Here is a 54,250-nt window from a genome sequence, read left to right on the forward strand (position 1 = left end):
AAGCTGACGGGCGCGGGCGCGATCGTCGGTCGCGTCCAACGCCAGAAGCTCACCGATCTGCTCGAGCGTGAAACCGGCCGCCTGGGCCGAGCGGATGAAACGAAGGCGGCGGGCGTCATCGCTGCCGTAGCGCCGGATGCCGCCTCCGGTGCCAGCCCCGGTCGGGCGGTCGGGCTCGTCCAGCAAACCGCGACGCTGATAGTAGCGCACCGTTTCGACGCCGACGCCGCCCTCGCGCGCGAGCGCCGCGATCGTCATGCCGGTCATGCCTTGACTCCGTACTATGGTACGGACCCTATATAGGCGGGGCGAGGATATTGGAGAAGCGGCATGGCGAGCGCCCCCGCCAAACAGGCGACGATCTACCGGATGGTGATGCCGGAACATACCTGCCCTTACGGGCTGAAGGCGAAGGATCTGCTGCGTCGGGAAGGCTATGCGGTCGATGACCATTGGTTGACGACGCGGGAAGAAACCGACGCTTTCAAGGCAAAGCACGGAGTAAAGACGACCCCGCAGACGTTCATCGCGGGGGAGCGGGTCGGCGGCTATGACGATCTACGCCGCTTTTTCGGCAAGACGGTCCGCGACCCCAAGGCCGTCACATATCGCCCGGTGATCGCCGTGTTCGCGATGACGGCGCTGATGGCGCTCGCCGTCAGCTATGCGGTATTCGGCACGCCCTTCACGGTGCGCGCGGGTGAATGGTTCATCGCGTTCTCGATGTGCGTTCTGGCGATGCTCAAGCTCCAGAACGTCGAGAGCTTCTCGAGCATGTTCCTCAACTACGATCTGCTCGCGAAGCGCTGGGTGCCCTATTCCTATGTCTATCCCTACGCGGAGGGAGCGGCGGGCGTCCTGATGGCAGCGGGTGCGCTGACCTGGCTGTCGGTGCCGGTCGCCCTCGTCATCGGGACGATCGGCGCGGTGTCGGTCATCAAGGCGGTTTATATCGACAAGCGCGAATTAAAATGCGCGTGCGTCGGCGGGGACAGCAACGTGCCGCTCGGCTTCCTTTCGCTTACCGAGAACGTGATGATGGTCGCGATGGCGCTTTGGATGGTCGCGGCGCCGGCAGTCCTCTCGATCACGCATTGACATCGATCTTCGGTCGGGGCGGATAGCGACCATGGAACGCCGACTGCCCCGTCTTGCCGGCACGCTCCGCCTCGTGGCTCTGGCCATGCTGGCGATGATGCTGGTCATGCGCCTGGGGCCGATCTGCGAGGCGATCGCGAACGCCGCGCCGGTCGCGTCCGAGATGGCCGGCTGTGAGGGCACGCAGAAGCCTGCGAAGGCGCCGCAGCAAGCAGCCTGCTCGACCCCGTGCACGGCAGTTCAGCCCACTGTGTTGGCGCCGGTCGACGCTGCTCCTTCCGTTCGCATGGCTCTCCGCCCTCGGCATGTTGAAGGACTCATCGGCATGCCCGTTCCTCCAGCCACGCCGCCTCCGCGAACCGTGTGATCTTCCCGACCACACACATTCAATCGACGGAGTTACCGATGACCAAGATCAAGCTGATCGGCGCCGCTCTGGCGCTGGCGATCCCCGGTGTCGCATTCGCGGCCGGCTCTTGCTGCGCCGACATGGCGTGCTGCAAGGACGGCGCAGATTGCTGCAAGGAAAAGGACGGCAAGAAGGCCGACTGCTGCGCCGGCATGAAGGACAGCAAGCAAGGCGATCATCCCGGCCACGACATGTCGGGCATGAAGCACTGATCCAGAGGCGGCGGGGGCGGCTATCCGCCCCCGCCGCTTCCTAGCCATGATGGGCGTAGACGCGACGTCCACCCGGTCCGAACGCAATCACGTCGTAGGCCTGAGCCTTCATGCCGGGCATCTCCATACCCAGCGATCCCATCGGCATGCCCGCTACCGCGAGCCCGGTCACACCCTTTGGCTTGGTCGCCAACGCGCGCTTCATGTCGGCGATCGGTACATGGCCCTCGAAGGTCATGCCGTCGATGATCGCAGTGTGACATGATGCAAGGTCACCGGGCACGCCGCGAGCCTTCATTAGCGCCGGGCGGTTCGCGTCGTCGACGACGCGCACGGCGCGGCCGAACTGAGCCTTCACCTGCTTCGCCCATTTTTCACAGCACGGGCATCCCGGATCGCGGTGCATGGTGATGTCGGCCGCAGCCATCGCAGTCGCCGGGACACCGAGCAACAGAGCGGCCATCGCTGTGCGGAAAGATCGGCTCATCCCCAACTCCTCGAAAGCCTGCCCCCCTCACGGAGAGAGGGGCTAGGCTTGCATCCGTTACTGGGCGCGCTTGCCCATTTTGCGAAGCATCGCATTCAGCGTCGCGATCTCGCGGTTCTGGCTGTCGATGGTCTTCTGCGCCTCACGTCGGATTTCAGCGTTCTGGGTGCTCCGGAGTGCCGTCTGCGACATCGCGATCGCGCCGCGGTGGTGCTCGATCATCTGACGAATCCACGTCTCGCCGGCATCGGCGCCCTTCGCCGCCATCATGCGCTCGTGCATCTTCATCATGTCCGGGCCATAGGGATCAGCCGCCGTCGGCGGCATCATGCCGGAATGATTCATGCCCTGATGGTTCATACCCTGGTGCCCGGCTTGCTGGGCGAGCGCCGGTGAGGCGGCAAGCAGGGCGGCGGTCATGGTCGCGATCATCTTCATCTGGTTTCTCCACGTGGCCCCCGCCCGTGAAGATGATACGCGTCCCGACGCGCCATCCCTCAAGGCGGCGGGAATTACCGGATCGGCTGGAGCGTATTCACGCCAACGCTTTCATCCGTCTCCGGCGGGGGAGGAGCGACCTGCTTGTCCCGATTGGAAGGAAGGTCGGGCGCATCGTCGGCGGTTGGGTGAGCCTCGAGCCGAGCGATAGCCCGCTTCATTTGCGCGATCTCACGCACCTGGGCGTCGATGATCCCATCCGCCAGCTTCCGTACCTCAGGGTCTTTGATATGCGCGCGCTCGCTCGTCATGATCGCTATCGAGTGGTGCGGGATCATCGCTTTCATATAGGCGACGTCGCCCACGGTTTCCTGACTGCGAACAAGCCATAGAGCGCCCGCAAAGACGACGATCGCACCGGCGACGATGCCGAGGTTGGCGCGCCGGTCGGGGTACATACCCCACATGAAGCCGATCATGATGAGCGCCATCACCGCTCCCATGACGATCGCCATCCATGTCCTGGTCTGGCTGTATTCGACATGGCTCAACGCATAGGTGTTGAGGTACATGAGCCCGAACATGACGATCGTGGAGGTCGCGATCATCGCCGCGAACCGTCCATAGCTCATTCCCATCCCGCCACTCTGGCCAGACTGATGATCCTGGGGGTCCATCGCACATTCTCCTCTGGCACGCCGCCTGAAGAGTATTACGCGGCGCCCTGACGCATCCCTCGGGATTTACGCCGTCGACGCGGCCAGCGCATGAACAGAAGGATCGCGCCCGCCACGCCGAAGACGAGACCGCCGGCAGCGAACGCCTTCAGCCAAGGCGTGTTGAAACGCTCGTGCTGGGTCCAGTCCATGATGTGGAGCCCCCAGAAGAAATCGTAGAGCCGCCACGTGCCGGTGCGCACCGACGTCAGCCGTCCTGTCTCGGCCGACACGTAGATGCGGGTGGCATCGTCATCGGCGAACGAGGTGCGCCATGCTGGCAGTGCGCCACGATATTCGGGGCTCGCCCGCTCGACACGCTCCACGGTCGAGGTGGCGGACTTACCGCGATATGCCTTCCTGGCGATGGCGCCAGCGGTCGATGCATCAATCGGCGGGAGCACGGTCGCGGTGCGGGCGTCCAGCAACCGGACACCGCCCGACGCAAGTTGCGCTTCGACCACAGGCCGACCGAGCAGCACGCGATGCTGAAGCTGACGGACGGGCGAGCCAGCAGCCGTTAACAGCGTCGGAACGGGTGCGAATGCCTGGGCGCTCGAAAGCGCCGGCTCGGCATCACGATCTATCCGGTGATCTCCGTGCACCGTATCGATCGGCAGCAGGGCCATGACGAGCCCGCTGGTGAACCACACGATCACCTGCGCCCCGATCAGGAGGGCGAGCCAGCGGTGGACCTTGCTCGCCCCGATGTGGAGGCGCAGCCGCGGGCTCAGAACCAGGTCCTCACACCCGCCACGAAACTGAAGCCGCCGGTGTTGTCACCGCGTGCGCGGGTAAAGCGCGCCGTGTCGCCGAACTGCCGTTCCCAGGACACGCCGATGTAAGGGGCGAACTCGCGACGCCCCTCGTAGCGAAGACGAAACCCCGCCTCGAGGTCGGTGAGCCCCGAGCCGGTGCCGGTTTCGGGCACATCCTGGGCCGAGAAGTTGGCCTCTACCCGGGGCTGGAGCACGAACCAGTTGGTGATGCGCTGATCGTAATAGCCTTCGGCACGGCCAAGCACGTCGCCCTTGTCGGAGAGGAACAGCGCGCCCTCCACTTCGAACCAACCGGGGGCCAATCCCTCGATCCCTACCGTCGCATAGGTGCGCGAAGGGTTGGGCTTGAAGTCGTAGCGAACGCCTGCCTGGAGGTTCCAGTAAGGATCGAGCGCCCGACTGTAGAGCGCTTGCACCTCGGCCTGTTCGAGCGGCTTGCCGAACGTACCTTCTCCCTCGGTCTTGAGCGTGAAGCGATTGATGTCGCCTCCGATCCAAGCCTCGCCATCCCAGCGATAGCCGTCACCGCCCTTGCCCGCCTGATATTCGGCGAGGTTGAAGAGGATTTGATAGACGGTCATCCCGCCGTGCTCGCGGCGCAGATCGTTTTCGCGCGAGCTGGCCATGACGTCCGCTCCCCAGAAACGGTCCGCGAGGTGGTCGCCGGCAGGGGCGGGAGCGGGCTTGTTGCCGGGGGAAAGGTCGGTTCCGACCTTCGCGGCCGACTGATTACCGGACATCGCCATGCCCGGCATCGCGCTCATGTCATGGCCCGCATGTGGGTCCTGATGAGCGCCGGTCGATGCTCCCATGCCGGGCATGGCCGACATATCGTGCCCGGCGTGCGGGTCCTTGGCGGGCGCGGCCTGCTGACCGCCCATATCCATCCCCTGCATCCCGCTCATGTCGTGGCCGACGTGGGGATCGGGAGCCGGGGTCCGGCCCATGCTCATCCCGGGCATCTTCATGCCTGTCATGTCGTGCCCGGCGTGAGGGTCGGCCGCGGGCCGAGCGGCGCGCCTGACCGGTGCCTTCCGAGCCGGTGCCTTCCTGACCGCCGGCTTCTTCGTGGCCGGCTTCGCGCGCGCGGCCGGTTTTTTGGCGGGCATCTTCATCCCGGGCATGGACATGCCCGGCATCATGGAGTGGTCCATGCTTTGCCCGATCGCGGGGGCGGCGAGGCCGAACGACGCCAGGCCGGCAAGAAGAAGCGCGCGCGTCATGCTGCCGCTCCTGCCTTGCGGACCTGGACGACCCGCATCATGCCGGCATGCATGTGGTAGAGCATATGGCAGTGGAAGGCCCAGTCGCCTTCCTCCCCGGTCACGTCCCAGCTCACAGTGCCGCCCGGTTGGACCAGCACGGTATGCTTCCGAGGCGCATAAGCGCCCTTACCCGTCACCAAGTCGAAAAAGTGGCCGTGAATGTGGATGGGATGACCCATCATCGTGTCGTTGATGAGCGTCACCCGCACTCGCTCGCCATGGAGGATGGTAATCGGATCGGGGTTCTCCGACAGCTTTTCGCCGTCGAAGCCCCACATGTAGCGCTCCATGTTACCGGTCAGATGCAGTTTGATCTCGCGTTCCGGCGCACGCGTGTCCGGATTGCGATCGAGCGCCATCAGATCTCGATACGTCAGCACACGGTGCCCGACGTTCTCGAGCCCCTGTCCGGGATCGCCGGTGCGATCGACCGGCATCGGCGAGATGGTCTGCACGCCCGGTCCCTTCGTCACCTCTGGCGCTTTGGAGAAGTCGCGCATGTTCATCGCGCCCATGTCCATGCCCGACATGTCCATGCCGCCCATCTGATCGCCGCTCATGCCGGGCATTGCCCCGCCTGCCTGGCCCATCCCGGGCATGGCGGAGCCTTGGGCCTGCCCGTGGTCCATGCCCGCCATGCTGCCCGCTGCGGCGCCGGCCGCCCCATGGTTCATTTGCGAATGATCCATGCCCGGCATCGTGCCGGTGCCGTGACCCATCGCGGCATGGTCCATGCCCGACATCGATCCCGCCGCGGCGCCCTTAGCACCATGGTCCATCGTGCCATGATCCATGCCGCCCATGCCCATGTCCTTCATGGTCGCGAGCGGGCGCTTGCGGAGCGGAGGCACCTCGGCAGCCATGCCTTCGCGCGGCGCGAGCGTCGCGCGCGCCATGCCGGAGCGGTCGATGCTCTCGCCGACCAGCGTATAGGCGCGCAGGTCGGGCGGCGTGACGATCGCGTCATAGGTTTCCGCCGGGCCGAACTGGAACTCGTCGATCTCGATCGGACGGACGTTCAAGCCATCGGCCGCGACGATCGTCATCGGCAGGCCCGGGATGCGGACGTTAAAGGTGGTCATCGACGATGCGTTGATGAAGCGCAGCCGCACTCGCTCGCTGGGTCGGAACAGCGCCGTCCAGTTGTCCTTGGGTCCGTAACCGTTGACCAGGTAGGTGTAGACCGAACCCGTGACGTCGGCGACGTCGGCGGGGTCCATCCGCATCTTGCCCCACTCGAGCCGCTCTTTCAGCGACTGATCCTTGCCGGCGAGGAGCCCGGATAGGGTTTGGCGCTGGCGGTTGAAGTAGCCCGATTCCTTCTTCAGCCGGTCGAACAGGTAATGCGGGTGACGGAAGCTGTGATCGGACAGCACGATGACGTGCTCCCGATCGAACTGCACCGGGTCGGGGTTCTTGGGATCGATCAGGATTGGACCATAATGCCCTTCCTGCTCCTGCAGCCCGGAATGGCTATGATACCAGTACGTCCCGCTCTGGATGATCGGGAACTCATAGGTGAAGGTCGAGCGGGCCGGGATGCCCGGGAACGCGATGCCGGGCACGCCGTCCATCTGGAAGGGCAGCAACAGCCCATGCCAATGGATCGAGGTTTCCTCGTCCAGCTCGTTGACGACGTGGAGGCGGACGTTCTGGCCTTCACGCAGGCGGATGAGCGGGGCCGGCACGGTGCCGTTGATGCCGATCGCGTGGCTCTGCCGCCCGTCGATCATCATCATCTGGTGGGCGACCTTCAGCGTGATGTCTTCGCCCGAAACGGTCGGCAACGGCTTGGCGATGCCCGCGGACACCGGCTGCGCCCACGCCGGCATATAGGCCGACAGCGCAAGGCCGCCTCCGGCTAGGCTGGCACCGCGCAGCACCTGGCGGCGGTCGAGAACGCGGGACATGAAAGCTCCTCGAAGGGTGGGGCCGCTACCGGCCCCGTTTCACCCCTTCTACGCGTCCCGGTCGCGTATCCCTTAGCTCGCGTTCAACTTTTCCATGAGGCGCGCCCGCGCCCGATAGAGGCGGGTTTCGACGGCCTTTTGGCTGATACCCAGCACCTCGGCCGTCTCGGCCTGGCTCAGGCCCTCGATCGTCCGGAGCACCAGCGGCTCCTTCAGGTTCGCCGGCAAGGTCGAGATGGCGCGTGTCACGCGGTCCAACTCCTGTCGGTCGGCCGCGCTGTCATCGATCGGCACCTGATCGTCCACGATCGTCTCGGCCTGCCCGTCGATCGGAAGGGCGAAGGAGACGAAGCGGCGCACAGTGCGCTTCCTCGCCCAATCACGACATTTGTTGATCGCGATCGTCGACAGCCACGCCTTCATGGCGCGCTGGGCGTCGTAACGGGAAAGGGCTTGGTGCGCAGCGACGAAGGTCTCTTGAACGAGGTCGAGCGCTTCGTCGGGCTCCCCGACGCACGCCCGGACAAGCCGGAACACCGGCTGACGATAGCGGCGCACGATTTCGGCAAAGGCGGCCTGTCGACCGGCGATGCTGAGCGCCGCCAGCTCGCCGTCGGACAGCGCGGTCCAGTCGAGGCTCACCCCTGGCCGTCGGTGAGCGCCTTCACCACCGCGTCGTCGAATTGGGATGTCTGATTGGGCCGCAGGAGCTGCCGCATGGCGAAGATGTGCGCGAGCGTCGCCTTCTGCAGCTCGCCCATTGCGGCATGGCTCTGATCGACCGCAGCCGTGACCCGCGGGCCATTGCCGTGTTCGGCTTCGATCGCCTCGGCGAGGTGGGCATTGGCGGCGCGCAGCTCGAGTTCGAGCGCACGCCGCTGCACCGCGAAACGGTCTTCCAGAATTTTCAACCGGGCCTGCTGGTCGGCATCGAGCGCGAGCTTGTGGTGCAGCACCTCGTGGAGCGCCGCGCCGGGCTGCTTGGGCTGGGGCAACAGCGCTCGTCCGACGAACACGCCTCCGATCGCCGCCAGGAAGGCTAAGAGGACGCAGAAAAGGAGGCGCCTGGTCGAGGTCATGGTTCGCCGATCAGCAAGCTCGACGGCGCGAGAGGCGATGCGCCCCCTAACGGAGCGAGCGATACCGCCGGGCTGGCGGTCGCCGGCAGCTCCGCGCCGATCACGCCCATCGCGAGCGCCGCGATCGTCACCGCGCCGAGGCCGAGCCCGGCTTGGCGCACGACAGGGCGCGTGCCGATGCGGGCGAGGACCTGATCCTCGATCCCCTCCAGCGCGGCAGGGACAGGTGCGCCTGCCAGCCTCGCCAATGCTCTGTCCAGATCTTCCATGCTTTCCACTCCACCCCTCTAGCATTCGATACGCGAGGCTGCCCATCATCCCTCATGCGGCGGTGAGGGGTGGGCGATCGGGCCGCGTAAATAGAGCACGAACCTCACGGAGTAGCCCCATGCGTCGCATCTTCCTGCCTGCCACCTTGGCCCTTCTCGGCATCGCCGGCGCCGCCCAGGCTCATCCCAAGCTCCTGTCGGCCTCGCCGGCAGCGAACGCGACCGTCGCCAAGCCTGCGCGCATCACGCTTCGTTTCAGCGAGAAGCTGATGCCGAAGTTTTCGGGCGCGGACCTCGTGATGACCGGTCATGGCGGCACCGAGCATGCACCGATGAAGGTCACCGCCGCGGCCGCGGTCGGCGGAGATGGCCGCACCCTCGTCGTCACGCCGAAGGCGCCGCTCGCCGCAGGACGCTATAGCGTCGCATGGCATGTCGTCTCGGCCGACACGCACCGCGTCACCGGCAATATCGCCTTCGCAGTGAAGTAAGGTGGACGCCGACTGGCCGCTGATCGCGGTTCGCTTTGCGCTCTACATGACGCTGAGTGGCCTGTTCGGCTTATCGACCTTCGGCCTCTACGGCCTCAAGGGCGGCGAACGCGCGGACGCCATCGCCTTACGCCCGTGGCTCGTCGGATGCGGCCTGCTGGGGCTCCTGTTCTCCTGCATCGCTCTCGCGCTCCTCGCTGCGGCGATGGCAGGGGCGCCGCCCTGGCCGGTCGTCCGCGAGGCGATCGGAATGCTGCTTACCAGATCTGCGACGGGCACGGCGTGGGAAACTCGCATGATCGCGCTGGTGGTCGGGACCATTTTCGCGCTGATCGCGCGAGGACGGACCGCTCCGCTCGGCCTGGTTGCGGTCGCGGCGGGGATCGCGCTCGCAACGCTCGCCTGGACGGGTCACGGCGCAATGGACGAGGGTGCGACCGGCTGGGTTCATCTACTGGCGGATATTCTGCACCTATGGGCAGCCGGCGCCTGGGTCGGCGCCCTGCTCGGTCTGACGCTGCTCGTCACGCGTGCGCCTAGTCGCGTCGACGTCGCCCATCTCCGACTGAGCCATCGCGCACTGCACGGCTTCGGTCTCGCGGGTACGATTCTGGTCGGCACGATCGTGGTAACGGGTCTGGTGAATGGCTGGCTGCTGGTTGGCGTCGGCAATCTGCAGCGCCTTCCCGACACCCTCTACGGCCAGCTTCTTCTCGCCAAACTCGCGCTGTTGGGCGCGATGCTGGGGCTCGCGTCGCTTAATCGCTTCCGGCTGACACCGGCTCTCGAGCGCTCGATCGCCGCGGCCGATCTTCGCGGCGCACTCGGCACTCTGCTGCGCAGTCTCGCGATCGAGGGTGGCTGCGCCATCACGATCCTGGCGCTCGTTGCCTGGCTGGGCACGTTGGAACCACCCGTATCGGCGATGTGAGAGGCCGGCGCCGGATCGACGACTGGCGCGATCAATCCCGCATGGCCGTTATTGCCATTCCGGCAAGTGCTGACGGCGAGACAGCGTGCGCAAAACTGGACAAGCCCAATATATCGTCTATTCTGGATATATGGAAAACGATTCGGCTATCGCTGCGCTAGGCGCGCTTGCGCAAGGGACACGGCTCGACGTGTTCCGCCTGTTGGTGCGGCACGAGCCGGACGGCATGGCTGCGGGTGATATCGCCCGCCAGCTCGACGTGCCGCAAAATACCATGTCGGCGCACCTCGGCATTCTTGCTCGCGCGGGACTGGTCCAATCGGAACGCCATAGCCGATCGATCATCTATCGCGCCGATCTGGACGGCCTGCGCGCGCTGACGCTGTTCCTCGTCAAGGACTGCTGCGCCGGCAATGCGGAGCTGTGCGCGCCGCTCGTCGCCGAACTCACCCCCTGCTGCTGAAAGGACGTCCCATGTCCGTCGATATCGTCATCTATCACAACCCCGAGTGCGGCACGTCGCGCAACACGCTCGGTCTTATTCGCAACGCCGGCATCGAGCCGCACGTGGTCGAGTATCTGAAGACCCCACCCGCGCGTGCGCTGCTGGTCGAGCTGATCGACCGCGCCGGCATGACGCCCCGCGCGCTGCTGCGCGAGAAGGGGACGCCCTATGCCGAGCTGGGCCTGGGCGACACGTCGCTATCCGACGATGCGCTGGTCGATGCGATGATGGCACACCCGATCCTCATCAACCGGCCGCTGGTCGTCTCGCCGCTCGGCGTGGAGTTGTGCCGCCCTTCTGAAGCCGTCCTTGATCTGCTGCCGAGCGGCCAGCTCGGCGCGTTCGCCAAGGAAGACGGCGAACAGGTGGTGGACGCGTCGGGCCAGCGCGTCGCCTGATGCTCCTTGCCGTCCTGATCTTCGTCGCGACGATCACGCTCGTCATCTGGCAACCCAAGGGCCTCGGGATCGGGTGGAGCGCGATGGGCGGGGCGGTGGTGGCGCTGCTCGCGGGTGTCGTCACCCTGTCCGACGTGCCGGTGGTATGGGTCCTCGTCTGGAACGCGACGGCCGCGTTCGTCGCGATCATCGTCATCAGCCTGTTGCTCGACGAAGCCGGATTTTTCGAGTGGGCGGCGCTGCACGTCGCCCGCTGGGGCGGCGGGCATGGTCGCCGGCTGTTCGTCCTGATCGTGCTGCTCGGCGCAGGCGTGTCCGCGCTGTTTGCCAACGACGGGGCGGCGCTGATCCTGACGCCGATCGTCATCGCCATGCTGCGGGCGCTGGGGTTCAGAGACAAGGCGACGCTGGCGTTCGTCATGGCGGCCGGGTTCATCGCCGACACCGCCAGCCTGCCGCTGGTCGTATCGAACCTCGTCAACATCGTGTCGGCCGACTTCTTTCGTGTCGGGTTCGGCGACTATGCTTCCGTGATGGTGCCGGTCGACCTGGTGTCGATCGCAGCGACGCTTGGCGCGCTGCTGCTGTTCTTCCGGCGCGACATACCGGCGAATTATGACGTAGGCGCGCTACGTACGCCGCGTGACGCGATCCGCGACGCCGCGACCTTCCGCGCCGGATGGATCGTGCTTGGGCTGCTGCTCGCCGGGTTCTTCCTGCTCGAACCGCTCGGCGTGCCGGTCAGCGCCGTCGCCGCTGCCGGCGCGATCCTGTTGCTGGTGATCGCGGGGCGCGGCCATGTGATCTCAGCGGCCAAGGTGCTGCGCGGCGCACCCTGGCAGGTCGTGATCTTCTCTCTCGGCATGTACCTGGTCGTCTATGGCCTGCGGAACGCCGGCCTGACCGACCATCTGGCGGCGCTGCTCGATCGCACGGCGCAAGGCGGCGTGTGGGGCGCCGCGCTGGGTACGGGTGTGATCGCGGCGATTATGTCGTCGGTGATGAACAACATGCCGACTGTGTTGGTGGGCGCGCTGTCGATCGACGCCACCCACGCCACGGGCGCGATCAAGGAAGCGATGATCTATGCCAACGTGATCGGCTGCGATCTCGGCCCCAAGCTGACGCCGATCGGCTCACTCGCGACGCTGCTCTGGCTCCACGTCCTCGGGCAAAAGGGCGTGCGGATCGGATGGGGCTATTACTTCCGTGTCGGCGTGACACTCACCGTGCCGGTGCTGCTCATCACGCTCGCGGGGCTTGCGATCAGGATCAGCATCGCATGACCAGAATGGTCGCCACGGTGCTCGAACCTGCCGGTCTGGCTGGCTTGGCACAATTGCTCGATGCCGCGAACCTGCCGAGTGCCGATCTCGCCGATCCCGGCCGCCTGTTCTTCCGGATCGAGGCCGGTAGCCTCGTCGGTTTCGGTGGGCTCGAGGGAGCAGGGGCCGACCGCTTGCTCCGCTCGATCGTCGTCGTCCCCGATCGCCGTCGACTTGGCCTCGGGCGGGTGTTGGTCGCCGACCTCGAACGACAGGCACACGACCTCGGGGTGGAGCGCCTGCACCTCCTGACGACCACGGCCGCACCATTCTTCCGGGCGCTCGGCTATGCCGATGCCGATCGCGGCGCTGCTCCCCCGGCCATCGCCGCATCGCGCGAATTCACCGCACTGTGCCCCGCGTCGGCCGCCTATCTCGTGAAAGCTCTCTGATGCCGCTCCGCACGCTCGCCGATCCCGATACCCTACCGGCGCTCGATCCCGCCTATGCCATCCAGCGACCCGCTGTCGGGCTCGGCCCGTGCAATCCCGCGCCACGTATCCTTCTGCTCTATGGTTCGCTGCGCGAACGGTCCTTCTCCCGGCTGTGCGTCGAGGAAGCGGCGCGCCTGCTCCGGTTCTTCGGGTGCGAGACACGCATCTTCGATCCATCGACGCTGCCGCTGCCCGACCAACATGCCCGCGACGACCATCCGGCCGTCCACGAGCTGCGCGAGCTGTCTCTATGGTCGGAAGGACAGGTGTGGTGCAGCCCGGAACGTCACGGCCAGATCACCGGCATCATGAAGCTGCAGATCGACCATCTGCCGCTGTCGATGGGCGGGATGCGTCCGACGCAGGGACGCACGCTCGCGGTCATGCAGGTGTCGGCCGGATCACAGTCTTTCAACAGCGTCAACACGCTGCGCGTGCTGGGTCGCTGGATGCGGATGGTGACGATCCCGAACCAGTCGAGCGTCGCCAAGGCGTTCAACGAGTTCGATGACACCGGGCGCATGAAGGCGTCGAGCTATTACGACCGGATTGTGGATGTGATGGAGGAGCTGGTGCGGTTCACGATACTGCTGCGCCCACACACTGCCCAACTCGTAGATCGCTATTCGGAGCGCAAGGAAGCCGGGATGCCGATCGACACCACCACGGACCCCTCCAGCATCGCGACAGCGCCGCAATCCTGACGGGCTTCGTCAGGAGTTGCGTATGTGCAGCTTAGACCCGCGTTCCGCTGTCCAAATCAGCCGGCATCGTGATCGCTTCCATAACCCGGCAATCGGCGATCCTGCCGCCCTCGCAATCCCGTGTCGCATCAGCCAATGCGTTTCGGAGCGCCGTCAGGCGGGCAATGCGGTCTTCCACGCTCGCAAGGTGCCGGCGAGCGAGCGAGCCTGCTTCCTTACAATCCTGATCGGGGTTGGCCGACAAAGCGATCAGGGATCGGATTTCGTCAGTCGAGAACCCCAGATCACGGGCGTGACGGATAAAAGCGAGCTGGCGAACCTCCGCATCACCATAGGTGCGGCGCCCGCCTGCCGTGCGCGCAGCCTCCGGCATCAAGCCTATATCTTCGTAGAAACGGATCGTGTTGACCTTGGTCCCGGTCCGTTTCGCTATGTCGCCGATCATCAACACCCTGCGGTCCTCGCAATTTTACGCTTGCTCCTACAGTGACTGTAGATCGTAACGGAGCGGGATGAGCGCAAGCGAATCCTCTACGTGCGGCTGCACGGGCGACACGAAACGTGCGGAGCGCGACGCTGCCTATCGGCGTGCCCTATGGATCGTGGTCCTCCTGAACCTGGGCTTCGGGCTGATCGAAATCGTCGGTGGGTTCGTCGCCGACAGTCAGGCGCTCAAAGCCGATGCGCTCGACTTCATTGGCGACGGCACGATCTCATTGCTCGGCCTCATCGCGTTGGGCTGGACGGCGCCAGCCCGTTCAAGGGTCGCTCTCGCCCAAGGCTTGTTCCTCGGAACACTGGGTCTGGGTGTCATCGGCTTTGCCATCTGGCGCGCGATGAACGCCGTGGCACCCGACGCCGATCTGATGGGCGGCATCGGGATCGTCGCCCTTATCGTCAACGTCAGCGCGGCGCTCGTCCTGTCACGGTTTCGCGAGGGCGATGCCAATGTACGGGCTATCTGGCTGTTTAGCCGGAACGATGCGCTCGCCAACATCGCCGTCGTCATTGCCGCCGGCCTGGTGGCATGGACCGGGAAGGCATGGCCCGACCTCGCGGTCGCCGGCATCATTGCGGTCCTGTTCCTGCACTCCGCTTGGGAGATTACCCGAGGTGCATTGGCAGAAATGGGTGGCAGCTCATGAAAGTCGAACGCAACGCTGGCCGGGTAGCGTCCGATGATCGCGGGTCACGCCATTCTCGCGGAATGATAAGGAGCAAGCTCATGCGCAAGCTGCTGCCCTTTCTCGCCTGTCTGATGCTGGTCCTGACCGGCTGGGCGGGCATGGCGGAGGCTACGGAAGGCGTCGGGTGCATCGAGACCTCTCAGGTCAACACAATCATGCACATGGCTGGCGACTGCGACGAGGTGCCGGCGGATGCGGATAAGGGCTATCCTCATCATCACACCGTCTGTCACGGTCACCATGTCGCCGCACCCGCTGAGCATAGTGTCGACGTCGCCGTGATCGACAGTTGGGCCGAATTTGCGAGCCACAAGGCTCCGGTCTGGCTTGCGCATCAGAGCGACCCGGCGCTTCGACCACCACAGGCCTGACGACGCACCGGGCGCCTTCCGGCGCCTGAGACTGGTTCGTCAGGAGCATCTACAATGAAGCGCATGATAGCGGCCGTGCTGGTCGCGACAGCCTGTGCGTCGAGCAACTCGGCACAGGCACAGGACACGGAGGCGTCGGCACCGCCGCTGACCCTTGATGAAGCTCTTACCGCGGCCGGTGCAGTATCGCCGGCGGTCGAGGTCTCCCGATCGGGCATTCAGGCGGCGCAAGCGCAACGCTCGATCGCCGGCTTGCGGCCTAATCCGTCGCTCGACGCGATGAGCGAGAACGTCGCCGGCACCGGTATCTATAAGGGACTGCGCTCGGCCGAAACGACGGTCGGCGTATCTTTGCCGCTTGAACTCGGCGGCAAGCGGTCCGCGCGCGTCGCGGTCGCCAATGCGCAACTCGACCGCGCGTCGCTCGAAGCGGCAATCATACAGGCCGATCTCCGGTTGCGGGTCACGCAGGCCTATAACGATGCCGCGGCGTCGCAACGCAGGGTAGTCACCGCCCGCGAACAGGTCGGGATCGCAAACGAGGTACTGCGTGCAGCGCGGGTTCGCGTTGCGGCCGGTCGCGCCTCACCGCTCGAAGAGCAGCGCGCCGACGTAGCTCGGCTGAATGCGGAAGGAGCGGCCGAGCGCGCGGAGCGATCCGCCCAAGTGGCGCTCGGCAATCTTGCCCGGCTGATCGGGCGCGGCCCCAGCTCGCTGGATACAGCCTGGTTCGCCCGGATCGAAGGCGCAGGACCACGGTTGCCGGTGCGCAGTGAAGGCACGCTGACGGCCGCGGCGGTGCAGGCCGATCTCACCACGGCGACGGCGCAGGTCCGCCTTGCCAGAAGCCAGAGGGTTCCCGACGTAACGATCAGCGCGTCCGCACGCAGGCTGGAGATGACCAACGATACGGCCGCGGTATTCGGCGTGTCGGTGCCCTTGCCACTGTTCAACAATGGCCGAGCGGCCGTTGATCTGGCCTCTGCTCAACGCACCCAGGCGGACGCGCAGCGCCGCCTCGCGCTGCTCGATGCGGAACAGGCCATCGCCACGGCACAGGGCGACGTTGCGAATGCGGCGACGACAGCCCGCAACGCGACCGGACCGACGCTTGCCGCGGCGCAGGAAGCCGCGCGGATCGCGCGGATCGGCTACCGCGAAGGCAAGTTCGGTCAGTTGGATCTCCTCGAGGCCGAACGCACGCTTGCCGACACCCGTGCGGCCGCGGTCGACGCGCTGGCCGCCTATCATGACGCACAGGCCCGGCTGGAACGGCTCGCCGCCCCGGCGCCTAACGATGCGAAGGACGCACGATGAAAACCAATCATGCGCGGACCCTACTGTCCGCCTTGCTTCCGCTGGCGCTCGCTGCGTGCGGCGGGGCCGAGAAGAAGACCGACGACATGGCCGGTATGGAGGGCATGGAGAAGGGCGAGGGGGCCGAGAAGAAGACGGATAAGGATGCGGTGACGCTCACGGCGCGGCAGATCGCCGACGCCGGCATTGAGGTCGCCCGCCCGACCGTGGGCGGGGTCGCCGGCGCGATCGAGTTGCCCGCGCTCATCCAGGGCGATCCCCAAGGCGTCCAGGTTGTCTCCGCAACCATCGGCGGTCGCTTGGTCGCGCTCACACGCAACCTCGGCCAGCCCGTCCGGCAGGGTGACCCGCTGGCGGTGATCGAGAGCCGCGAGGCCGCTTCTCTGAAGGCGGAAGTCGAGGCCGCTCGCGCCCGCGCCGCACTGGCACAGTCGAACCTTCGGCGCGAACAGCGGCTTTTTGCCGAGCGCGTTTCGCCCGAACAAGACCTGGTGGCGGCGCGGACCGCAGCGACGGAGGCGGCAATCGCGCTGCGCCTCGCGCAGCAACAGCTCGGTACCACGGGGGGCGGTGGTGGTGCCCTCAACCGCATCGCCATGCGCTCGCCGATCTCAGGTCAGGTAATCGCCCGTCCGGCGGTTCTCGGCCAGACTGTCGATGCGAACGCCGAACTCTACCGGGTTGCGAACCTCTCGCGGGTGACGATCACCGCCTCGGTCTCGCCCGCGGATGCAAGCCGTATCCGGCCGGGTACGCGGGTTGAGGTAACCGCAGCCGGTCGTAGACAGGAAGGACGGGTGTCGTTCGTGTCCCCAGCGCTCGATGACAGCACGCGCCTCGTGCCTGTCATCGCCACGCTCGACAATGCGGGGAATACCTGGCGGGTGGGCGAGCCGGTGACGGCGAGCTTCATGCTGCCCGCCAACGGCGATCGTAGCGTCTCGGTCCCCTCCACCGCGGTGCAAAGCATCGAGAACCGCACAGTCGTCTTCGTCCGCACCCCGACCGGCTTTCACGCCACCCCGGTCACGGCCGGTCGCCGCAATGGCGATCAGGTCATCATCAGTTCCGGCCTCAATGGCCAGGAGCGGATCGCCACCACTAACTCGTTCACCCTGAAAGCCGAACTCGGCAAGGGTGGCGGGATGGACATGGACTGAGCCCATGATCTCCCGCCTCGTCACCTTCTCGGTCGAGCGGCGCTGGCTAGTCCTGCTGCTGACTCTTGTCGCCGCGCTCGCGGGCATCTTCGCCCTCCAGCGCCTCCCCATCGATGCCGTCCCGGACATCACGAACAACCAGGTGCAGGTAAACGTCCTCGCACCATCGCTGTCGCCCGATCAGATCGAGCGGCAGGTCTCTTTCACGATCGAAACCTCGCTCAAGGGTATTCCGGGTCTTGCCTATACCCGGTCGCTCAACCGCAACGGCTTTGCCCAGATCACGGCCGTCTTCACCGACGCGACCGACATCTACTTCGCTCGCCAACAGGTCGCCGAGCGGATGCGGATGGCCGAGGAACGGCTGCCGCAGGGCGTCATGCCCGAGATGGGGCCGATCGCGACCGGTCTCGGCGACATCTTCATGTGGACCGTCGAGTTTCAAGAACTCAACCGCGTGAAGCATCGGGATGGCGAACCCGGGCTCCAGCGCGACGGCAGCTACATCACCCCCGAAGGCGAACACCTCGTCAACGAACGCGACAAGGCGACCTATCTTCACACCGTTCAGGAGTGGATCGTGTCGCCGCAGCTCCGCGGGACCGAAGGGGTCGCTGGCGTAGACTCGCTGGGTGGGTTCGACCGTGAATATCTGGTCATTCCGGACCTCCAGCGCTTGGCATCGATGCGACTGACGGTCCAGGACCTCGCTACCGCGCTCGAGCGCAGCAACACCAGCATCGGCGCAGGCACGGTCGATCGGAACGGCGAAGGGTTGTTCGTCCGCTCGGACGCGCGGGTTCGTACCGCTGATGAGCTGTCACGCACCGTGGTCGCAAGCCGCGACGGTGTGCCGATCGTGCTCAATCAGGTGGCAACCGTGAAGGCCGGGCAGGGCATCCGCACCGGCTCGGCGTCCGAGAACGGTCACGAGGTCGTCGTCGGCACAGCCGTGATGCGCATCGGCGAGAACAGCCGCACCGTCGCGACCGACGTCGGTGAACGGCTTCAGGCCATCGGCCGATCGCTGCCGACCGATGTCGTGGTCAAACCGGTGCTCGATCGTACCAAGCTCGTGAACTCCACGATCGCGACGGTTGCCCGCAACCTCGCGGAAGGCGCGGTGCTGGTCATCGTGGTGCTGTTCGTGCTGCTCGGCAACTTCCGCGCGGCGCTGATCGCCGCGATGGTGATTCCGATCACCATGCTGCTCACCGCCACGGGGATGCTGCGTGCCGGCGTCTCGGCCAATCTGATGAGCCTCGGCGCGCTCGACTTCGGCCTCATCGTCGATGGCGCGGTCATCATCGTCGAGAACGCACTGCGCCACCTCGGCACGCGCCAGCACGAAACCGGAGGTGTCCTCCCGCTCAAGGAACGCCTCGCGATCGTGGCGGCGTCGGCCCGCGAGATGATACGGCCCTCAGTCTATGGGCAGGCGATCATCATCCTCGTCTATGCGCCGCTGCTCACCTTCAGCGGCGTGGAGGGCAAGATGTTCGAACCGATGGCGCTGACCGTCATCATCGCGCTCGTCTTCGCTTTCGTGCTGTCCCTGACCTTCGTACCGGCGGCTATTGCCGCCTTCCTCGCGGGCAAGGTCGAGGAGAAGGAAAGCCGGATCGTGGTCTGGCTCAAGCGCCGCTACGAGCCTGGGCTCGATGCTGCCATGCGGCGTCCCAGTCTCACGATAGGGGGCGCGCTTGCCGGCGTCGTGCTGGCGGCGCTTGCCTTCACAACGCTGGGTCAGGAGTTCCTGCCGCAGCTCGACGAGGGCGACATCCTCGTCCAGGCCTGGCGCCCGCCCGGCACGTCGGTCGAACAGAGCCAGCGGATGCAGTTCGCGGTTGAGAAGACGATCAGCCGCGAACCGGAGGTGCAATACGCTTTCTCGCGGACGGGCACGTCGGAGATCGCCAGCGATCCGATGCCGCCCAACGCGACCGACACGTTTGTTATGCTGAAACCACGTAAGGAATGGCCGGACCCGAACCTGCCCAAGGAGGAACTGGTCGAGCGCATCGAGAAGAAGGTCTCGACCATCCCGGGGAACGGCTACGAGATTACGCAGCCGATCCAGATGCGCTTCAATGAGCTCGTCGCCGGCGTGCGCGGCGATATCGCGGTAAAGGTGTTTGGCGACGACTTTGCCAGCATGAATGCGACCGCGGTCCAGATCGCGGACGTGATGCGCAAGGTGCCTGGTGCAGCGGATGTCCGGGTGGAGCAGACCGAAGGACTGCCGCTTCTCGACATTCGTCCCAACCGGGACGCGATGGCGCGCGTCGGTGTTTCTGCCGGCGATGTCCAGGACGTCGTTGCGGCAACCGTAGGCGGCAAGCAGGCTGGCGTGATCTTCGAAGGCGACGCCCGCTTCCCGGTCGTGATCCGTCTCGGCGAAACGGCACGCGCCGATTTGCAGACCCTCGGGCAGATTCCGGTGCCCACCGCGAGCGGATCGTTCTTGCCGCTCGCCAGCGTTGCCGACATCGGTCTCGGCGACGGGCCGAACCAGATCAGCCGTGAGAACGGCAAACGGCGTGTCGTCGTCCAAGCCAATGTGCGCGGGCGAGACGTAGCCGGCGTCGTCGAGGAAGCGCAGGCCAAGATAGCGCAGCAGGTTGCCTTACCGGCCGGCACCTATCTCACCTGGGGTGGGCAGTTCGAGAACCTGGCCAGCGCCCGGGCACGCCTGACGATCGTGGTGCCAATATGCTTCGCCGTCATCATGCTGCTGCTCTACGGTGCGCTCGGATCGCTGCGCGACGCGGCCCTGGTCTTCACTGGCGTGCCGCTGGCGTTGGTTGGCGGTATTCTCGCGCTCCTGCTCCGCGGTCTGCCTTTCTCCATCTCGGCCGCGGTCGGGTTCATCGCACTGTCTGGCGTAGCGGTGCTCAACGGGCTGGTGATGGTGTCTTCCATCCACGATCTGATGCGGGAAGGGATGGACCGGGCGCGTGCCGCACGTGAGGGAGCACTGCTCCGATTGCGGCCCGTCGCGATGACTGCGCTCGTCGCCAGTCTTGGCTTCGTGCCGATGGCGCTGGGGCATGGGGCGGGCGCCGAGGTCCAGAGGCCGCTCGCCACGGTGGTAATCGGCGGGCTGATCTCGGCGACGCTGCTGACCTTGTTCGTCCTGCCGACGCTCTACGCCCGTTTCGGTGGGTGGAGGCCAACCGATGTCGGCTCTGGCCGTTAGCGGGCGTACTCGCCGAGGCCGCGCGCAACCAGCTCTTCGTTGGAGAGGCGGGGACCACGCTTGAGCCTGCTGTTGCCGAGCGTACGACGGTCCAGCTTCTGACCGGATGAAGCCGGGGAGGATGCCTTGAACACGCCGGCCGACTGAGCTGTGCGAGCCGGCTCGTTGTTGTTGCGCTTGGTATGGTGCGGCTGAACCTGCTGGATGGTGCGCGCTAGTGCCAGCGCTGCGTCGAGATGCTTGTTGTCGACCACAGCAGCCTGGTTCACGCGGCGCATCTTGTCGAACATGCGATAGGGTAGGGCCGTGCCCTCATGCTGGATCTCAAGCCGGCCATCCGGGTACTCGCACACGTCCACCTTCTTGCGCGCGAGCGCCTGCGAGGCAGGGGAGGGCTCCAGGATGAACATGGCCTTGTTGTAGTGCAGGGTGAGGGCGCCGGTGACGGTGCGCTGCTCCCGCCACACCAGCTCCGCCTCCAGGTCTTCGTGGATGGCCAGCGGCCGGTGCAGGTCGCGCGGGTCGAACGGCGCCTTGGCGAACCTACGATTGTGCTGCGCCATGTAGGAGGGGAGGAAGGCGTTGGCTTGGTCGATGGTGGAGATGCGCTGTAGCCGCATCGCCTTGACCAGACGGTCCTGCAGCGTCGCGTTGACGCGCTCGACGCGCCCCTTCGCCTGCGGCGAGTTCGCGCAGATCAGCTCGATGTTGAGCCGGTCCAACGCACGGCCGAGGTGGGTCATGCCGTCGCCCTTCGCCGAGGCCGTGTTGTTGCGGAAGGCGCTGTGCTTGTCGGTGTAGAAGGCCACCGGCTTGCCGTGCCGCTCGAGGTAGGTCCTCGTCGCGCGCATGTAGGAAAAGGTGCTCTCGCTCTCGACCATCTCGACGTGCATAAGCTCGCTGGTGGCATCGTCGATGAAGACCAGGAGCGTGCATTGCGGACCGCGGCCCTCGAACCACCAGTGCTTGGAGCCGTCGACCTGGACGAGCTCGCCGCGGCAGTCACGCCGGTAGCGCGGCTGATACGGGCGAGGGCGCTTGGCCGCACGGTCCTGCCACAACCCGGCCTCCATCATGATGCGCCGCAGGGTCTCGCACGACAGGCCGATGCCATGGCGCTCGGCGAGGTACTCGCGCGCCAGCGTCGGTCCGAAGTCGGCGTAGTGCTCGCGCACCAGCGTGGCCACCTCGGCGCGGAAAGCGTCGCTGTAGCGTCGATTGCTCGGTCGTCCTCGCTTGCGCGACACCAGGCCGCTGGCGCCGTCCTGTCGCAGGCGGCCCAGCAGCCGGTACACCTGCCGCCTCGCAAGGCCGAGCAGCTCCATCGCGTCCGCAACCCGGATCTCGCCGCGGTCGAGCCGCATCAGCGTGTCGAACCGGGTGATCTCAGCAGCACTCATCGCCAGCACCGTCATACAATGCGCGTCCTCGTTGCCGAGAACGGCTATGACACCGGCGACCCGCCGATAGCACCGCAGAGTGCCATTTCTATCTAGCGGGCTGGTGCCATTTGTACTTAGCGCTTACAACGGGCAAAGTTGATAATAAACATTATGTAAAACATACGTACGTCAATCGAGTGCTGACACGACGAGCAGCGCGACGCCGAACACCAGAACCCACGCCGCCGCATAGCGAATAATCGTGCTTCCCGGCACGCGACGGGCCGCCAGCGCCGATATCGGCAGCACCAGCAGCAACCCGATGAATAGTACCTGGAACACGCGATCGCTCACCAGTGACGCTCCCAGCCGTCATAACCGGGCTCCACCCCTGTCGGCAGCTCCGCGCACAGCGTCCGGTAATCCATCGACTGATCCATGTGGATCAGCACCGCCGCCTGCGGCTTCAGCGTGTCGATCCATCCGAGAACGGTCGGCAGATCGGCGTGCGACGGATGCGGACGACGCCGCAACGCGTCTACGATCCACACGTCCAGCCCGGCGTAGAGCGCGTGCAGGTCACCAGTCATGCCGCTGATGTCGGTCGCATAGCCGATCGCGACCGCCGCTCCCTCGAACCGGAGTCCCGCGGAGGTAATTGACCCGTGTGGCTGGTCGGCGACGCGCACACGGACGCTGCCGATCACGACCTCGTCGTCTAAGTGCCGCAGATCGACCGTCGGCGGGTAGCCGCCCGCACCCTCGAACACGTAGCCGAATTGTCGGCATAGTGCCGTCGCCGTCGAGGGTCTCGCGAACCCCGGCACCGGATTTCCACGGGCGTGATAAACTTGCCGCAGGTCGTCGATGCCGAATACGTGATCGGCGTGCGCATGGGTCCAGATTACTGCATCGACGACGCCCACGTCCGCCGCCAATAGCTGCTCGCGCATGTCGGGTCCGGTATCGACCAGGATGCGCGTGCCGTCATGCTCGATCAGGATCGACGCGCGGCTACGTCGATTGCGCGGCTCCGTCGGATCGCAGGCACCCCAATCGTTGCCGATGCGCGGTACGCCCGAGGACGTGCCCGATCCTAGGATGCGGACTTTCACGCCCCTGCCCGCGCCTTTGTCTTGCTGAACAGCCGGTGGAAGTTATCGGCAGTATACGCCTGCAGATCCTCGACATTTTCGCCCCGCAGGCGGGCAAGGAATTCAGCGGTGTCAGCGACGAAGGCTGGTTCCCCGGTCTTGCCGCGATGGGGAACGGGCGCGAGGAACGGCGCGTCCGTTTCGATCAGCAACCGCTCGCGCGGCAACCGCGCCGCGGTCACCTGCAAATCGCGCGCGTTCTTGAAAGTCACGATGCCCGAGATTGAAATGTACAAGCCGAAGTCGAGCGCCTTGTTCGCGAACGTGCCACTGGCAGTGAAGCAGTGGATCACCCCGGTGTAGGCGCCATGCTTCATTTCGTCCTTGAGGATGCGGATCGTGTCGTCCTCCGCCTCACGCGTGTGGACGATGAGCGGAACGCGCGCGGCGCGTGCGGCCGCGATATGCGCGCGGAAGCTCGCCTGCTGGCGTGCACGGTCAGAATGGTCGTAGTAGTAATCGAGACCGCTCTCACCGATGCCGACGACGCGCGGGTGCGCGGCGCGCTCGACCAGCTTGGCCGTGTCGATGTGGGGATGCTGGTCGGCCTCGTGCGGGTGGATGCCAACACTCGCCCAGACATCAGGCTCGCGTTCGGCGGTGGCGAGCACCTCGTCCCATTCGCTCTCGCGCGTCGAGATGTTGAGCATCGCAGTGACGCCGCGCGCGCGCGCGCGTTCGAGGATCGACGCCTGATCCTCCGCCAGGCCCTTGTAGTTCAGGTGGCAGTGACTGTCCGCGAGCATCAGGCCGCCACCTCGGCGTCGGCCGGCAGTTCGAGGCGCGGAAATGCGGGCGTCGGCGCATTGAGGGTAAACGACGCGTCAACCATGCGCGCGTACCAGCCATCATCGTCGATCGCGGCATGCGAGCGATCGTCTGCCCCGAGCAGGTCGAGCACGTGCCCCGCGCCACGCGGGACCACCGGGAGGATCGCGATCGCGAGCATGCGGATCGCGCGGACCAACGTACCGAGCACCGCGTGCATCCGCTCGGGATCGGTCTTGCGCAGCGTCCACGGCGCCTGCGCGTCGATATACTGGTTGCACGCGAACACGCCGCGCAACCATGCCTCGATTCCCTGGCTCAACATCAGATCGTCGAACGCCGTGCGCAGGCCCGCGCAGGCCACCACCATCTCCTCGATCAACTGCGCGTCGGCATCCTCGGTCCGCCCCGCGTCAGGAAGCGTACCGCCCAGGTTCTTGGCGATGAACGACAGCGTGCGCTGCGCCAAGTTACCAAAAGCGTTGGCAAGTTCGGCATTGACGCGCGTCACGATCGCCTCGGCGGAATAGCTGCCGTCCTGCCCGAAACTGACCTCGCGCAAGAGGAAGTAGCGCAAGGCGTCGACCCCGAAAGCATCGGCGAGCCCGAGCGGATCGACGACGTTGCCCAGACTCTTCGACATCTTCTCGCCGCGGTGAAGCAGGAAGCCATGTCCGAACACCGTTTTTGGCAGCGCGATGCCCGCCGACATCAGGAATGCGGGCCAATAGACCGCGTGGAAGCGGACGATGTCCTTGCCGATCAGGTGCAGGTCGGCGGGCCAGTACGGCATCTCGCCGTCCGGATAGCCGGCGCCGGTCAGGTAGTTGGTCAGCGCGTCGACCCAGACATACATGACGTGCCCGTCACTGTCGGGCACCGGCACGCCCCAATCGAAGGTCGTGCGCGACACCGACAGATCGGACAGGCCCCCTTCAACGAAGCGCATGATCTCGTTGCGACGGCTCTCAGGCCGGACAAAGTCGGGCTCGCGCGCGTAGAGATCGAGCAGCGGCTGCTGGTACTTGGATAGCCGGAAGAACCACGTTTCCTCCGCGGTCCAGGTGACCGGCGTGCCCTGCGGCGACAGCTTGACCCCGCCCTCGCCCTCGACCAGCTCCTTTTCGTCGTAAAAGGCCTCGTCGCGGACCGAATACCATCCTTCGTAGCGATCGAGGTAGAGATCGCCCGCCTTCTCCATCGCGCGCCAGATCGCCTGGCTGGCGCGGTAATGATCGTCGTCGGTGGTGCGGATGAAGCGATCGTAACTTATCGCCAGCGTGTCGCACATCTGCTTGAAATGACCCGACATCTCTCCGGCGAAATCGCGCACGTCACGCCCCTGATCGCGCGCGGTCTGCGCCATCTTGAGCCCGTGTTCGTCGGTGCCGGTCTGGAAGCGCACGTCGCGCCCGGCCTGGCGCTGAAAACGCGCGATCGCATCGGCGGCGATCGCTTCGTACGCGTGGCCGATGTGCGGACGGCCGTTGGGGTAGCTGATCGCGGTGGTGATGTAGAAGGGCTGGCCCATCCCCGGCTCCTAGCGGCGCGCTCGACGTAAGTCAGCCCCGTCTTGCGTGTCACCTTCGCCGGCGAGGCGCGCCACCAGCCCGGCGAGTTCGAGCACGGTGCCACCGGCGTCGAGCGACAGCCCGCGCGCCGCCCCCGCCACGTCGCGTGCCTGCGTGTAAGCATCCAGTGCTACCTGAAGCGCGACACCGCGGCGATCCTGCGCTGCCTCGGCGATGACGCCGGGTACCCGGTCGAGGAACGCCTCGTACCGCGGCTGCGCGGCCTTTAGGCTCAGCGACTTGGCGAGCTTGGCGCGGCGGCTGGTGGTCGGATCGCCGTCACGCGCGATCGCGTTGAGCGCTTCGTCGATGTCGCTCAGCTCTAGCTCGGCGTAGCGCAGCGCACGTCCCGGCGACCCGGCGCCCACGCGTACCAGTGCCGCGATGTCGTCTCCGCTCGCCTCGGGCAGCGCCTGCATGAGCGCCGCGCGCATGGCCTGATCGTCGAGCGGCTCCAGTCGCAGCAGGCGGCAGCGCGAACGGATCGTCGGCAGCAATCTGCCGGGCGCGTGGCTGACGAGCAGGAAGATCGTGCCCGCGGGCGGCTCCTCCAGGCTCTTGAGCAGCGCGTTCGATGCACCCGGCCGTTCCAATTCGTCGGCACTGTCGATGACGATGACGCGCCGCGGCGACATGGACGCCATCGTGCCCAGGAACGGAGCCAGCGCGCGAACCTGATCGATCGTGATCGAGCGCGCGAGCTCGCCGTCCTTGCCGTCCTTCTTGGGCAAGCGACGCAGCTCGCGATAATCGGGGTGCGCACCCGCCGCGAGCAACGCGGCGGTGCGGTGCTGCGCCGGCAATGCAAGGCGCGACGGCAAGACGCCGGGTTCGACCCCCTCGGCGAGCAGCCGCGCGGCGACGGCACGCGCGAAGGTCGCCTTGCCGATCCCCGGCGGTCCCGTGATCAGCCAGGCGTGATGGAGCGCACCGCCGCGCATCGCCGCGAGCAGCGCCTCGGCGGCGGCATCGTGCCCGTAGAGCGACGCTGCATCGTCCACCTGCGCTACGCCAGCCATGGCGCGAGATCGGCGAGGATCGCGGCGGTCACGTCCTCCGGAGCAGCGGTCGCGTCAATGCGACGGACGCGCGCGGGCTCCTGCATGGCGATGCGGTCGAACGCGGCGGCGACCGCATCATGGAACGTCGCGTCGCGCGCGGCGAAGCGATCCGCGCCGGCACCGTCGCGCGCGACCGTGCGCTGCGCGCCCATTTCGCTGGGCAACGTCAGCACATAGGTTCGGTCGGGCAACAGCCCAGCCGACCCGAAGGCGTGGAGTGCGAGCACATCGTCATCGGCAATCCCGCCCGCTGCACCTTGGTAGGCACGCGACGAGTCGAGATAGCGGTCGCAGATCACCCATTCGCCGCGTTCGATTGCGGGCCGGATCACCTTCTCGACATGGTCGGCGCGCGCGGCGGCAAACAGCAACGCCTCGCTGCGCGCGCTCCAACGTCCAGCTTCGCCGTGCATCAGCAGCGCGCGGATCGCCTCCGCGCCTTCGCTGCCGCCGGGTTCGCGCGTAATTCGGGCCGTGAGCCCACGCGCCTGCAACGCGGCGGCGAGCGCGCGGACCTGGGTCGACTTGCCCGCCCCCTCGCCTCCTTCCAGGCTCAGGAAGCGTCCGCGCATTATCCGAACATGCCGGTCAGGCCGTGCCACGCGCGGCGGAAGAAGCCGGCCTCGCCGACGTCGTTCGCGGCGTTGAGCGGGGTGATCTGCTGCGGCAGGCCGGAGGCGTTGACAACCAGGTCCGCAACGTGCGTGCCTGCCTTGATCGGAGCCTTGAGCGGACCCTGGTAGACGATCTTGCCCGTTACCGCCGGGCTCGTTCCGGCGGGCAACGATACTGCGACTGCCCGCGGCGCGACCAGGTCGACCGAAGTCGTATCGCCCATCTGCACGTCGGCCTGGCCCACCACGCGACCAGCCTTCACCACCGGCTTCGACTGCCAGGCGCGGAAGCCCCAATCCATGAAGCGCACCGATTCGGACGCGCGCTGATTGAAGCTGGTAAGTCCCGCCAGCACCATCACCAGCCGGCGACCATTCTGCTCCGCCGAGCCGGTGAAGCCATAGCCCGCCTCCTCGGTGTGACCGGTCTTCAACCCGTCGGCGCCCGCGACGCGGCCGAGCAGCGGATCGCGGTTCGCTTGGGTGATCTGGCTGCCACCCATCGTCTTGCCCCAGGTGAAATCCCGGCGCGAATAGAATTGCTTGTAGAGCTTCGGGTGCTCCTCGATCGTCGCGGCCGCGAGCTTGGCGAGGTCGCGCGCGGTGACGTAGGTGACGCCGTTGTCGGGCCAGCCGTTCGACGTACCGAAGTGGCTGTTGGTGAGGCCCAGTTTCTTCGCATTCTCATTCATGCGATCGACGAAGGCGGGCTCGGTACCCGACAATCCTTCGGCCAGCACCACGCAGGCGTCGTTGCCGCTCAGCGTGACGATGCCGTAGAGCAGGTTGGCGACCGAGACGCGCTCACCCGCCGCCAGGAACATGGTCGAACCTGCCGCGGGTCCGTGCCACTTCTGCCACGTCTCCGGGCGCACCTCCAATTCCTGGTCAAGCCGGATGTCGCCTTTGCGCAGCATCTCGAACGCGGTGTAGACCGTCATCATCTTCGCCATCGATGCGGGCGGCATGCGACGATCGGCATCCTTCGCGAACAGCACCGCGCCCGACGACAAGTCTTCCATGAAGGCGACCGGCGCAGGCGTGTCGAATTGCGGCGCGGACGGCGCCTGCGCGGCGACCGGATAGGCCGCGGCGACGAGAACGGCGGGGACCGCGAGCGCGGTTAGGAACTTGGACATGGACGCACTTTCCACTTGGGGCCGCACTCGCGCGGTCGTTCAAGGAGCAGGGATGATCGAAGCGCCACCATAACCACGCGAAACCGCGGCGTCACGTGCGCGCTGCGCCGCGGTGCGATCGGCGAACGGGCCGAGCCGGACGCGCCACAGCCCCGCCGCCTGCTCGACATATCCGCCGAGCGCACGCGCGGTTGCACGGGCGCGCGCTTCGTCGCGCAGGGCAGCCACCTGCACGAGCGGCCCGGTCACGCGGACCGGTGGCCGCCCGGCCGTCGCGATCGTTTTCGGTTTGGTCGCGACCGCGGTGATCTTGGGCGCGGCTGCTGGCGCGGCGACCTTGGGTCGAACTGCACCGGGAACCTTTACGACAACCGATCGGGTCTCGCTCTGCACCGCCGCTCGCCCAGATGCTTGGCGGCGAAGCGCACGGAGCAGCGCGTCCGGCGCGGGAAGGCGCGGTGAAGCGCTGGTTCCGGCGCGCAGCGCGGCAAGGTCGGCAGCACTCGGCTGGATGCTGCGCACCCGCACTGTATCGTTACCGCTCGACAGGCCGAGTGCGTGCGCAGCCGCGGCCGAGAGGATGATCTCGGCGTTGCTGGGTCCCGCCGGCCGTGCCGTCACCTGCACGAGCGTGATCTGCCCATTGTCGAGCGCGGTGACCTCCGCCACCGATCCGAGCGGTAGCTGCGCGTGTGCGGCGGTGAACGTTGTGCCCTCGCCGGTGGTGGCTCGCCCGACATGGTCGTACGCACCGGCATCGCCATTGCCCGCCGTGCCGCGTGGTCCGGAAATCGCGGCGTCGGGCTGCTGCGCTGCGAGCAGCAGCGGCGTGAGCAGCAGGCTAGCGCGCGATTTCATCGGCCAGCAATCCCACCGACAAGGCGTAGAAGTTCGAGCAATTATAGTCGAGGATCACGCGGTAATTGCCCGTCAGCAGATAGGCAGTCCGGCCAGGTCCATCGGGCTCGATCAACACCGCCTGCACCGTCTCACGCGGCCAATAGCCACGCTGCGGCGAGATACCCAGTGCGCGCCATTCCGCCATCGTGCGCCAGCCGCTGTGCCGCGCGAACACGCGCGGGCAACGCGGCGAGACGAGCCGGTTTGAGACAGCAGCGCGATCGAAGCCCGGCGGCACGTCAACGGCGACCCCCCATGGCTCGCCCGCGCGCCAGCCCGCCTGGGTAAAATAATTACCGATCGAGGCGAGCGTATCGGGCGCGCTGTTCCAGATGTCGGCAAAGCCGTCGCCGTCAGCGTCGCGCGCGAGCCGCAGATAGGCGGAGGGCAGGAATTGTGGGTTGCCCGTCGCCCCCGCCCAGCTGCCGACCAACCGCGCGCGAGGAACACCGCGATCGATCATCTTCAACGCCGCGATGAACTCACCCTGGAACAGGCTGCGTCGGCGCCCCTCGTAGGCGAGCGAGGCGAGTGCGCGCAGCAGATCGAAATTGCCGGTGTAGGCGCCGTAATTCGTTTCATGCCCCCAGATCGCGACCATGATCTCCTCGGGCACGCCGGTCTGCGCCTCGACGCGCGACAGCCGTGTGCGCTGTTCCTGGTAGGTCGCGCGACCGCGCCGGATCCGTGCCGCGTCGACGTGCTGCGTGCGATAGGGCGCGAACATCGGAACTGCGCTGTTGCTGTTCTGCTCGGGCTGCTGGCGGTCGAGCCCGACGACACGGGGATTGTAGGTCAAGGTCGGAAGCACCGCATCGACCGTCGCCGGCCGTACACCGGCCGAAATCGCCTGCGCACGCAGCCCGGTCAGATAGGCTTGAAACCCGCTTTCATCCTGCGCGCCCGCGGGCGAACCGCCGATCAGAAGGCAGGCCGTCGCCACGACACCGGTGCGCCACGCGGCACGGATCACTCGCACAATTCGCATAAACGCGTTCTGACACAGCCTAGCAGGCAGGCAAACCGCCAATTGTCGCCGGGCTTGCACGCGACACCGCAACCGGCCTAAGCGGCACCAGCGCGGAGAGATGGCCGAGTGGTTTAAGGCAGCGGTCTTGAAAACCGCCGTGGGTTCACGCTCACCGTGGGTTCGAATCCCACTCTCTCCGCCAATCGCTTGTGGCTCAGGCGAAGCGTTCCAGGAGCGCGTTATACGCATCCTCGTCGAGCGATGCGTGAAATTGGCAGCCGGCGACGAAATCGTCGGCCCATCGCACGTCGGCGGCGATCGGACCAATCTGCGGCAGATTGAGCCAGATCGTCTGGCCGCGCTTCATCGCGCTATAGGTGTGTAGCCGACAGCCGTGCTGCGACAGATCGACGACCTTGCACAAGGTGCGCCCTATACCGCCCTGCCCGCCGAGCCCCGCGTCAAAGGAAACCGGCGCACGCGGAGCGCGGCGCCGGCCTTGCGTTTGTGCTGGTTCAAATTCGGCCGCGAATGTTGCCATGCCGGGGATGCTAGATCAGCATCCCTAACAGGCGATTACCACCGCGGCCGATGCGCTTACTTGCGAAGCGTGAGACCGCCACCGAAACGCTTGTTGAAGCGCGCGACCTGCCCGCCCTGGTCGAGCATCTGGCCACGACCACCGGTCCATGCCGGGTGCGCCAGCGGATCGATCTCGAGCGTCATCGTGTCGCCTTCCTTGCCCCAGGTGGAGCGGGTTTCGTACACGGTGCCGTCGGTCATCTGCACCTTGATCATGTGGTAGTCGGGGTGCGTTCCGGTCTTCATGGCTATTCTCCGATCATCGGCTGGTTCCGACCAGCCTGGAAGCGCGCGCGAGTAACGCCCGCGCGCGCGAAAGTCAAAAGGCTCGCGATCACGCCGTCTTGGGCGGGTCGGCGATCATCGCGGTGAAGTTCGCCTGTGCGGCGACCTTGCCGTCGATCAGCGCACGACCGGCAAACTTGCACACGCGCTCACGTTTCTGCACGAACTCGACCTCGAGCCGCAGCAGCACGCCGGGTTCCACCGGGGCGCGGAACTTCGCCTCGTCGATCGCCATGAAGTAGACGAGCTTGCCCGAGCCGACGAGGCCCAGGCTCTCCACCGCGAGCACACCCGCCGCCTGCGCCAACGCTTCGACGATCAGCACGCCCGGCATGATCGGACGTCCGGGAAAATGCCCCTGGAAGAAGCTTTCGTTGATCGTTACCGCCTTGATCGCGGCGATCGACCGGTCGGGGATCAACGCCTCGACGCGGTCGACCAACAGCATCGGATAACGATGCGGCAGCGCCGCCATGACGCGCGTGATATCGAGCGGGCCGATCGACCCGCTCGATTCTACCTCGGCGCTAACCGAATCGGTCACGTGCGCGTCGCTCACCGACCGGTCGGCGCCTTCCGGTTGCTGGTCGCCGGCGCGGCAGCGGCGGGCGCTGCTGCGGCCGGGGCACCAGCGGCCTGACCCGGCTGCCAGTTCGCGGGCACTGCGGTGCTGACGCTCGGCACCAGGCGGTCGAGCTCGGCGGTGATCGCGGGCGTAATGTCGGCGGCGGGCTGCGTGAACAGCGCCGCCTGCGGCGAGATCAGCAGGCTGACGTTCTTTGCCTTCACGACGTTCTGCACCGCGGTGGCGAGCTGGCGCTGCACCTGCTCGGCGGCGTAAGCGCGTGCGCGCTGCGCCGGCGCGGTCAGACGCCCGAGCTCGGCGTTGCCGGCCTGCTCCTTGGCCTGGATCGCCGCGAGCTGCGGACGCAGCGATGCCTCGGTCGCGCCGGGCGCGCGTGCGGCCGTCTGTGCAGCAGTGACGAGCGGCTGGAGCTCGGCCTGGATCGCGTTGCGGCGGGTGTTCGCCTGGTCAAGCTGCGCCTTGTAGGTCGTCTGGATCTGCGACACCGCGGTGGTGAAGGCGCGCGAGTTGGCGATGGCCGCCTCCGGATCAGCGACGGCGACGCCGTTCACCTGTGCGCTGGCAGCACCGGCGGCGATGACGCCCGGCGTCGCGAGCGCGGCGGCGAGCAGGATGGTCTTGAAGGTCTTCATCAGAACTGCGTCCCTACGTTGAAGGTAACAAGTTTGGGATCGTCGCCCGGCTGGGTAACGAGTGCCTTGGCGAGATCGATACGAAGCGGCCCGAACGGCGAGTTCCAGTTGACGCCGACACCGACGGTGACGCGCGGCTTGGCCGAGTCACCCAGATACTGCTCCTGGAACGGATTCGCGCGGATCAGCGGATTGTTCGGCACGACGCCGTTGCAGGTGCCGCCCGCGCCCGGAATACCGGCCGAACAGATCGTCGGTACGGTAGTGCCGTCCGCCAGCGTGTAGGTAAATTGCGGCTGGCCGAGATCGTTGGTCAACGGCAGCGGCAACACCACCGTCTTGCCGTCGATCACCGTCGTCGGGAAGGTCGCCGTCAGCGGCGGGCGTTTTAGCCCGAACAGGCTGCCGACCTGCGCGTAGATCGACGGGCGCAGACCCAACTCGCGCGCACCTGAGCCGAGCGGCAGCTCGAGCTCCAGCTTGGCGAGGTAATAGGCACGACCGCCGAGCGCGTCGTCGGTGATCTGGCTGCGATCGGTCTGGAGGATCTGGTTGCCGTTCTCATCAACCGTGTACGGCGTGCGCAGCACGCGCGGGCCGACACCGCGAATGTCGAAACCGCGGAATTGCGGCATGCCGAGATAGAAGCGGTCGTTGATGCGGATGCGATCATTGCCGTCGGCACGTGCACCCTCGAGCGAGTGGATATAGCCACCTTCCGCGGTCACCGACGCGATGAAGCCCTTGCCCAGCCCCTTGAACTTGGCGCCTTCAACGCGCGAGCGGATGTACTTCACGTCACCGCCAAGGCCTGCGAAATCCTGGCTGAACGACAGCCGCTGACCCGCGGTCGGGCGCAGGCGGCTGTTGAGGCTGTCGTAGATCAGCGAATAGCCGATCGACGAAGTGAAGCGATTGCCCAGTGCCGAGCAGAGATAGCTGCCCGCCTTCAGCACGTCGCACTGACCGTTGGTGAAGAAGGTGTTCCGGTCGAGCGTCACCTCGTCGTACGACAGTCCGTAGCGGCCGGTGAGCTGCCAATATTCGGTCAACGGCACGCCGGCGCGCACCTGGAAGCCGGTCGACACCTGACCGTAGGTCGTGTTGCGATCGTTACCGATATAGTTGAACGAATTATAGTCGCGGCGGAACACGTCGACACCGACCGCGATGTTGCGATCGAACAGATATGGCTCGGTGAAGCCCAGCTCGATCGACTTCGAATAGCTGGAGTAGTTCACACCCGCGCGCAGCTCCTGTCCGCGCCCGCGGAAGTTGCGCTGCGTGATGTTCGCCTGGATGATGAACCGCTCGAGGCTCGAATAGCCGGCCGACAGCTGAAGCTCACCGGTCGATTTTTCCTCGACATTCGCGTTCAGCACGACGCGGTCGGGTGACGACCCCTGCTCCTGCTTGATCTCGAACTTGTCCTGGAAATAACCCAGCGAGTTGATGCGGTCCTGGCTGCGCTTGACCTGGAAGCTGTTGAACGCATCGCCCTCGGCCAGACGGACCTCGCGGCGGATCACCTTGTCCTGCGTCTGCGTGTTGCCGGTGATCTCGACGCGCTCGACATAGGTACGCTGCGCCTGCGCGATGTGGAAGTTGATCGACATCGTGAGCGCGTCGCGATCACGATTATATTCCGGAGCGACATCGGTGAAGGCGTAGCCGAACAGACCGGTCGTCTGGCTCAGGCTGTCGATCGTGTCCTCGACCGCCTTGGCGTTGTACCAATCGCCCTTCTTGATCGACAGCGTCTTGGCGAGTTGCTTGCCGTCGAAATCGCGGATGTCGCTGTCGACGGTGATGTCGCCGAATTTGTAGCGCGGGCCTTCCTCTACCACGTAGGTGATGATGAAGTCCTTCTTGTCCGGCGTCAGCTCGGCAACCGCCGAGGTCACGCGGAAATCGGCGTAGCCCTGCGTCAGGTAGAATTGCCGCAGCTTCTGCTGGTCGTAGGCGAGACGGTCCTGATCGTACGACGTGTTGGACGACAAGAGGCGGAAGAAGCGCGACTCCTTGGTCGCCATCTGCGCGCGAAGCTCACCGTCGTCGAACTTCTCGTTGCCGAGAATGTTGATCTGTCGGACCTTTGACTTCGGCCCCTCGCTGATCTCGAACACCACGTCGACGCGATTTTGGTCGAGGTTGACCATCTTCGGATCGACCGACGCCGCGAAACGCCCCTGGCGGCGGTACAATTCGACGATGCGCGCCACGTCGGCGCGCACCGCGGAACGCGTGAAGATCTGCCGCGGCTTGAGCTTGATCTCCTTGGTGATCTTGTCTTCCTTCAGGCGCTTGTTGCCTTCAAGGATGACGCGATTGATGATCGGGTTCTCGCGCACGCGGATCACGATGTCGCCGGTCGCCGCGCCCGAGATCGACACGTCGGCGAACAGGTCGCTCGCGTACAGATCCTTGATCGCCTGATCGAGCGTCTCGTTGCTGTACGGCTGCCCCTGCCGCAGCTTGGTGTAGCTGAGCGCGGTTTCCGGCTCGATGCGCTGCGTTCCATCGACGCGCAGCGTCTTGATCACGCCTTGCGCCGCCGGTGCGACGTTCGTCGCTGGAGCAGCAGCCGTCGCGGCCGGCGCCGGCGCATTCTGCGCGGCCCGCGGCGATCGCGCTCCGGTCGGCGCGGTCTGCGCCGCAGCGGCGAGCGGCAGCCCGGCGATGATGGTGCAGCCCAGCAGCGCCGGCAGGGCGCGCGCCCGCGAAGTCGAAACGTTCAGAACCGTCACCATGTTACCTTCGAGAAAACCCGTTGCGCTCCCGGGCCGCGCCCGCCCTGCAACACCTGCGTCAGCCGATCAAGCCGGCGAGGTGCCGCCACAGTCCGAAGTTGCCGAGATCGTTAAACGTCACCAGCATCATCAATGCCAGCACGGCCGCCAATCCACCGCGATAGGCCCACTCCTGCGCTTCCGGGCCGACCGGTTTCCGCCTGACCGCCTCGATCAGGTAGAACAACAGGTGCCCACCGTCGAGCATCGGCACTGGCAGCAGGTTGATGAACCCCAGATTGATGGACACCAGCGCGAGGAGGAACACGAACGCATCCCAGCCGAGCGTGATCTGCTCGCCCGACACCTTGGCGATCGCGAGCGGTCCGCCGAGTTCCTTGACCGAGCGGCGGCCGGAGACGATCTGCCCGATCGTCTCGACCATCATCTCCAGAATGTCGCCGGTGCGGCGCACGGCAACGACCGGTGCCTCGAACAGGCCGACCGGCCGCACGATCGGGCGCCCCGGTGCGATGCCGAGCAAACCGACCTGGTAGCTATTGCCGAAGCGGTCGCGCTGCTCCTGCGTGCCGATGCGCGCGTCGACGCTGGCCGGTCGGCCGTCGCGCACGTAATCGATGCGGACACGCTCCCCGGCGCGGATCTTCACGAACCGAACCATGTCCTCGAACGTCTCGACCTGTCGGTGGTCGAGCGCGCGGATGCGATCACCCGCGCGCAGTCCGGCCTGCGCCGCAGCGGTGCCGGGCATCGCCTGCCCGACCACTGCCGGGGTGCGCGCGTCGCCATATGCCATCGCGAACGCCGCCAGGATCAGGATCGCGAGCACGAAGTTGATCGCGGGCCCCGCCGCGACGATGATGGCGCGTTGCCACACCGGCTTCGACTGGAACGTCCGCGCACGCTCGTCCGCCGGCAGCAGCAGCCAGCCGGGATCGCTGCGGCCGGCCGCGCTCATGTCGCCCGCGAACTTCACGTAACCGCCGAGCGGCAGCAGCGCGAGCTTCCAGCGCGTCCCGCGCTTGTCGGTCCAGCCGGCAAGCTCGCGGCCGAAGCCGATCGAGAACGCCTCCGCCTTCACGCCGAACCAGCGCCCGGCGAGATAATGGCCCATTTCGTGGATAAAGACGAGCGGACCGATCACCAGCGCGAACGCCAGGATGGTCAGCAGCAGTCCCGGTGTCTGGATCAAGCCACGCAATCCTCTACGCGCTCGCTCGCGAGCCGGCGCGCCTCCGCGTCGATCGCGATCACCGCGTCGATCGTCTCCGGCGCCTCGGGAGCGTAACGCGCCAAGGTATCTTCCACGATTGCGGCAATTTCAAGAAAGCGCACCCGTCCGCCGAGGAAAGCAGCGACCGCGATCTCATTGGCGGCATTGAGAATAGCGGGCCGTGCGCCCCCCTCTTCCAGCGCCGCGCGCGCGAGTGCGAGCGCGCAGAATCGCACGGGGTCGGGCGCCTCGAAATCAAGCCGCCCAAGCTTTACGAGATCGAGCGGCTCCATCGGCGTCGCCATCCGATCAGGCCAGGCGAGGCAGTGCGCGATCGGCACGCGCATGTCGCTCGGCCCCAGTTGCGCCAGCATCGAGCCATCGACGTAATCGACCATCGAATGGATGACCGACTGGCGATGCACGACGATCTCGATCCGTTCGGGCGCGATGGGAAACAGCCGCGCGGCTTCGATCAGCTCGAGCCCCTTGTTCATCATCGTGGCACTATCGACCGAGATCTTGGCGCCCATCGACCAGTTGGGATGCGTGACCGCCTGCTCGCGCGTGACCGCCGCCATCTGTTCGAGCGAGGCGTCGCGAAAGGGCCCGCCGCTCGCGGTCAGGATGATCCGCCGCACGCGTTCGGGCCGCGCGAAGTCGAAACATTGGAACACCGCATTATGCTCGCTGTCGGCGGGCAGCAGCGTTGCGCCGTGGCGAACCGCTGCCTGTACGATCAGGTCGCCGGCCGAGACGAGCGGTTCCTTGTTGGCGATCACCACCGTGCCGCCCGCGCGGATCGCCGCCATCGTCGGCTTCAATCCGGCGCACCCGACGATCGCGCTCATTGTCCAGTCGGCACCCTGCTCGGCGGCATCGCACACTGCCTGCATGCCGCCCGCAGCCTCCACGCCCGTTCCGGCAAGCGCGTCGCGCAGGGCCGGCAGGCAGGTCTCGTCGGCGACGACGGCACGTTCGGCCCGGGTGCGGATCGCGGCGGCGGCAAGGCGCCCGAGGTCGCAATTGGCGGTCAGCGCGCGAACGCGAAAGCGTTCGGGTTCACGCTCGACCAGATCAAGCGTCGACGTGCCGATCGAGCCGGTCGCACCCAGGATGGTGACGGTGCGCATCACACGATCATCGGCGCAACGACGAGCAGCGCGGCGAGCGGCGCGACCGGCACCAGCCCGTCGAGCCGATCAAGCAATCCGCCATGCCCTGGCAGGACATTGCCCGAATCCTTCACGCCGGCGCGACGCTTCAACCAGCTTTCGAACAGGTCTCCGCCCTGCGCCACCACCCCCAGCACCGGCGTTGCGAGCAGCAGCCTGAGCGGCAGGTCGTAGCCAACGTGGAGCACGAACGCGAACGCAGTCGCGGCGACGATCCCGCCGATCAGCCCCGCCCAGGTCTTGTTCGGGCTGACCCGCGGCGCGAGCTTGGGCCCGCCGATCGCGCGGCCCGCGAAGAAGGCGCCGATGTCGGTCATCCACACCAGCACCAACGCCCATAATGACAGCAGCAGGCCGTGATCCTGCTCGCGGATCAGCACCAGCGCTAGCACCGGCAGTCCGCAATAGATCGTGCCGCTCGCCAACCAGCCACGCCGCGTCACGATCGCGACGAAGAAGAACGCGGCGGCGATCAGCCCGAGCGCGAGAAAACTCGCCCCCGCCGCGATCGGCGCCAGGATCGCGAGCGGCACCGATAGCGCATATTGGGCCAGTCGCTTCTCGCGCGCGGGTGTCGCGGTCAGATCGGACCATTCCGCCATCATGAACAGCGCGATGACCACCATCAGCAGCCAATAAGCGAAGCCGCCGATCCACAGCGCCAGCAAGGCAACCGCCGCCATCACTGCGGCCGCCATCGTCCTGAGCGCCAGTTCGGAGCGACGCGGCCGCGTCGTCGGTGCCGTCACAGACCACCGTAGCGGCGCTGCCGCTGCCCAAACGCCTCGATCGCCGCAGCGAGGTCACGCGCGCCGAAATCGGGCCACAAGGTGTCGACGAACAGCAGCTCGGCGTAGGCCGCCTGCCACAGCAGGAAATTCGACAACCGGTGTTCGCCCGACGTGCGGATCATCAGGTCGAGCGGCGGCAGCTCGCGCGTCTCGAGCTCGCGTTCGATCGATCCCATGTCGATCGCGGCGGGATCGAGCGCTCCGTCACGCGCGCGCGCCGCCAGCGCCTGCGCCGCGCGCACCAGCTCGGCCTGCGCGCCGTAGTTGAGTGCGATCGCCAGGATTGGACCGGTGTTGCCCGCGGTACGCGCCAGTGCGTCGTCGATCAGGTCGACCACGTCACCCGAAAAGCGCGTATAGTCACCGAGCACGCGCAGCCGCACGTTCTCGCGCACCAGTTCGGCGAGGTCGTTGCGGATGAAGAATTTAAGCAGACCCATCAGGTCGCTCACTTCCTCCGCCGGACGCCGCCAGTTCTCCGACGAGAAAGCGTAGAGCGTCAGCGCCTCGATCCCCATCGCGCGCGCGGCGCGGGTCACCGCCCGTACCGCCTCGACCCCCGCCTTGTGTCCGGCTGCGCGCGGAAGCAGGCGCTTCTTTGCCCAGCGCCCGTTGCCGTCCATGATGATGGCGACATGGCGCGGCACCGCGCCACCGCCCGCGGTTTGCGTCTGGACGGCCGTCGCCATCAGCATTCCCCCCTATGCCGACGTTGGCTCACTTGCCGAGGATTTCCTTTTCCTTCGCGGCCGAGACGCTGTCGATGTCGGCGGTGGTGGCGTCGGTCAGCTTCTGCACCTCGCCCTCCAGCCGCTTGCGCTCGTCCTCTGAAAAGACGCCCTTCTTCTCGTCGGTCTTGAGCGCATCCATGCCGTCACGCCGCACGTTGCGCACCGCGATCTTGGCCTTCTCCGAATATTGCCCAGCGAGCTTCGCCAGCTCCTTGCGGCGTTCCTCGGTCAGGTCGGGGATCGGCAGACGCAGGTTCTGGCCATCATTGATCGGGTTGAGCCCCAGTCCGGCGGAACGGATCGCCTTCTCGACCGGGCCGACATTGCTCTTGTCCCACACCTGGACCGAGATCATCCGCGGCTCGGGTACCGAAACGGTCGCAACCTGGTTGAGCGGCATCTTCGCGCCGTACACCTCAACGGTAACGGGATCGAGCAGCGAGGTCGATGCGCGACCGGTGCGCAGGCCGGCGAGATCGCCCTTGAGCGACTCGACCGCACCGTTCATGCGGCGCTCGATATCGGCCTTGTCATACGCGGGCATGGCTTACTTCTCCGTGTTGGACTGAACGATCGTCGACACGCCCTCACCGTGCAGCACGGCGGCGAAATTGCCGTGCTCGCGGATGTTGAACACGACGATCGGAATGTTGGAATCGCGACACAAGGCGACCGCGCTCGCGTCCATGACGCGCAGGTTCTTCGACAAAACTTCGTCGTAGCCGATCGTGTCATACCGCTTGGCGGACGGCACCTGCTTGGGATCGGCATCGTAGACGCCGTCGACGCTGGTGCCCTTGAACAGCGCATCGCAGTTCATCTCGGCAGCACGCAGCGCCGCGCCGCTGTCGGTGGTGAAGAACGGCGAGCCGACACCGGCGGCGAAGATCACGACGCGCCCCTTTTCCAGGTGACGCATCGCGCGGCGACGCACGAAGGGCTCGCATACCGATTGCATCGGGATCGCGGACTGAACCCGCGTGTCGACGCCGATCTGCTCCAGCGCGTTCTGCACCGCGAGCGCGTTCATCACGGTCGCGAGCATCCCCATATAATCACCCGTGGCGCGCTCCATGCCGCGCGCCGCGCCCGAGATACCGCGAAAGATGTTGCCGCCGCCCACGACGACGCACAGCTCGAACCCCTGCGCCTTCACGTCGGCGATCTCTTCGGCGACGCGCGCGGTGACGGTGGGATCGATCGCGAGACCGCCCTCCCCCATCAACACTTCGCCCGACAATTTCAGCAGGATACGGTTGTAGCGCGGTTTGGTCATCGATTCCGAATGGTCTGGGGAAAGGCTGGCGGACCTTAGAGGCGCGACCCGGTGTGAGCAACCCGCCCGACACGCAAACCGCCGCCCCGGCGGGTGCCAGGGCGGCGGCTTATTTACAACACGTTGCGCCTCACGGCGCTGAACGGGTCAGGCGTTCTGCGGCACGCCCGATGCAGCGGCGACCTCGGCGGCGAAGTCGGACTGCTCCTTCTCGATGCCCTCGCCGAGCTGAAAGCGGACGTAATCGACCAGCTTGATCTCGGCGCCGGCATCCTTGCCAGCCTTGGCGACGACGTCGCTGATCTTGGTCTTGCCATCCATCACGAACAGCTGGCTGACCAGCGCGTGCTCCTTGCGGTACTTGGCGATCGAGCCTTCGACCATCTTGGCGATGATGTCAGCCGGCTTGCCGCTCTCGCCCGCCTTCTCGGTCGCGATCGCGCGCTCGCGCTCGATCTCCGCCTCGTCGAGGTCGCCCTCGTTCAGCGCTTTCGGGAACGCAGCCGCGATGTGCATCGCCAGGCTCTTGCCGAGCGACTGCAGCGCCTCGTCGTTCGCCGCGCTCTCGAGCGCGACCAGCACGCCGATCTTGCCCAGACCCGGCGACTGCTGGTTGTGGACATAAGCGACGACGGCGCCCTGCGACACTTCGAGCTTGCGCGCACGGCGGATCGACTGGTGCTCGCCGATCGTCGCGACGTTGTTGGTCAGCGCCTCGGCGACGGTCGTTCCCGACGGCATCGACGCGGCCTTGATCGCCTCGACGTCGTCGCCCGTGGCGAGCGCGATCTGCGTCACTTCGCGCACGAAGTTCTGGAACTGGTCGTTCTTGGCGACGAAGTCGGTTTCCGAGTTGACCTCGACCGCCGCACCCTTGGTTCCGGACACGGCGACGCCGACCAGACCCTCGGCCGCGGTACGGCTCGACTTCTTCTGCGCGGCCGCCAGACCCTTGGTGCGCAGCCAGTCGAGCGCGGCGTCCATGTCGCCCGCGGTCTCGTTCAGCGCCTTCTTGCAGTCCATCATGCCCGCGCCGCTCTTCTCGCGCAGGTCCTTCACCATCGAAGCGGTGATGTCGGCCATCGTTCTGGTCCCTCGAATGTGATTGGTCACCCCGGCCGCCCACGCTCAGCGGCGGCCACAGGGGCGATGAAACAAATGGAGGCCGCCATGTAGGCAGCCTCCATGACAATTGCACGTCACCGCTGATGCGGTGCCGCGCCGGCGATTACGCCTGCGCGGTCGCCGCCATGACGTTGCCTTCGGCGTTCACGTCGGTGTCGATCGGGGCGTCCGCGCCCTGGATCGCTTCTTCCGCCGGCGGCTCGATCATCGCGCCCATGTCAGCGCCGCTGCGCGCCTGCTGCTGCTGGTTACCGCGGGTCGCCGCGATCGCAACCGCCTCGCAGTACAAACGGATCGCGCGCGCTGCGTCGTCGTTCGCGGGCACCGGGAAAGCGATGCCGTCGGGCGACACGTTGGAGTCGAGAATGCCGACAACCGGGATGCCCAGCGTGTTGGCTTCCTTGATCGCCAGCTCTTCCTTGTTGGCGTCGATCACGAACATGACGTCCGGGATGCCGCCCATGTCGCGGATGCCGCCGAGCGACATCTCAAGCTTGTCGCGCTCGCGCGTCAGCTGAAGCACTTCCTTCTTGGTCAGACCTGCGGTGTTGCCCGACAGCTGCTCCTCGAGCGCCTTCAAACGCTTGATCGAGTTGCTGATCGTCTTCCAGTTGGTAAGCATGCCGCCCAGCCAGCGGTGGTTGACGAAATGCTGGCCCGCGCGACGCGCCGCCTCGGCGACAGGCTCCTGCGCCTGGCGCTTGGTGCCGACAAACAGCACCTTGCCGCCCGCGGCGACGGTGGACGACACAAACTCGAGTGCGCGCGCGAACAGCGGCACGGTCTGCGACAGGTCGATGATGTGGACGCCGTTGCGATCACCGAAGATGTACGGCTTCATCTTGGGGTTCCAGCGGTGGGTCTGGTGACCGAAATGCGCGCCGGTTTCGATAAGCTGCTGCATGCTGACGACAGGTGCCGCCATAATGGTATTCCTTCCGGTTAGGCCGCTGGGAAGCGTGTGACGCGTACAGGCTCAAAGCCCGGCGCACCGGTTGTTGATGCTTCCCATGTGGGGTTGAGGACGCCGCGCATAGCCGCGATCGCGCGATCTTACAACCGACAAACAGCACTTGACGACGGAACGTAAGCGGAACATACAGCGGAACAGAACACGAACTTAGCTGGTTTTGGCCTAAGTGGCTCTATTTTCGTCCGAAATGGTCGCAGTGGCGGGAACCGAAGCTCGTGGATGGATGTTGGCGGACGTTGGGTTCGCATTGGCTGAGGAAGCGAACATGCTGATCGTGCTTGATGTTCTGGTGTTCGGGGGCGCTACATTGGGCGCTGTTTATGCAATCTGGGCGACGGTGGCCCCTAACCTGGCGCGCATCATGGACGCGCTCTCGGGCTATCCGCAACCGCGATTCGAACCGCTCGCGACGCTGGTACGCGCCGAAAACCGGATCGCGGTCAGGCGCTGGGCGGCAACGCCGGCTCGTACGTCGTTGCGGCACCGCGAAGCCGCTTGACCCGCGCGTAGCTGGCAATGCTGAACGGCAGCGCCAGCAGATAGCCGACGCATAACAGCGATACCGTCTCCCATGGCGCGGAGACGGCCGCGGCACCCACGACGACGACCAGCGCGATCGCTTCGAAGCGGACGTTTCGGCGCAGTCGTAGCGACGACCACGAAAAGGTTGCGACGCTCGATACCATCAGGAACGCGACGAACACCGTCCACGGCGCAACCAGATAAGGCGATCGCAGCAACGGCTCGCCAGTTGCCAGCCAAAGGAAGATCGGCAGCAATGATAGTCCGGCGCCGGCAGGTGCGGGCGCGCCGGTCAGGAACCCGGCCGATTTGTGCGGCTGGTCATCGGCGTCGATTGCGGCATTGAAGCGCGCGAGACGCAAGGCGCAGAACACTGCCAACACCAGCGCGACCGTCCACCCGAATCGCGGCAGCGTCGAGAGCGACCAAAGATACAGGATGAGTGCGGGCGATACACCAAACGAGATCGCGTCGCTGAGCGAATCGAGCTCGGCGCCGAACCGGCTTTCACCGCGCAGCATGCGAGCGACGCGCCCGTCGAGCCCGTCGAGCACACCGGCGAGCAGCACCATCGCCACCGCCATCGCCCAGTTCTGCTGGAGCGCGAAGCGAACGCCCGAGAGCCCTGAACATAGCGCCAGCGCGGTGACGGCGTTCGGCGCAACCGCGCGCAGCGGCAGCCCGCGTGGGCGACGAAGTTGACGAGCCGCGCGCACGCTTACTGCGCGACCCCGCGGACCGGCGAACCGTTGAAGCGGCCGAGCACCGTCTCGCCCGCGATCGCGCGCTGGCCGAGCACGACCTGCGGAACACAGCCCTCGGGCAAGAACACGTCGACGCGGCTGCCGAAGCGGATCAAGCCGATCCGCTGTCCAGCGGCAACGAGGTCGCCGATCTTGACGAAGCCGACGATGCGACGCGCGACGAGCCCGGCGATCTGGGTGAAGCCGATGCGGCGCCCATCGTAACCCTCGACGACGAAATGCTGGCGCTCATTCTCTTCCGACGCTTTGTCGAGGTCGGCGTTGAGGAACTTGCCCGAGATATAGACGACCTGACGGATCGTCCCCGCGATCGGCGTCCGATTGATGTGAACGTCGAACACCGACATGAACACCGACACGCGCACCATCGGCTCCGCACCCAGGTCCCCCACCAATTCGCGCGGGACCGGGACACGCTCGATCATCGTGATCAGCCCGTCAGCTGGCGACACCACCAGGTCGTCGCCGATCGGGGTCGTGCGGATGGGATCGCGAAAGAAAGCCGCGACCCACAACGTCACGCCCAGCAGCGGCCAGAACAGCACTTTTGTGACAATGGTTGCCAGCAGCGTGATGCCGAACGCGATGGCGGTGAATTTCTGCCCCTCGGGGTGGACGGCGGGGAAGCGCCACTTGACCGTGGACGTGCCCACCGGGGGCTTCTGCAGTGATGACATGCCTGCCGGTCTATCGTCGGCAAACCGCCCTGACAACGCGCCGTGTCGTGGCCCGCGCTTTTCATGTCGTCGTGCTGCCGTTGCCGCGGCGCGCTTGATCCCTGCCCCCGCCCTTTCTATGCGCTGGCGCAACCCCTCCCACAGGAAGAGAGAATATGGCCAAGATCAAGGTGAAGACGCCCGTCGTGGAGATCGACGGCGACGAAATGACCCGGATCATCTGGGAGTGGATTCGTGAGCGCCTGATCAAGCCGTATCTCGATATCGAGCTCGATTATTATGACCTCGGCATCGAGCACCGCGACGCGACCGACGACCAGGTGACGATCGACAGTGCCAAGGCGACGCAGAAGTACGGCGTCGCGGTAAAGTGCGCGACGATCACCCCCGACGAGGCGCGTGTCGAGGAGTTCGGCCTCAAGAAGATGTGGCGCTCGCCCAACGGCACGATCCGCAACATCCTGGGCGGCGTGATCTTCCGCGAGCCGATCGTGATCAAGAACGTCCCCCGCCTGATCCCCGGCTGGACGCACCCGATCGTCGTCGGCCGCCACGCGTTTGGTGACCAATACAAGGCTACCGACTTCGTGGTGCCAGGTGCGGGCAAGCTGACGATGAAGTGGGAAGGCACCGACGGCCAGGTGATCGAGCGCGAAGTGTTCGACTTCCCCGAAGGCGGCGTCGCGATGGGGATGTACAACCTCGACCAGTCGATCCGCGACTTCGCGCGCGCGAGCATGAACTATTCGCTGGGTCGCGGCTGGCCGCTGTATCTCTCGACCAAGAACACGATCCTCAAGGCCTATGATGGCCGCTTCAAGGACCTGTTCGCCGAGATCTTCGAGGCCGAGTTCAAGGACCAGTTCGCCGCCCGTGGCATCGTCTACGAACACCGCCTGATCGACGACATGGTCGCCTCGGCGCTCAAGTGGAACGGCGAGTTCGTGTGGGCGTGCAAGAACTACGACGGCGACGTCCAGTCGGATCAGGTCGCGCAGGGCTTCGGCTCGCTGGGTCTTATGACTTCGGTGCTGATGACCCCGGACGGCAAGACGATCGAGGCCGAGGCCGCGCATGGCACCGTCACGCGCCACTATCGCCAGCACCAGCAGGGCAAAGCGACCTCGACCAACCCGATCGCGTCGATCTTCGCCTGGACCGGTGGTCTGAAGTACCGCGGCCAGTTCGACGGCACCCCCGACGTGACCCGCTTCGCCGAGACGTTGGAGCAGGTCTGCATTGAGACGGTCGAGAACGGCGACATGACCAAGGATCTCGCGATCCTGATCGGCCCCGACCAGAAGTGGATGACGACCGAGCAGTTCTTCGAGGCCGTACGTCAGAACCTCGAGAACAAGATGGCGACCTGGGCTTAAAGGTCCGTCATCGGCGGCGGAGCTCGATCACGAGCCCGCCGTCGCCCCTGAGCGTCTGGATAGCGCCGGGTGCGAGTGCGAGCGACTGGCGCAATTCGACGGTGCTGGTTCCGCCGCAGCCCGCCTCGCTCGGCCGCGTCCAGCGCGCCTCGATCGAGAATATATCGGGCGTTTCCCCGCTACGCGGCGAGCGACGCCCGTTGACGCTGACATCGCGCTGCGCGGTGCCGTACGATTGATCGTTGAACGCGAAATTGGGTTCGAGCGCCTCGCTCTCACTGTGGCGGCACGGTGTCCCGCGCATCGCGTCCACCCACAACTTACCAGACCACAACACGCCCTGCGGTGCGCGGACGACGATGCCGACCGCCACGCGCTCGCGCAACGCTGCGGTGCGATGGAACGGCGTGGTCGGCAGCGCCACGATTGGCGGCGCGGCGTAGGAGAAGCGGCAGCGGCGCCGGCGGCACGTGGGTGATCACGACTTGCAAGAGCAGCAGGACGAGCATGGACGGTCTCCCTTCGGTGATAGGCCACTACCGCCCGATTGAGCACGAAGCTCATCCGCAACATTCTTAACCCGCGCAGCGGGCAGCCCCATGCGCGTCACTCGGTTGGCAAAGCTCCTCATCTCCTTCAAGGGTGGGCGACATGGCGATCGGACTGGAAAACGAAGGCTTCTCGGATGCGCTGGTCGTATTGGGCGCAGCGGGGCTCGTCATTCCGGCCTTCGCGCGTTTTCGCATCAGCCCGGTCATCGGCTTCATCCTAGTCGGCGCGCTGGTCGGACCGGCGGGGCTCGGCGCGCTGACCAAGGCGTTTCCGTGGCTCTATTACGTCACCATCTCGGACCCAGAGGCGATCGAACCGTTTGCCGAGTTCGGCATCGTACTGCTGCTGTTTTCGATTGGGCTTGAGCTCTCCTTCAAACGCCTATGGTCGATGCGGCAGCTCGTGTTCGGCACCGGGGCGGCCGAGCTGCTGGGGTCTGCCGCGCTTATCGCGACGGCGTTGCATCTGTTGGGGCAGCCCTGGGCAGGCGCGGCGGGACTGGGTTTAGCGCTGTCGCTGTCGTCCACGGCGCTCGTGCTGCCGCTGGTGGGGACAACCAGTCCGGTCGGGCGTGGCGCGTTCGCGATGTTATTATTCGAGGATCTGGCGCTCGTCCCGATCATCTTCGCACTTGGCGCAATGGCACCGAGTGCGGGGGACGGTGGCTGGGGACAGATCGCCGGCGTGGCGCTGCGCGGTGGCTTGACCGTGATTGCGATCTATCTTGGCGGGCGCTTCGTCCTGCCGCGCCTGTTCGCGCAGGCCGCGCGCACCAAGAGCCCCGAATTGTTCCTTGCCGCTTCGCTGCTGGTCGTCATCGTCGCCAGCGTCGCGACCACCGCGGCGGGTCTGTCGCCGATCGTGGGCGCGCTGCTTGCTGGTTTGCTGATCGCTGAGACCGAGTATCACAGCGAGGTCGAGGTCATCACCAAGCCGTTCCAGGGGCTCGCGCTCGGCGTGTTCCTGATCACGGTCGGCATGAGCGTCGACCTGCGACTGATCCTCGCCAACTGGCCGTCGCTGCTGCTGGCGGTTTTGGGCGTGGTGCTCGTCAAGGCGGTGGTTACCGCGCTGCTGCTCCGCCTCGCCAATGCACGCCGCGGGGTGGCCGCGGAAACGGGGCTGCTGATGGGGAGTCCGTCCGAGACGACGCTGATTGTGCTCGCAACCGCGGCGCAGGCGCGATTGATCCTGCCGTCGACCGCGACCTTTTGGCAGACGGTGACCGCGATCGGGTTGACGATCACACCGCTGCTCGCGGCGCTCGGTCGCGCGATCTCGCGCCGGCTTGAGCACCGGGCCCCGCTGGAAGAGATGACAACTCCGGACGAGGGGCACACGATCATTATCGGGTTCGGCCGCGTCGGCGAGCTGGTGGCCGACATGCTGTCGCGCCACGATCGCCCCTATCTGGCGATTGAGGCTGACATCGACGCGGTCACACGCGCGCGCGCAGAGGGGCACAATGTCGTGTTCGGCGACATCGTGCGGCGTGAGCTGGTCGACCGGCTCGATCTCGGCCATGCCCGCGCGCTGATCCTGACGATGGACGATCCGGTGCTGACGGTACGGCTGACGCGGCAGGTGCGCGCGCAGTTCCCCGACCTGCCGATCATCGCGCGCGCGCGCGATCCGGGCCACGCGGCCGAGCTGTACCGCGCCGGCGTCAGCGATGCGGTCCCCGAAACGCTGGAAAGCTCGCTGCAACTGTCCGAGGCCGTGCTGGTCGAATTGGGCGCGGCGATGGGCCCCGTGATCGCCTCGATCCACGAGAAGCGCGAGGAGCTTCGCAACGACATCCGTGCCGAGGCAAGGATGTCGCGCGATCCACGTATCCGGCGCATCCGCAGCCGCAGCGAGGTGGAGGCGGTGGAGCCCGGCTGAAGCCTTACTGATTGGTCGATGCATCTTAGACGGGCATCGTCACGTTTCTGCCGAAAACCACGCATAGGTGCGCCACGAATGAAGCCCTCCGACCTGCGCGTCGCGTTGTTCAGCGGCAACTACAATTACGTTCGCGACGGGGCCAATCAGGCGCAGAATCTACTCGTCGACTTTCTTCTGTCTCAGGGTGTCGCGGTCCGGGTCTATTCGCCCACCTCCCCCAACCCCGCCTTCGTGCCGCGCGGCGACCTGGTCGACGTGCCCGCGATCCCGTTTCCCGGCCGCGGCGAGTACAAGCTCGGGCGCTCGCTTCCCGCCGCACCGCGCCGCGATCTCGAAGCGTTCGCTCCCAATCTCGTCCATGTGTCCGCGCCCGAGTTCCTGGGGCATGCCGCGGTCACCTGGGCGCGCGCGCACGATGTGCCGGTGGTCGCCGCCGTGCACACGCGGTTTGAAACCTATTTCGATTATTACCGCCTGGGCTTCATCCAGCCCGCGATCCGCTGGATTCTGAAGCGATTCTACAATCGTGCCGACCGAGTACTGGTGCCCACTCCCTCCATGGGCGAGATCATCCGCTCGCTCGGCGTCGAGACACCGGTCTCGCTGTGGCCGCGGGGCGTCAATCACCAGCGCTTTTCGCCCGATCGGCGCAGCCTGGAGTGGCGTCGCTCGCTCGGTATCCGCGACGACGAGGTGGCGATCGGCTTTCTCGGCCGCCTCGTGCTCGAAAAAGGCTTGGGCGTGTTCGCGGATGTGATCGCGGCGCTGCGCGATCGTGGCGTGCGGCACCGCGTGATCGTGGTGGGCGAAGGTCCCGCGCGCGAGTGGTTCGCGGGACGCGCACCGGAGGCTGCGTTCGCCGGCTTCCAGAGCGGCGACGACCTTGGCCGCGCGGTCGCCTCGATGGATATACTGTTCAATCCCAGCGTCACTGAGACATGGGGGCAGGTCACCTCCGAAGCGATGGCGGCGGGTGTGCCCGCGGTCGCCGCGCGGGCAACCGGTGCGGTCGATCTGATCGAGGACGGCGTCACCGGCTTTCTGGTCGAACCGCAGCAGATCGACCGGTATGCCGAGGCGATCGCGCGTCTGGTCGGCGATCCGTCGCTTCGCGCTCGCGCCGGCGCGGCCAGTCACGCACGCGCGGCCTCATTCCGCTGGGATACCGCGAACGCGCAGGTGCTCGACGCTTATCTCGAGGTCATGCGCGCGCGTACCGCGGCCTAGTCGTCGCGTTCCTGCCAGTCGAAGGTAAGCGGCGCCTCGCGAAAGGCGAAACGGTCGAGATGGCTCGCCACGACCTCGCGCATCCGCGCCGCGTCTTCGTCAGCCGGCACGCGGAGCAGCAGATCGAGCGTCTCATCGCTGGCGCGCATCTCCAACCGACTGTCGTTGGGAAAGGTGATGACGCCCTCCTCCTCCGAGAAGGTGACCGTCATCTTGTGGCTCCAATGCTTGGCGAGTTGCTGAAGGTAGCGGCTGGCCGAGTGGGTCGGCACGCGCGCGACCGAGAGGTGTTCCGCCATCAGTTGAGCCTTTCCACCTTTTGCGCCAGTTCGTCGATCATCGCGGCGATCTGGTGCAATCGATCCTGCGACGCCTCGCCCGAACCCAGACTATGTCCGAGCGCCACCTTGAGATTACCCATTGCGCGGCGGATCGGCGCAGCGTCGACGCGCCCGCGCTGCTCACCCAGCCCGCGCAGCCGCTCGATCAATGCCGCGACCTCGGCAGCGCGTTCGGTGAGGTGATTTCGTCCTTCGTCGGTGATGGAAAAGCGTTTCTTGGCGCCATCGGACTGCTGCTCGGCGATCAGGTTCATGTCGTCGAGCAAGGTCAGCGTCGGATACACGACGCCTGGGCTCGGCGCATAGGCGCCCGCGGTCAGCGCCTCGATCTCGCGGATCAGGTCATAGCCGTGGCGCGCGCGCTCCGCGATCAGGTGCAGCAGCACGAGCCGTAGCTCGCTGCCATCGAACATCCGCTGGCGGCGCCCGCCACGCATGTGCTCGCCGGCGCCGAACCAATTGCCGCCGAACGCGCCACCGCGTGGCCCCTGCATCTGAAAGCGCGCCATCTTGGCAGCGAAACGCGCCTCCCAATGTGCGTGATGATGTGGATGGTGTCTCATGATCGTCTCCTCATCCATGCAAGATATATCTTGAGCGTAGACTTGCAAGATTGTCGGAGATATATCTTAGCCGCGGCTCCGGTGGGCATGACGTACCCGCAGACGGCGGGTAGAAGGATGCATGGCCGATCTTTTCGCCGGATTCGAATCCGATACCTCGACGGTCGCACCGCCGCCGCCGCAAGACGCACCGCTCGCCGATCGGTTGCGGCCGCGCACGCTCGACGAGGTCGTCGGGCAGGAGCATCTGACCGGCCCGGATGGTGCGATCGGGCGCATGGTCGCGGCGGGTCGGTTGTCGTCGATGATCCTGTGGGGGCCGCCGGGCACGGGCAAGACCACGATCGCACGGTTGCTCGCCGACGCGGTGGGTCTGCGCTTCGCGCCGATCTCCGCGGTCTTCTCGGGCGTCGCGGACCTGAAGAAGGTTTTCGCCGAAGCGCGCGACCATGCGCGTCTGGGCAAGCGGACGCTGTTGTTCGTGGACGAGATCCACCGCTTCAACCGCGCGCAGCAGGACGGCTTCTTGCCTTATGTCGAGGACGGCACGGTGACGCTGGTCGGCGCCACGACCGAAAATCCTTCGTTCGAACTGAATGCGGCGCTGCTCAGTCGCGCGCAGGTGCTGATCCTTCACCGGCTGGGCTCTACCGCGCTCGAGCAGTTGATCACGCGCGCCGAAGCCGACGTCGACCGCGCGCTGCCGCTTGATCCGTCCGCGCGTGATGCACTGATCGCGAGCGCTGATGGCGACGGACGATTCCTGCTCAACCAGGTCGAGACGCTTTTCTCGGTCGCGCTCGATGCGCCGCTCGACCCCGCGGGTCTATCGAGTTTTCTCCAGCGCCGCGTCGCCGTCTACGACAAGGATCGCGAGGGGCATTATAACCTCATCAGCGCACTGCATAAGTCGATCCGCGGCTCCGACCCGAATGCTGCGCTTTATTATCTCGCGCGTATGCTGACCGCGGGCGAGGAGCCGCTCTACCTGCTGCGCCGACTGACCCGTGCCGCGGTCGAGGATGTCGGGCTCGCCGATCCTCAGGCGTTGCAGCAATGCCTGCTCGCCAAGGAAGCCTATGACTTTCTCGGCAGCCCCGAGGGAGAACTCGCGATTGCGCAGGCGTGCGTGTACCTCGCCACGGCTCCCAAATCTAACGCGGTCTATGCCGCGCAGAAGACGGCGTGGCGCAGCGCCCGCGAAACCGGATCGCTGATGCCGCCGGCTAACATCCTGAACGCACCGACCAAGCTGATGCGCGAGATCGGCTACGGCAAGGGTTACGCCTACGATCACGACGCCGAAGACGCATTCTCTGGCGCGAACTACTGGCCCGACGAACTCGGCCCGCAGCGCTTCTACACGCCGACCGAGCGCGGGTTCGAGAAGCGGATTGCCGAACGACTGGCTTGGTGGGATGAACGACGCCATGCCAACCAGCCTCGCGACTAGAACGCTCCTGCCTGCCCTGCTCGCCGCAACGCTGATCAGTGGCACGGCTCCCGCACAGAACCGCGGCACAAACCCCGTCGACCAACGCTACGACCGCGCGATCGCCGCCGGGTACAAGGCTGCGACTATCTGCGGCGGCCTCTTCAACGCGGGTCGCAGTCAGGTAGCGGTCGAGGCGCTGGAACTGCGCGGCATCTACCCGGAATATGACGCGCTGGTACCCACACTCCGTGCGACCGTTGATCGCCGGAACAGGAGCGTGACCGTTCCGTTCGCGCCCGATCTGCCCGCACGCCGTGCGACATGGCGTCCGGGCCGCGGTTGCACGCTGGCGCCGATCGGTTCGCCTCCCTCGGCAATCGTTGGTACCTATCCCATCGCGCCTGCATCCGCCTCGACGGGCGCTGATCCGCGCGCGTGGCCATTAGGTGACGCAGGAATTGCGCCTGTACCCTCCCCTGCGCTGGCTAGCATCGTCGCGCGCGCGTTCGCCGACGATGGCCGTGGTACCCGCACGGTCGGCGTCGTCGTGCTGCGCGACGGCAGAATCGTCGCCGAACGCTATCGCGACGGCTTCGGTCCCTTTGTCAGCAATCGCACCTGGTCGGTGGCGAAGAGCATTTCCGGCACGCTGGTCGGACTCGCCGGTGTCGATCCACGACGCAGCGCGCCCATACCCGAATGGACGAGCGGCGACCCGCGGCGGGCGATTACGCTCGACCATCTGCTTCGCATGGCATCGGGGCTGCACAGCGACACCGCGGGCAACCGCACCGACGCGATCTACTTCGGTGGCACGACGGTGACCGAGCAGGCGCCGTCGTGGTCGCTGGAGGCAAAGCCCGGCACACGCTTCCGCTATGCCAACAACGATATCCTGCTCGCCATCCGCGGCCTGCGTGCGTCGCTGGGTGACGCAGCGATGGATCGTTTGCCGCAGCATCTGTTCACGACGCTGGGGATGACGCACACGGTCGCGCAGCACGATTGGCAGGGCAATTACATCCTCTCGTCCGATGTATGGTCGACCGCGCGCGATCTGGCACGCTTGGGTCAGTTTTGGCTGCAGGACGGCGTGTGGCAGGGCAAGCGCGTGCTGCCCGCCGGCTGGCTGCGCTACATGACGACGCCGAGTGGCCCACAACCCGATCGAGCCGAGGGGTATGGCGCGACGATGTGGCTCTTCGGCACCAAACAAGGTCTTCCCGCCGGCAGCTACGCCGCGCAGGGTAATCGTGGGCAATATGTGATGGTGGTACCCTCGGCCAGGCTGGTGGTCGTGCGCCGCGGCGAGGACCCGACCGGCAGCAGCTTCGACATCGCGCGTTTCACCGCCGACGTGCTCGCCGCGCAGCGCTGAGCGCCGGGCTGCGTCGTGACAGCGCCGCCGCGCTTTCGGCATTTCGCAGGGATCGACTGGTCGGGAGCAGTTGGTGAGCGACAGAAAGGCATCCGTGTTGCATTATGCGCGGCCGGACGCGATGCGCCCGCGCTCGTCCGCCCGGATCACGTCTGGTCGCGCCCCGAGATACTCGCCTGGCTGATCGACGACCTTCCGCCCGACACGCTGGTAGGGCTCGATCTCGGCACGGCGCTGCCGTTCTTCGATCGTGGAGGCTACTTTCCGGATTGGAACGAGAGCCCGCCCGACGCGAGCTCCTTGTGGGCGTTGGTCGACCGCATCTGCGCGGGTGACCCGCATCTGGCCGCTTCCAGCTTCGTCGATCATCCCGATGCGGCTCGGCATTTCCGCCGCCACGGCGGGCGCACCGGCGACCTGTTCCCGCCCGGACGCGGGCGCTGGCGCATCGCCGAACACGCGCAAGCGGCGCTAGGATTGAACCCGGTCAGCAATCTCAACCTGGTCGGCGCGGCGCAGGTCGGCAAATCGAGCCTGACGGGCATGCGCATGCTGCACCGGTTGAGCGGACATCTCCCGATCTGGCCCTTCGACCCCGATCCGGGCCACGGCAGCCTGGTGGTGGAAATCTATTCCAGCCTCGCCGCGCGCGAGGCGGGCGGACGCGCCGGCCGCAGCAAGCTGCGCGACGTATCTGCCCTGAACGACGCGCTCGCGGCGCTGGGCAGTGGCGCGATCGCGGGTAGCGGCGCCATCGATGATCACGCGAGCGATGCGCTGCTGACCGCCGCATGGCTGCGCGTCGCCGCCGTCCGTACCGCGCTATGGCACCCGCGCGCGATGACCAATGACGTGGCGCAGATTGAGGGTTGGACCTTCGGCGCGCCGTGATCGGCGGCGCAAAGGGGCTGGACGCGCGCACGCGGCTGACGCATGGCGACGCACAGGCGCGCCGGTTTAGCTCAGCTGGTAGAGCAGCGGTTTTGTAAACCGAAGGTCGCGGGTTCGATTCCTGCAACCGGCACCATTCCCCTCGCGCTTCAGCATTACCGATTGTTCAGCCAGCGTCGACGCTGCGGCAAGTCACGCCACGCTAATCCCCGGATCGAACGTGGGAGGGTGGCGTGATGGCAATGTTTCGGCGGATAGTGGCAGTGGCAGGCCTC

At 66.2% G+C, this 54,250-nt stretch carries 62 protein-coding genes and 2 tRNA genes (2 of these 64 running past the window's edge); 25 read left to right on the forward strand and 39 right to left on the reverse strand.

What is annotated here, in order from left to right:
* Nucleotides 1-267 carry the 5' portion of a MerR family DNA-binding protein gene (locus tag Q0579_RS16175; RefSeq protein ID WP_298814237.1) on the reverse strand. 138 nt of this gene lie to the left of the window's left edge, so the window shows 267 of its 405 coding nt (coding positions 1-267); its start codon is at nt 265-267; its stop codon lies off the left edge, out of view.
* Nucleotides 268-330: 63 nt separating this feature from the next.
* Here Q0579_RS16175 and Q0579_RS16180 point away from each other — a divergent pair, with 63 nt between their 5' ends.
* From Q0579_RS16180 to Q0579_RS16190, 3 genes are read left to right on the forward strand one after another with little or no spacing between them, the layout of a single operon-like run.
* Nucleotides 331-1,098 (forward strand): MauE/DoxX family redox-associated membrane protein, encoded by a 768-nt coding sequence (locus Q0579_RS16180; protein WP_174195067.1) that lies wholly within the window; start codon nt 331-333, stop codon nt 1,096-1,098.
* Between the two features lie 31 nt (nt 1,099-1,129).
* Nucleotides 1,130-1,465 (forward strand): hypothetical protein, encoded by a 336-nt coding sequence (locus Q0579_RS16185; RefSeq protein ID WP_174195066.1) that lies wholly within the window; start codon nt 1,130-1,132, stop codon nt 1,463-1,465.
* A gap of 38 nt (nt 1,466-1,503) precedes the next feature.
* Nucleotides 1,504-1,719: a hypothetical protein gene (locus Q0579_RS16190; protein WP_174195065.1), complete on the forward strand. Its 216-nt coding sequence runs from the start codon at nt 1,504-1,506 to the stop codon at nt 1,717-1,719.
* 40 nt (nt 1,720-1,759) lie between these two features.
* Here the strand turns inward: Q0579_RS16190 and Q0579_RS16195 are convergent, their stop codons facing one another.
* The 9 genes from Q0579_RS16195 to Q0579_RS16235 form a co-directional block, all read right to left on the reverse strand.
* Entirely contained in the window at nt 1,760-2,206 is a 447-nt protein-coding gene (locus tag Q0579_RS16195) for a DUF411 domain-containing protein (protein ID WP_246248777.1), read from the reverse strand.
* Between the two features lie 57 nt (nt 2,207-2,263).
* Entirely contained in the window at nt 2,264-2,644 is a 381-nt protein-coding gene (locus tag Q0579_RS16200) for a DUF305 domain-containing protein (RefSeq protein WP_174195064.1), read from the reverse strand.
* 74 nt (nt 2,645-2,718) lie between these two features.
* Nucleotides 2,719-3,321, reverse strand: a complete 603-nt coding sequence (locus Q0579_RS16205; RefSeq protein WP_298814259.1) for a DUF305 domain-containing protein — start codon at nt 3,319-3,321, stop codon at nt 2,719-2,721.
* A 35-nt stretch (nt 3,322-3,356) separates the two neighbouring features.
* On the reverse strand, nt 3,357-4,100 hold the full coding sequence (locus tag Q0579_RS16210) for a PepSY domain-containing protein (protein WP_258046396.1): 744 nt from the start codon (nt 4,098-4,100) through the stop codon (nt 3,357-3,359).
* Nucleotides 4,091-5,362 (reverse strand): copper resistance protein B, encoded by a 1,272-nt coding sequence (locus Q0579_RS16215; RefSeq protein ID WP_298814262.1) that lies wholly within the window; start codon nt 5,360-5,362, stop codon nt 4,091-4,093. The genes Q0579_RS16210 and Q0579_RS16215 overlap by 10 nt, the downstream gene beginning before the upstream one ends.
* The gene (locus Q0579_RS16220) at nt 5,359-7,314 is read right to left on the reverse strand and encodes a copper resistance system multicopper oxidase (RefSeq protein ID WP_298814264.1); all 1,956 of its coding nucleotides are present in this window, start codon (nt 7,312-7,314) and stop codon (nt 5,359-5,361) included. The genes Q0579_RS16215 and Q0579_RS16220 overlap by 4 nt, the downstream gene beginning before the upstream one ends.
* A gap of 72 nt (nt 7,315-7,386) precedes the next feature.
* Entirely contained in the window at nt 7,387-7,956 is a 570-nt protein-coding gene (locus Q0579_RS16225) for an RNA polymerase sigma factor (RefSeq protein WP_069319184.1), read from the reverse strand.
* Complete coding sequence (locus tag Q0579_RS16230) at nt 7,953-8,393, reverse strand: periplasmic heavy metal sensor (RefSeq protein ID WP_069319183.1); 441 nt, start codon at nt 8,391-8,393, stop codon at nt 7,953-7,955. The genes Q0579_RS16225 and Q0579_RS16230 overlap by 4 nt, the downstream gene beginning before the upstream one ends.
* Nucleotides 8,390-8,662, reverse strand: a complete 273-nt coding sequence (locus Q0579_RS16235) for a hypothetical protein (RefSeq protein ID WP_069319182.1) — start codon at nt 8,660-8,662, stop codon at nt 8,390-8,392. The genes Q0579_RS16230 and Q0579_RS16235 overlap by 4 nt, the downstream gene beginning before the upstream one ends.
* A 119-nt stretch (nt 8,663-8,781) precedes the next feature.
* Here Q0579_RS16235 and copC point away from each other — a divergent pair, with 119 nt between their 5' ends.
* The 7 genes from copC (at nt 8,782) to arsH (ending at nt 13,450) form a co-directional block, all read left to right on the forward strand.
* The gene (copC, locus tag Q0579_RS16240; RefSeq protein WP_069319181.1) at nt 8,782-9,153 is read left to right on the forward strand and encodes a copper homeostasis periplasmic binding protein CopC; all 372 of its coding nucleotides are present in this window, start codon (nt 8,782-8,784) and stop codon (nt 9,151-9,153) included.
* Nucleotide 9,154: 1 nt separating this feature from the next.
* Complete coding sequence (copD, locus tag Q0579_RS16245; RefSeq protein ID WP_298814272.1) at nt 9,155-10,084, forward strand: copper homeostasis membrane protein CopD; 930 nt, start codon at nt 9,155-9,157, stop codon at nt 10,082-10,084.
* A 130-nt stretch (nt 10,085-10,214) separates the two neighbouring features.
* Nucleotides 10,215-10,547, forward strand: a complete 333-nt coding sequence (locus Q0579_RS16250; protein WP_069319180.1) for a metalloregulator ArsR/SmtB family transcription factor — start codon at nt 10,215-10,217, stop codon at nt 10,545-10,547.
* Nucleotides 10,548-10,558: 11 nt separating this feature from the next.
* Nucleotides 10,559-10,987: an arsenate reductase (glutaredoxin) gene (gene arsC, locus Q0579_RS16255; protein WP_069319179.1), complete on the forward strand. Its 429-nt coding sequence runs from the start codon at nt 10,559-10,561 to the stop codon at nt 10,985-10,987.
* A complete protein-coding gene (locus Q0579_RS16260; protein ID WP_174195060.1) occupies nt 10,987-12,273 on the forward strand; it encodes an arsenic transporter in 1,287 nt (428 codons plus the stop codon). Before arsC ends, Q0579_RS16260 begins: the two co-directional genes overlap by 1 nt.
* A 5-nt stretch (nt 12,274-12,278) precedes the next feature.
* Nucleotides 12,279-12,704, forward strand: coding sequence for an arsenic resistance N-acetyltransferase ArsN2 (gene arsN2, locus Q0579_RS16265; protein ID WP_069319177.1), 426 nt, complete (start codon nt 12,279-12,281; stop codon nt 12,702-12,704).
* On the forward strand, nt 12,704-13,450 hold the full coding sequence (arsH, locus tag Q0579_RS16270; protein WP_069319176.1) for an arsenical resistance protein ArsH: 747 nt from the start codon (nt 12,704-12,706) through the stop codon (nt 13,448-13,450). Before arsN2 ends, arsH begins: the two co-directional genes overlap by 1 nt.
* Before the next feature lie 31 nt (nt 13,451-13,481).
* On the opposite strand, the gene Q0579_RS16275 is transcribed toward arsH, so the two are convergent.
* Nucleotides 13,482-13,901 carry a helix-turn-helix domain-containing protein gene (locus Q0579_RS16275; RefSeq protein WP_069319175.1) on the reverse strand — a complete coding sequence of 140 codons (420 nt, stop codon included), beginning with the start codon at nt 13,899-13,901 and terminating at the stop codon, nt 13,482-13,484.
* Nucleotides 13,902-13,962: 61 nt separating this feature from the next.
* Between Q0579_RS16275 and Q0579_RS16280 the strand changes: the two genes are divergently transcribed.
* From Q0579_RS16280 to Q0579_RS16300, 5 genes are all read left to right on the forward strand, one after another.
* Complete coding sequence (locus Q0579_RS16280) at nt 13,963-14,595, forward strand: cation transporter (RefSeq protein WP_069319174.1); 633 nt, start codon at nt 13,963-13,965, stop codon at nt 14,593-14,595.
* Nucleotides 14,596-14,675: 80 nt separating this feature from the next.
* The gene (locus Q0579_RS16285; RefSeq protein ID WP_131818578.1) at nt 14,676-15,008 is read left to right on the forward strand and encodes a hypothetical protein; all 333 of its coding nucleotides are present in this window, start codon (nt 14,676-14,678) and stop codon (nt 15,006-15,008) included.
* A gap of 54 nt (nt 15,009-15,062) precedes the next feature.
* Nucleotides 15,063-16,325, forward strand: a complete 1,263-nt coding sequence (locus tag Q0579_RS16290) for a TolC family protein (RefSeq protein WP_219753436.1) — start codon at nt 15,063-15,065, stop codon at nt 16,323-16,325.
* The gene (locus Q0579_RS16295; protein WP_069319171.1) at nt 16,322-17,485 is read left to right on the forward strand and encodes an efflux RND transporter periplasmic adaptor subunit; all 1,164 of its coding nucleotides are present in this window, start codon (nt 16,322-16,324) and stop codon (nt 17,483-17,485) included. The genes Q0579_RS16290 and Q0579_RS16295 overlap by 4 nt, the downstream gene beginning before the upstream one ends.
* A 4-nt stretch (nt 17,486-17,489) precedes the next feature.
* Nucleotides 17,490-20,684: a CusA/CzcA family heavy metal efflux RND transporter gene (locus Q0579_RS16300; protein WP_219753437.1), complete on the forward strand. Its 3,195-nt coding sequence runs from the start codon at nt 17,490-17,492 to the stop codon at nt 20,682-20,684.
* Here the strand turns inward: Q0579_RS16300 and Q0579_RS16305 are convergent.
* The 10 genes from Q0579_RS16305 to Q0579_RS16350 all read right to left on the reverse strand — a co-directional run bounded on the left by Q0579_RS16305 (nt 20,681) and on the right by Q0579_RS16350 (nt 30,243).
* Entirely contained in the window at nt 20,681-22,099 is a 1,419-nt protein-coding gene (locus Q0579_RS16305; protein ID WP_298814280.1) for an ISNCY family transposase, read from the reverse strand. The two genes, Q0579_RS16300 and Q0579_RS16305, sit on opposite strands and share 4 nt — an antisense overlap.
* 156 nt (nt 22,100-22,255) lie before the next feature.
* Entirely contained in the window at nt 22,256-22,420 is a 165-nt protein-coding gene (locus Q0579_RS16310; protein ID WP_298814282.1) for a hypothetical protein, read from the reverse strand.
* Complete coding sequence (locus Q0579_RS16315; protein ID WP_298814284.1) at nt 22,417-23,181, reverse strand: MBL fold metallo-hydrolase; 765 nt, start codon at nt 23,179-23,181, stop codon at nt 22,417-22,419. Before Q0579_RS16315 ends, Q0579_RS16310 begins: the two co-directional genes overlap by 4 nt.
* Nucleotides 23,178-23,966: a TatD family hydrolase gene (locus tag Q0579_RS16320; protein WP_298814286.1), complete on the reverse strand. Its 789-nt coding sequence runs from the start codon at nt 23,964-23,966 to the stop codon at nt 23,178-23,180. The genes Q0579_RS16315 and Q0579_RS16320 overlap by 4 nt, the downstream gene beginning before the upstream one ends.
* On the reverse strand, nt 23,966-25,519 hold the full coding sequence (gene metG, locus Q0579_RS16325) for a methionine--tRNA ligase (protein WP_298814288.1): 1,554 nt from the start codon (nt 25,517-25,519) through the stop codon (nt 23,966-23,968). The genes Q0579_RS16320 and metG overlap by 1 nt, the downstream gene beginning before the upstream one ends.
* A 9-nt stretch (nt 25,520-25,528) precedes the next feature.
* Nucleotides 25,529-26,578 carry an AAA family ATPase gene (locus Q0579_RS16330; RefSeq protein WP_298814290.1) on the reverse strand — a complete coding sequence of 350 codons (1,050 nt, stop codon included), beginning with the start codon at nt 26,576-26,578 and terminating at the stop codon, nt 25,529-25,531.
* Nucleotides 26,566-27,192: a dTMP kinase gene (gene tmk, locus Q0579_RS16335; protein ID WP_298814293.1), complete on the reverse strand. Its 627-nt coding sequence runs from the start codon at nt 27,190-27,192 to the stop codon at nt 26,566-26,568. The genes Q0579_RS16330 and tmk overlap by 13 nt, the downstream gene beginning before the upstream one ends.
* Nucleotides 27,192-28,373, reverse strand: coding sequence for a D-alanyl-D-alanine carboxypeptidase family protein (locus tag Q0579_RS16340; protein WP_298814294.1), 1,182 nt, complete (start codon nt 28,371-28,373; stop codon nt 27,192-27,194). The genes tmk and Q0579_RS16340 overlap by 1 nt, the downstream gene beginning before the upstream one ends.
* A 39-nt stretch (nt 28,374-28,412) precedes the next feature.
* Nucleotides 28,413-29,231, reverse strand: coding sequence for an SPOR domain-containing protein (locus tag Q0579_RS16345; protein ID WP_298814296.1), 819 nt, complete (start codon nt 29,229-29,231; stop codon nt 28,413-28,415).
* On the reverse strand, nt 29,215-30,243 hold the full coding sequence (locus Q0579_RS16350) for a lytic transglycosylase domain-containing protein (protein ID WP_298814587.1): 1,029 nt from the start codon (nt 30,241-30,243) through the stop codon (nt 29,215-29,217). The genes Q0579_RS16345 and Q0579_RS16350 overlap by 17 nt, the downstream gene beginning before the upstream one ends.
* Before the next feature lie 112 nt (nt 30,244-30,355).
* On the opposite strand from Q0579_RS16350, the gene Q0579_RS16355 reads away from it, so the two are divergent.
* Nucleotides 30,356-30,445, forward strand: a tRNA-Ser gene (locus tag Q0579_RS16355).
* A gap of 12 nt (nt 30,446-30,457) precedes the next feature.
* Here the strand turns inward: Q0579_RS16355 and Q0579_RS16360 are convergent.
* From Q0579_RS16360 to rpsB, 13 genes are all read right to left on the reverse strand, one after another.
* The gene (locus Q0579_RS16360) at nt 30,458-30,784 is read right to left on the reverse strand and encodes a PilZ domain-containing protein (protein WP_298814297.1); all 327 of its coding nucleotides are present in this window, start codon (nt 30,782-30,784) and stop codon (nt 30,458-30,460) included.
* A gap of 56 nt (nt 30,785-30,840) precedes the next feature.
* Nucleotides 30,841-31,071, reverse strand: a complete 231-nt coding sequence (gene rpmE, locus Q0579_RS16365) for a 50S ribosomal protein L31 (protein ID WP_019514824.1) — start codon at nt 31,069-31,071, stop codon at nt 30,841-30,843.
* A gap of 88 nt (nt 31,072-31,159) precedes the next feature.
* Nucleotides 31,160-31,654, reverse strand: a complete 495-nt coding sequence (fabZ, locus tag Q0579_RS16370) for a 3-hydroxyacyl-ACP dehydratase FabZ (protein WP_298814298.1) — start codon at nt 31,652-31,654, stop codon at nt 31,160-31,162.
* An 11-nt stretch (nt 31,655-31,665) separates the two neighbouring features.
* Nucleotides 31,666-32,328 carry an OmpH family outer membrane protein gene (locus Q0579_RS16375; protein WP_298814299.1) on the reverse strand — a complete coding sequence of 221 codons (663 nt, stop codon included), beginning with the start codon at nt 32,326-32,328 and terminating at the stop codon, nt 31,666-31,668.
* Nucleotides 32,328-35,078 (reverse strand): outer membrane protein assembly factor BamA, encoded by a 2,751-nt coding sequence (gene bamA, locus Q0579_RS16380; RefSeq protein WP_298814300.1) that lies wholly within the window; start codon nt 35,076-35,078, stop codon nt 32,328-32,330. Before bamA ends, Q0579_RS16375 begins: the two co-directional genes overlap by 1 nt.
* 58 nt (nt 35,079-35,136) lie before the next feature.
* Nucleotides 35,137-36,270 carry an RIP metalloprotease RseP gene (rseP, locus tag Q0579_RS16385; RefSeq protein WP_298814303.1) on the reverse strand — a complete coding sequence of 378 codons (1,134 nt, stop codon included), beginning with the start codon at nt 36,268-36,270 and terminating at the stop codon, nt 35,137-35,139.
* Nucleotides 36,267-37,424, reverse strand: coding sequence for a 1-deoxy-D-xylulose-5-phosphate reductoisomerase (gene dxr / locus Q0579_RS16390; protein WP_298814305.1), 1,158 nt, complete (start codon nt 37,422-37,424; stop codon nt 36,267-36,269). The genes rseP and dxr overlap by 4 nt, the downstream gene beginning before the upstream one ends.
* Nucleotides 37,424-38,164 carry a phosphatidate cytidylyltransferase gene (locus tag Q0579_RS16395; RefSeq protein WP_298814589.1) on the reverse strand — a complete coding sequence of 247 codons (741 nt, stop codon included), beginning with the start codon at nt 38,162-38,164 and terminating at the stop codon, nt 37,424-37,426. The genes dxr and Q0579_RS16395 overlap by 1 nt, the downstream gene beginning before the upstream one ends.
* Before the next feature lie 47 nt (nt 38,165-38,211).
* Entirely contained in the window at nt 38,212-38,952 is a 741-nt protein-coding gene (locus Q0579_RS16400) for an isoprenyl transferase (protein WP_298814307.1), read from the reverse strand.
* Between the two features lie 22 nt (nt 38,953-38,974).
* The gene (gene frr, locus Q0579_RS16405; RefSeq protein ID WP_298814309.1) at nt 38,975-39,532 is read right to left on the reverse strand and encodes a ribosome recycling factor; all 558 of its coding nucleotides are present in this window, start codon (nt 39,530-39,532) and stop codon (nt 38,975-38,977) included.
* Nucleotides 39,533-39,535: 3 nt separating this feature from the next.
* Nucleotides 39,536-40,264 carry a UMP kinase gene (gene pyrH / locus Q0579_RS16410; protein ID WP_298814311.1) on the reverse strand — a complete coding sequence of 243 codons (729 nt, stop codon included), beginning with the start codon at nt 40,262-40,264 and terminating at the stop codon, nt 39,536-39,538.
* A 147-nt stretch (nt 40,265-40,411) separates the two neighbouring features.
* Nucleotides 40,412-41,347: a translation elongation factor Ts gene (gene tsf, locus Q0579_RS16415; RefSeq protein ID WP_298814313.1), complete on the reverse strand. Its 936-nt coding sequence runs from the start codon at nt 41,345-41,347 to the stop codon at nt 40,412-40,414.
* A 145-nt stretch (nt 41,348-41,492) separates the two neighbouring features.
* Complete coding sequence (rpsB, locus tag Q0579_RS16420) at nt 41,493-42,314, reverse strand: 30S ribosomal protein S2 (RefSeq protein ID WP_298814315.1); 822 nt, start codon at nt 42,312-42,314, stop codon at nt 41,493-41,495.
* A 313-nt stretch (nt 42,315-42,627) separates the two neighbouring features.
* On the opposite strand from rpsB, the gene Q0579_RS16425 reads away from it, so the two are divergent.
* Entirely contained in the window at nt 42,628-42,861 is a 234-nt protein-coding gene (locus tag Q0579_RS16425) for a hypothetical protein (RefSeq protein WP_298814317.1), read from the forward strand.
* Here Q0579_RS16425 and Q0579_RS16430 read toward each other — a convergent pair.
* Together Q0579_RS16430 and Q0579_RS16435 are read right to left on the reverse strand one after the other, a co-directional pair.
* Entirely contained in the window at nt 42,803-43,600 is a 798-nt protein-coding gene (locus Q0579_RS16430; RefSeq protein WP_298814319.1) for a phosphatidylcholine/phosphatidylserine synthase, read from the reverse strand. The two genes, Q0579_RS16425 and Q0579_RS16430, sit on opposite strands and share 59 nt — an antisense overlap.
* Before the next feature lie 2 nt (nt 43,601-43,602).
* Entirely contained in the window at nt 43,603-44,325 is a 723-nt protein-coding gene (locus Q0579_RS16435; protein WP_298814321.1) for a phosphatidylserine decarboxylase, read from the reverse strand.
* 155 nt (nt 44,326-44,480) lie between these two features.
* Between Q0579_RS16435 and Q0579_RS16440 the strand changes: the two genes are divergently transcribed.
* Nucleotides 44,481-45,701, forward strand: coding sequence for an NADP-dependent isocitrate dehydrogenase (locus Q0579_RS16440; protein ID WP_219768743.1), 1,221 nt, complete (start codon nt 44,481-44,483; stop codon nt 45,699-45,701).
* Between the two features lie 7 nt (nt 45,702-45,708).
* Here the strand turns inward: Q0579_RS16440 and Q0579_RS16445 are convergent, their stop codons facing one another.
* Complete coding sequence (locus Q0579_RS16445; protein WP_298814326.1) at nt 45,709-46,125, reverse strand: hypothetical protein; 417 nt, start codon at nt 46,123-46,125, stop codon at nt 45,709-45,711.
* A 227-nt stretch (nt 46,126-46,352) separates the two neighbouring features.
* On the opposite strand from Q0579_RS16445, the gene Q0579_RS16450 reads away from it, so the two are divergent.
* Nucleotides 46,353-48,137 (forward strand): cation:proton antiporter, encoded by a 1,785-nt coding sequence (locus Q0579_RS16450; RefSeq protein WP_298814329.1) that lies wholly within the window; start codon nt 46,353-46,355, stop codon nt 48,135-48,137.
* 78 nt (nt 48,138-48,215) lie between these two features.
* Nucleotides 48,216-49,367 (forward strand): glycosyltransferase family 1 protein, encoded by a 1,152-nt coding sequence (locus tag Q0579_RS16455; protein ID WP_298814331.1) that lies wholly within the window; start codon nt 48,216-48,218, stop codon nt 49,365-49,367.
* On the opposite strand, the gene Q0579_RS16460 is transcribed toward Q0579_RS16455, so the two are convergent.
* Nucleotides 49,364-49,666, reverse strand: a complete 303-nt coding sequence (locus tag Q0579_RS16460) for a DUF2218 domain-containing protein (protein WP_298814334.1) — start codon at nt 49,664-49,666, stop codon at nt 49,364-49,366. The genes Q0579_RS16455 and Q0579_RS16460 overlap by 4 nt on opposite strands.
* Nucleotides 49,666-50,145, reverse strand: coding sequence for a PadR family transcriptional regulator (locus Q0579_RS16465; RefSeq protein WP_298814592.1), 480 nt, complete (start codon nt 50,143-50,145; stop codon nt 49,666-49,668). Before Q0579_RS16465 ends, Q0579_RS16460 begins: the two co-directional genes overlap by 1 nt.
* Before the next feature lie 247 nt (nt 50,146-50,392).
* Here Q0579_RS16465 and Q0579_RS16470 point away from each other — a divergent pair, with 247 nt between their 5' ends.
* The 5 genes from Q0579_RS16470 to Q0579_RS16490 form a co-directional block, all read left to right on the forward strand.
* Nucleotides 50,393-51,724 (forward strand): replication-associated recombination protein A, encoded by a 1,332-nt coding sequence (locus tag Q0579_RS16470; RefSeq protein ID WP_298814337.1) that lies wholly within the window; start codon nt 50,393-50,395, stop codon nt 51,722-51,724.
* Nucleotides 51,702-53,084, forward strand: coding sequence for a serine hydrolase (locus tag Q0579_RS16475; protein ID WP_298814340.1), 1,383 nt, complete (start codon nt 51,702-51,704; stop codon nt 53,082-53,084). Before Q0579_RS16470 ends, Q0579_RS16475 begins: the two co-directional genes overlap by 23 nt.
* Nucleotides 53,085-53,099: 15 nt before the next feature.
* On the forward strand, nt 53,100-53,975 hold the full coding sequence (locus Q0579_RS16480) for a hypothetical protein (RefSeq protein ID WP_298814342.1): 876 nt from the start codon (nt 53,100-53,102) through the stop codon (nt 53,973-53,975).
* A 60-nt stretch (nt 53,976-54,035) separates the two neighbouring features.
* Nucleotides 54,036-54,111, forward strand: a tRNA-Thr gene (locus tag Q0579_RS16485).
* Between the two features lie 100 nt (nt 54,112-54,211).
* Nucleotides 54,212-54,250 carry the beginning of a DUF2147 domain-containing protein gene (locus tag Q0579_RS16490; protein ID WP_298814346.1) on the forward strand. Its footprint extends 405 nt past the window's final position, so 39 of the gene's 444 nt are visible here — the first part of the coding sequence; it begins with the start codon at nt 54,212-54,214; its stop codon lies beyond the right edge, outside the window.

Origin of the sequence: uncultured Sphingomonas sp. (assembly GCF_936927845.1) — a bacterium.
Taxonomy (GTDB): Bacteria; Pseudomonadota; Alphaproteobacteria; order Sphingomonadales; family Sphingomonadaceae; genus Sphingomonas.

Bases quoted from the DNA above. Each gene is read 5' to 3' on its own strand.
- Q0579_RS16400 (WP_298814307.1), bottom strand. From the start codon at position 38,952: ATGCTGATGGCGACGGCCGTCCAGACGCAAACCGCGGGCGGTGGCGCG.
- bamA (WP_298814300.1), bottom strand. From the start codon at position 35,078: ATGGTGACGGTTCTGAACGTTTCGACTTCGCGGGCGCGCGCCCTGCCG.
- Q0579_RS16320 (WP_298814286.1), bottom strand. From the start codon at position 23,966: ATGCTCGCGGACAGTCACTGCCACCTGAACTACAAGGGCCTGGCGGAG.
- Q0579_RS16280 (WP_069319174.1), top strand. From the start codon at position 13,963: ATGAGCGCAAGCGAATCCTCTACGTGCGGCTGCACGGGCGACACGAAA.
- Q0579_RS16425 (WP_298814317.1), top strand. From the start codon at position 42,628: ATGCTGATCGTGCTTGATGTTCTGGTGTTCGGGGGCGCTACATTGGGC.
- Q0579_RS16470 (WP_298814337.1), top strand. From the start codon at position 50,393: ATGGCCGATCTTTTCGCCGGATTCGAATCCGATACCTCGACGGTCGCA.
- Q0579_RS16450 (WP_298814329.1), top strand. From the start codon at position 46,353: ATGGCGATCGGACTGGAAAACGAAGGCTTCTCGGATGCGCTGGTCGTA.
- frr (WP_298814309.1), bottom strand. From the start codon at position 39,532: ATGCCCGCGTATGACAAGGCCGATATCGAGCGCCGCATGAACGGTGCG.
- Q0579_RS16215 (WP_298814262.1), bottom strand. From the start codon at position 5,362: ATGACGCGCGCGCTTCTTCTTGCCGGCCTGGCGTCGTTCGGCCTCGCC.
- Q0579_RS16200 (WP_174195064.1), bottom strand. From the start codon at position 2,644: ATGAAGATGATCGCGACCATGACCGCCGCCCTGCTTGCCGCCTCACCG.
- Q0579_RS16220 (WP_298814264.1), bottom strand. From the start codon at position 7,314: ATGTCCCGCGTTCTCGACCGCCGCCAGGTGCTGCGCGGTGCCAGCCTA.
- dxr (WP_298814305.1), bottom strand. From the start codon at position 37,424: ATGCGCACCGTCACCATCCTGGGTGCGACCGGCTCGATCGGCACGTCG.
- Q0579_RS16195 (WP_246248777.1), bottom strand. From the start codon at position 2,206: ATGAGCCGATCTTTCCGCACAGCGATGGCCGCTCTGTTGCTCGGTGTC.
- Q0579_RS16230 (WP_069319183.1), bottom strand. From the start codon at position 8,393: ATGACCTCGACCAGGCGCCTCCTTTTCTGCGTCCTCTTAGCCTTCCTG.
- Q0579_RS16435 (WP_298814321.1), bottom strand. From the start codon at position 44,325: ATGTCATCACTGCAGAAGCCCCCGGTGGGCACGTCCACGGTCAAGTGG.
- arsN2 (WP_069319177.1), top strand. From the start codon at position 12,279: ATGGTCGCCACGGTGCTCGAACCTGCCGGTCTGGCTGGCTTGGCACAA.
- Q0579_RS16305 (WP_298814280.1), bottom strand. From the start codon at position 22,099: ATGACGGTGCTGGCGATGAGTGCTGCTGAGATCACCCGGTTCGACACG.
- arsH (WP_069319176.1), top strand. From the start codon at position 12,704: ATGCCGCTCCGCACGCTCGCCGATCCCGATACCCTACCGGCGCTCGAT.
- Q0579_RS16345 (WP_298814296.1), bottom strand. From the start codon at position 29,231: ATGAAATCGCGCGCTAGCCTGCTGCTCACGCCGCTGCTGCTCGCAGCG.
- tsf (WP_298814313.1), bottom strand. From the start codon at position 41,347: ATGGCCGACATCACCGCTTCGATGGTGAAGGACCTGCGCGAGAAGAGC.
- Q0579_RS16185 (WP_174195066.1), top strand. From the start codon at position 1,130: ATGGAACGCCGACTGCCCCGTCTTGCCGGCACGCTCCGCCTCGTGGCT.
- metG (WP_298814288.1), bottom strand. From the start codon at position 25,519: ATGGGCCAGCCCTTCTACATCACCACCGCGATCAGCTACCCCAACGGC.
- Q0579_RS16395 (WP_298814589.1), bottom strand. From the start codon at position 38,164: ATGGCGGCCGCAGTGATGGCGGCGGTTGCCTTGCTGGCGCTGTGGATC.
- Q0579_RS16205 (WP_298814259.1), bottom strand. From the start codon at position 3,321: ATGGACCCCCAGGATCATCAGTCTGGCCAGAGTGGCGGGATGGGAATG.
- Q0579_RS16285 (WP_131818578.1), top strand. From the start codon at position 14,676: ATGCGCAAGCTGCTGCCCTTTCTCGCCTGTCTGATGCTGGTCCTGACC.
- Q0579_RS16460 (WP_298814334.1), bottom strand. From the start codon at position 49,666: ATGGCGGAACACCTCTCGGTCGCGCGCGTGCCGACCCACTCGGCCAGC.
- Q0579_RS16455 (WP_298814331.1), top strand. From the start codon at position 48,216: ATGAAGCCCTCCGACCTGCGCGTCGCGTTGTTCAGCGGCAACTACAAT.
- Q0579_RS16260 (WP_174195060.1), top strand. From the start codon at position 10,987: ATGCTCCTTGCCGTCCTGATCTTCGTCGCGACGATCACGCTCGTCATC.
- Q0579_RS16235 (WP_069319182.1), bottom strand. From the start codon at position 8,662: ATGGAAGATCTGGACAGAGCATTGGCGAGGCTGGCAGGCGCACCTGTC.
- Q0579_RS16190 (WP_174195065.1), top strand. From the start codon at position 1,504: ATGACCAAGATCAAGCTGATCGGCGCCGCTCTGGCGCTGGCGATCCCC.
- pyrH (WP_298814311.1), bottom strand. From the start codon at position 40,264: ATGACCAAACCGCGCTACAACCGTATCCTGCTGAAATTGTCGGGCGAA.
- rpmE (WP_019514824.1), bottom strand. From the start codon at position 31,071: ATGAAGACCGGAACGCACCCCGACTACCACATGATCAAGGTGCAGATG.
- Q0579_RS16250 (WP_069319180.1), top strand. From the start codon at position 10,215: ATGGAAAACGATTCGGCTATCGCTGCGCTAGGCGCGCTTGCGCAAGGG.
- Q0579_RS16375 (WP_298814299.1), bottom strand. From the start codon at position 32,328: ATGAAGACCTTCAAGACCATCCTGCTCGCCGCCGCGCTCGCGACGCCG.
- arsC (WP_069319179.1), top strand. From the start codon at position 10,559: ATGTCCGTCGATATCGTCATCTATCACAACCCCGAGTGCGGCACGTCG.
- Q0579_RS16360 (WP_298814297.1), bottom strand. From the start codon at position 30,784: ATGGCAACATTCGCGGCCGAATTTGAACCAGCACAAACGCAAGGCCGG.
- Q0579_RS16300 (WP_219753437.1), top strand. From the start codon at position 17,490: ATGATCTCCCGCCTCGTCACCTTCTCGGTCGAGCGGCGCTGGCTAGTC.
- tmk (WP_298814293.1), bottom strand. From the start codon at position 27,192: ATGCGCGGACGCTTCCTGAGCCTGGAAGGAGGCGAGGGGGCGGGCAAG.
- Q0579_RS16330 (WP_298814290.1), bottom strand. From the start codon at position 26,578: ATGGCTGGCGTAGCGCAGGTGGACGATGCAGCGTCGCTCTACGGGCAC.
- Q0579_RS16180 (WP_174195067.1), top strand. From the start codon at position 331: ATGGCGAGCGCCCCCGCCAAACAGGCGACGATCTACCGGATGGTGATG.
- copC (WP_069319181.1), top strand. From the start codon at position 8,782: ATGCGTCGCATCTTCCTGCCTGCCACCTTGGCCCTTCTCGGCATCGCC.
- Q0579_RS16475 (WP_298814340.1), top strand. From the start codon at position 51,702: ATGCCAACCAGCCTCGCGACTAGAACGCTCCTGCCTGCCCTGCTCGCC.
- Q0579_RS16295 (WP_069319171.1), top strand. From the start codon at position 16,322: ATGAAAACCAATCATGCGCGGACCCTACTGTCCGCCTTGCTTCCGCTG.
- Q0579_RS16465 (WP_298814592.1), bottom strand. From the start codon at position 50,145: ATGCGTGGCGGGCGCCGCCAGCGGATGTTCGATGGCAGCGAGCTACGG.
- Q0579_RS16290 (WP_219753436.1), top strand. From the start codon at position 15,063: ATGAAGCGCATGATAGCGGCCGTGCTGGTCGCGACAGCCTGTGCGTCG.
- Q0579_RS16340 (WP_298814294.1), bottom strand. From the start codon at position 28,373: ATGTCCAAGTTCCTAACCGCGCTCGCGGTCCCCGCCGTTCTCGTCGCC.
- rpsB (WP_298814315.1), bottom strand. From the start codon at position 42,314: ATGGCGGCACCTGTCGTCAGCATGCAGCAGCTTATCGAAACCGGCGCG.
- Q0579_RS16440 (WP_219768743.1), top strand. From the start codon at position 44,481: ATGGCCAAGATCAAGGTGAAGACGCCCGTCGTGGAGATCGACGGCGAC.